The organism is Microbacterium sp. (genome assembly GCF_036566905.1).
In the GTDB taxonomy this organism is placed as follows: domain Bacteria; phylum Actinomycetota; class Actinomycetes; order Actinomycetales; family Microbacteriaceae; genus Microbacterium.
Genome location: NZ_DATCVK010000183.1, coordinates 1 through 44,613 on the forward strand (window position 1 = coordinate 1; position 44,613 = coordinate 44,613).

At 69.1% G+C, this 44,613-nt stretch carries 39 protein-coding genes; 24 read left to right on the plus strand and 15 right to left on the minus strand.

What is annotated here, in order from left to right; genetic code table 11:
- Positions 1–426 (plus strand): hypothetical protein (locus tag VIP82_RS15085; protein WP_331910025.1); only part of this gene is annotated, 426 nt, incomplete at its 5' end.
- Positions 427–647: 221 nt separating this feature from the next.
- Here VIP82_RS15085 and VIP82_RS15090 read toward each other — a convergent pair.
- On the minus strand, positions 648–2,033 hold the full coding sequence (locus VIP82_RS15090; RefSeq protein WP_331910027.1) for an HNH endonuclease signature motif containing protein: 1,386 nt from the start codon (positions 2,031–2,033) through the stop codon (positions 648–650).
- 35 nt (positions 2,034–2,068) lie between these two features.
- On the minus strand, positions 2,069–2,275 hold the full coding sequence (locus tag VIP82_RS15095) for a hypothetical protein (protein ID WP_331879725.1): 207 nt from the start codon (positions 2,273–2,275) through the stop codon (positions 2,069–2,071).
- Between the two features lie 316 nt (positions 2,276–2,591).
- On the opposite strand from VIP82_RS15095, the gene VIP82_RS15100 reads away from it, so the two are divergent.
- The 9 genes from VIP82_RS15100 to VIP82_RS15140 all read left to right on the plus strand — a co-directional run bounded on the left by VIP82_RS15100 (position 2,592) and on the right by VIP82_RS15140 (position 11,419).
- On the plus strand, positions 2,592–2,978 hold the full coding sequence (locus VIP82_RS15100) for a pilus assembly FimT family protein (RefSeq protein WP_331879724.1): 387 nt from the start codon (positions 2,592–2,594) through the stop codon (positions 2,976–2,978).
- A 468-nt stretch (positions 2,979–3,446) separates the two neighbouring features.
- Positions 3,447–3,986: a PilW family protein gene (locus VIP82_RS15105; RefSeq protein ID WP_331879723.1), complete on the plus strand. Its 540-nt coding sequence runs from the start codon at positions 3,447–3,449 to the stop codon at positions 3,984–3,986.
- Positions 3,977–5,578: a hypothetical protein gene (locus tag VIP82_RS15110; protein ID WP_331910030.1), complete on the plus strand. Its 1,602-nt coding sequence runs from the start codon at positions 3,977–3,979 to the stop codon at positions 5,576–5,578. The genes VIP82_RS15105 and VIP82_RS15110 overlap by 10 nt, the downstream gene beginning before the upstream one ends.
- Positions 5,579–5,581: 3 nt before the next feature.
- On the plus strand, positions 5,582–6,466 hold the full coding sequence (locus tag VIP82_RS15115; protein WP_331910032.1) for a prepilin peptidase: 885 nt from the start codon (positions 5,582–5,584) through the stop codon (positions 6,464–6,466).
- 29 nt (positions 6,467–6,495) lie between these two features.
- Complete coding sequence (gene pilM, locus VIP82_RS15120; RefSeq protein WP_331910034.1) at positions 6,496–7,524, plus strand: type IV pilus biogenesis protein PilM; 1,029 nt, start codon at positions 6,496–6,498, stop codon at positions 7,522–7,524.
- Entirely contained in the window at positions 7,521–8,168 is a 648-nt protein-coding gene (locus VIP82_RS15125; protein ID WP_331910036.1) for a PilN family protein, read from the plus strand. The genes pilM and VIP82_RS15125 overlap by 4 nt, the downstream gene beginning before the upstream one ends.
- Positions 8,168–8,848, plus strand: coding sequence for a hypothetical protein (locus VIP82_RS15130; protein ID WP_331910038.1), 681 nt, complete (start codon positions 8,168–8,170; stop codon positions 8,846–8,848). Before VIP82_RS15125 ends, VIP82_RS15130 begins: the two co-directional genes overlap by 1 nt.
- A 5-nt stretch (positions 8,849–8,853) precedes the next feature.
- The gene (locus VIP82_RS15135) at positions 8,854–10,182 is read left to right on the plus strand and encodes a type IV pilus twitching motility protein PilT (RefSeq protein WP_331910040.1); all 1,329 of its coding nucleotides are present in this window, start codon (positions 8,854–8,856) and stop codon (positions 10,180–10,182) included.
- Between the two features lies 1 nt (position 10,183).
- On the plus strand, positions 10,184–11,419 hold the full coding sequence (locus VIP82_RS15140; protein ID WP_331910042.1) for a type II secretion system F family protein: 1,236 nt from the start codon (positions 10,184–10,186) through the stop codon (positions 11,417–11,419).
- Between the two features lie 359 nt (positions 11,420–11,778).
- Here the strand turns inward: VIP82_RS15140 and VIP82_RS15145 are convergent, their stop codons facing one another.
- Positions 11,779–13,452 carry a GspE/PulE family protein gene (locus VIP82_RS15145; protein ID WP_331910044.1) on the minus strand — a complete coding sequence of 558 codons (1,674 nt, stop codon included), beginning with the start codon at positions 13,450–13,452 and terminating at the stop codon, positions 11,779–11,781.
- An 88-nt stretch (positions 13,453–13,540) separates the two neighbouring features.
- On the opposite strand from VIP82_RS15145, the gene VIP82_RS15150 reads away from it, so the two are divergent.
- Both VIP82_RS15150 and VIP82_RS15155 read left to right on the plus strand, forming a co-directional pair.
- Positions 13,541–14,617 (plus strand): YihY/virulence factor BrkB family protein, encoded by a 1,077-nt coding sequence (locus VIP82_RS15150; RefSeq protein ID WP_331910046.1) that lies wholly within the window; start codon positions 13,541–13,543, stop codon positions 14,615–14,617.
- Positions 14,614–15,381, plus strand: coding sequence for an NAD(P)H-hydrate epimerase (locus VIP82_RS15155; protein ID WP_331910048.1), 768 nt, complete (start codon positions 14,614–14,616; stop codon positions 15,379–15,381). Before VIP82_RS15150 ends, VIP82_RS15155 begins: the two co-directional genes overlap by 4 nt.
- A 36-nt stretch (positions 15,382–15,417) precedes the next feature.
- Here the strand turns inward: VIP82_RS15155 and VIP82_RS15160 are convergent, their stop codons facing one another.
- The 4 genes from VIP82_RS15160 to glgP all read right to left on the minus strand — a co-directional run bounded on the left by VIP82_RS15160 (position 15,418) and on the right by glgP (position 22,192).
- Complete coding sequence (locus tag VIP82_RS15160) at positions 15,418–15,855, minus strand: hypothetical protein (RefSeq protein ID WP_331910050.1); 438 nt, start codon at positions 15,853–15,855, stop codon at positions 15,418–15,420.
- An 81-nt stretch (positions 15,856–15,936) separates the two neighbouring features.
- Positions 15,937–16,668 (minus strand): glutamine amidotransferase, encoded by a 732-nt coding sequence (locus VIP82_RS15165; protein ID WP_331910052.1) that lies wholly within the window; start codon positions 16,666–16,668, stop codon positions 15,937–15,939.
- Between the two features lie 77 nt (positions 16,669–16,745).
- Positions 16,746–19,286, minus strand: a complete 2,541-nt coding sequence (locus VIP82_RS15170; RefSeq protein WP_331910054.1) for a rhamnogalacturonan lyase — start codon at positions 19,284–19,286, stop codon at positions 16,746–16,748.
- A 347-nt stretch (positions 19,287–19,633) separates the two neighbouring features.
- Positions 19,634–22,192: an alpha-glucan family phosphorylase gene (gene glgP, locus VIP82_RS15175; RefSeq protein WP_331910056.1), complete on the minus strand. Its 2,559-nt coding sequence runs from the start codon at positions 22,190–22,192 to the stop codon at positions 19,634–19,636.
- Positions 22,193–22,354: 162 nt separating this feature from the next.
- On the opposite strand from glgP, the gene VIP82_RS15180 reads away from it, so the two are divergent.
- Both VIP82_RS15180 and VIP82_RS15185 read left to right on the plus strand, forming a co-directional pair.
- A complete protein-coding gene (locus VIP82_RS15180) occupies positions 22,355–22,588 on the plus strand; it encodes a response regulator (RefSeq protein ID WP_331910058.1) in 234 nt (77 codons plus the stop codon).
- A complete protein-coding gene (locus tag VIP82_RS15185) occupies positions 22,575–23,228 on the plus strand; it encodes a CYTH domain-containing protein (RefSeq protein ID WP_331910060.1) in 654 nt (217 codons plus the stop codon). Before VIP82_RS15180 ends, VIP82_RS15185 begins: the two co-directional genes overlap by 14 nt.
- A gap of 60 nt (positions 23,229–23,288) precedes the next feature.
- Here VIP82_RS15185 and lpdA read toward each other — a convergent pair whose 3' ends face one another.
- Both lpdA and VIP82_RS15195 read right to left on the minus strand, forming a co-directional pair.
- Positions 23,289–24,686, minus strand: a complete 1,398-nt coding sequence (lpdA, locus tag VIP82_RS15190) for a dihydrolipoyl dehydrogenase (protein WP_331910062.1) — start codon at positions 24,684–24,686, stop codon at positions 23,289–23,291.
- A gap of 9 nt (positions 24,687–24,695) precedes the next feature.
- The gene (locus VIP82_RS15195; RefSeq protein ID WP_331910064.1) at positions 24,696–25,382 is read right to left on the minus strand and encodes a copper resistance CopC family protein; all 687 of its coding nucleotides are present in this window, start codon (positions 25,380–25,382) and stop codon (positions 24,696–24,698) included.
- A gap of 106 nt (positions 25,383–25,488) precedes the next feature.
- Here VIP82_RS15195 and VIP82_RS15200 point away from each other — a divergent pair, with 106 nt between their 5' ends.
- Positions 25,489–25,890 carry a four-helix bundle copper-binding protein gene (locus tag VIP82_RS15200; RefSeq protein ID WP_308867596.1) on the plus strand — a complete coding sequence of 134 codons (402 nt, stop codon included), beginning with the start codon at positions 25,489–25,491 and terminating at the stop codon, positions 25,888–25,890.
- 64 nt (positions 25,891–25,954) lie between these two features.
- Here the strand turns inward: VIP82_RS15200 and VIP82_RS15205 are convergent, their stop codons facing one another.
- On the minus strand, positions 25,955–26,320 hold the full coding sequence (locus VIP82_RS15205; RefSeq protein ID WP_331910066.1) for a hypothetical protein: 366 nt from the start codon (positions 26,318–26,320) through the stop codon (positions 25,955–25,957).
- A 258-nt stretch (positions 26,321–26,578) separates the two neighbouring features.
- On the opposite strand from VIP82_RS15205, the gene VIP82_RS15210 reads away from it, so the two are divergent.
- The 3 genes from VIP82_RS15210 (at position 26,579) to VIP82_RS15220 (ending at position 28,482) form a co-directional block, all read left to right on the plus strand.
- A complete protein-coding gene (locus VIP82_RS15210) occupies positions 26,579–27,082 on the plus strand; it encodes an FHA domain-containing protein (protein WP_331910068.1) in 504 nt (167 codons plus the stop codon).
- Entirely contained in the window at positions 27,082–27,774 is a 693-nt protein-coding gene (ftsR, locus tag VIP82_RS15215) for a transcriptional regulator FtsR (RefSeq protein WP_331910070.1), read from the plus strand. The genes VIP82_RS15210 and ftsR overlap by 1 nt, the downstream gene beginning before the upstream one ends.
- A gap of 165 nt (positions 27,775–27,939) precedes the next feature.
- The gene (locus tag VIP82_RS15220) at positions 27,940–28,482 is read left to right on the plus strand and encodes a MerR family transcriptional regulator (protein WP_308867592.1); all 543 of its coding nucleotides are present in this window, start codon (positions 27,940–27,942) and stop codon (positions 28,480–28,482) included.
- Between the two features lies 1 nt (position 28,483).
- Here the strand turns inward: VIP82_RS15220 and VIP82_RS15225 are convergent, their stop codons facing one another.
- Positions 28,484–29,698: a trans-sulfuration enzyme family protein gene (locus VIP82_RS15225; RefSeq protein WP_331910072.1), complete on the minus strand. Its 1,215-nt coding sequence runs from the start codon at positions 29,696–29,698 to the stop codon at positions 28,484–28,486.
- 130 nt (positions 29,699–29,828) lie between these two features.
- The gene (locus VIP82_RS15230; RefSeq protein WP_308867590.1) at positions 29,829–30,638 is read right to left on the minus strand and encodes a ParA family protein; all 810 of its coding nucleotides are present in this window, start codon (positions 30,636–30,638) and stop codon (positions 29,829–29,831) included.
- Positions 30,639–30,724: 86 nt separating this feature from the next.
- On the opposite strand from VIP82_RS15230, the gene VIP82_RS15235 reads away from it, so the two are divergent.
- The 3 genes from VIP82_RS15235 to def all read left to right on the plus strand — a co-directional run bounded on the left by VIP82_RS15235 (position 30,725) and on the right by def (position 36,764).
- A complete protein-coding gene (locus VIP82_RS15235) occupies positions 30,725–34,132 on the plus strand; it encodes a pyruvate carboxylase (protein WP_331910074.1) in 3,408 nt (1,135 codons plus the stop codon).
- Between the two features lie 74 nt (positions 34,133–34,206).
- The gene (locus VIP82_RS15240) at positions 34,207–36,264 is read left to right on the plus strand and encodes a MinD/ParA family ATP-binding protein (RefSeq protein WP_331910076.1); all 2,058 of its coding nucleotides are present in this window, start codon (positions 34,207–34,209) and stop codon (positions 36,262–36,264) included.
- Positions 36,265–36,272: 8 nt separating this feature from the next.
- A complete protein-coding gene (def, locus tag VIP82_RS15245; RefSeq protein ID WP_331910078.1) occupies positions 36,273–36,764 on the plus strand; it encodes a peptide deformylase in 492 nt (163 codons plus the stop codon).
- Between the two features lie 93 nt (positions 36,765–36,857).
- On the opposite strand, the gene VIP82_RS15250 is transcribed toward def, so the two are convergent.
- Positions 36,858–38,684, minus strand: a complete 1,827-nt coding sequence (locus VIP82_RS15250) for an AMP-dependent synthetase/ligase (protein ID WP_331910080.1) — start codon at positions 38,682–38,684, stop codon at positions 36,858–36,860.
- A gap of 154 nt (positions 38,685–38,838) precedes the next feature.
- Between VIP82_RS15250 and VIP82_RS15255 the strand changes: the two genes are divergently transcribed.
- The 3 genes from VIP82_RS15255 (at position 38,839) to VIP82_RS15265 (ending at position 41,880) form a co-directional block, all read left to right on the plus strand.
- Positions 38,839–39,774: an ROK family protein gene (locus VIP82_RS15255; RefSeq protein ID WP_331910082.1), complete on the plus strand. Its 936-nt coding sequence runs from the start codon at positions 38,839–38,841 to the stop codon at positions 39,772–39,774.
- Positions 39,775–39,778: 4 nt separating this feature from the next.
- Positions 39,779–40,468 carry a lysophospholipid acyltransferase family protein gene (locus tag VIP82_RS15260; protein ID WP_331910084.1) on the plus strand — a complete coding sequence of 230 codons (690 nt, stop codon included), beginning with the start codon at positions 39,779–39,781 and terminating at the stop codon, positions 40,466–40,468.
- Positions 40,469–40,530: 62 nt separating this feature from the next.
- Entirely contained in the window at positions 40,531–41,880 is a 1,350-nt protein-coding gene (locus tag VIP82_RS15265) for a class II 3-deoxy-7-phosphoheptulonate synthase (protein WP_331910086.1), read from the plus strand.
- 58 nt (positions 41,881–41,938) lie between these two features.
- Here VIP82_RS15265 and pknB read toward each other — a convergent pair whose 3' ends face one another.
- Together pknB and VIP82_RS15275 are read right to left on the minus strand one after the other, a co-directional pair.
- Complete coding sequence (gene pknB / locus VIP82_RS15270; RefSeq protein WP_331910088.1) at positions 41,939–43,894, minus strand: Stk1 family PASTA domain-containing Ser/Thr kinase; 1,956 nt, start codon at positions 43,892–43,894, stop codon at positions 41,939–41,941.
- A 101-nt stretch (positions 43,895–43,995) separates the two neighbouring features.
- The coding region (locus VIP82_RS15275; protein WP_331910090.1) for a LysM peptidoglycan-binding domain-containing protein at positions 43,996–44,613 on the minus strand (618 nt) is incomplete at its 5' end.

Sequence of the window (44,613 nt, forward strand, 5' to 3'; positions counted from 1 at the left end):
GGCGGTTTTCCCGACCAGATCGCGCCCCGTCCGACTGTGCCGGGTGATGATCGCATGCCCACGCCGATCGTGTACGAGCCGGTCTCGAGCTCGTACATCGGTGGGATGCGGCCACCGATCCCGGAGGCCTCGCCCGCGAACATCCCCGCGCGAGCGGCAGTCGTGCTGATCGCGCTCGCGGCGATCGGCGGCGTGGCGGTGGTCGTGTGGCTGGCGAGCCGCGATCAGACGATTGCGGGCATGGTGAGCCTGGTCAGCGTGGCGCTCGCGGCCGGTGCGTTCTTCCTCGCGATCGGCGGACTCATCGTCTCCCGGCAGCGGGGGACGGGCCGGGTCATGTCACTGGTCGCTCTTGCGGTGTCGGTGGTGCTCGTGGCGTGGCTCGTCTTCGTCGCGACCGATTTGGCGCTCGCGATTCTGGCCTGACGCGTGTGTGCGACGGGGCGATTCTGGCCTGAGGTGCTCCCGGCTGGCCTGACGCGGTTGCAGGCCCGGCCTGACGCGGTCTGCGCTTTGGTGCGATCCGGGCATCCTGGTATCAACCCGGGCACTCCGGTGCGACGTTGACACCCCGGTGACCGCGGCGCCGGCGAGGTCCGGGCGCCCGGCGTGATCCGGTTGCGGTCTGCGCAGGCCGATGGGTGGTGTCACCAGGGAGGTGGTTCCGCGGGCACGGTGTTGGCGGTAGGGGAGACCCACCACGTTGCTCCGGTCGCGTCGTCTCGGTAGAGCTTCCATCTGCTCTTCGACTTGAGAGCGTGGTGCCGTTCGCAGAGCGGCGCGAGGTTGGTGTCGACCGTGGCGCCGCCGTGTTGCCAGTCGAGTCGATGGTCGATGTCGCAGTCCCGGGCAGCGCGTGTGCAGCCGGGGCCGATGCAGACTACGTCGCGAACGCCGAGCCATCTTCGCAGCGCCTTCGGGACGCGGTAGGTGGTGCGGTCGACGTCGAGGACGGTGCCGCTGATCGGGTGCGTGAGGATCCGTACCCAGCTGGATGCCTCGCCGGCGAGCCGACCGGCGGTCTCGGTATCGATGGGGCCGTATCCGTCGAGGGTGGCGGGTTCGTCGTCGAGACCGAGCAGCGTCATGACCGGCACGGTGATCGCGACCGACGGGCGGGGCGCACGTGTGTCTGATCCGGCGAGCGTCGCGGTCGTCATGAGGTCGAGAAGGGTGTCGGCGCGCAGCTGGGCGAGGGTGCGCTCCTCACCCGGCTGAACTCGCTGGTGGCGCGCGCGGGCGTCAGCGCGATCGTACGCGGCGAGCACTCGATCGGCAGGGCCGAGCACCGAGAGCGTCGCCATGCCGTCGTGCTCGGCCTCGAACCACGCGTTGCGATCCTCTGCCGCGCGGTGGTGGCGTACCTCGAGAGACTCGGGGTGGACTCGTTCGCGGGCGACGCGGGCGCGCAGCCGGAACTTGCCGGGCGGCAGCTGCTGCGCCGCCGTGGCGACGGCGTCGTCGAACCGCTCCCAGGCTTCGACGGCGTCATCGGGGAGCGATGCCGCCAGCTGCGCCGCGGCAGCGGCGTTCTGCGGTGCTACGCGCCCGGCGCGGAACGCGTCCCAGATCCGAGGGCACCGCTCGCGCAGCGTGTCGGCGTGTGCGGCACGGGTGCGGACGGCGGTCTCCGACATCCCCAACCGCGTCGCGACATCGAGTGCTGCCGCCCGCACGGCGATGTTGCGGCGCTCCGCACGCACCGCCGCGACCGAGCGACCCTGCGGGTCCCGCCAGTCCGGGTCGTGTGTCGGATCTGCCCCGACCCACGGGTCGGGGCAGGCCGCGGCATCCGTCAGAATCATCGCGATGGCGGCGTATTCGTCAGCGATCAGCACACGGGCACGGACACTCAGGCCCTCGAGCGCGGTGACCGCCGCGGTGTGGGCCTCGCCACTCGCGTAGAGCGCCGCGACGGCGACATCGGGGGGAGTCAGCGCCGGATCATCAGGATCGTCGGGCGCCCAGAACCAGTCGTCGACAGCGTCAGCGCGCCACTCGAGATCGTCGACGGCGTTCGCTGAAATGCTCACATAAAGAGCATACCAAGGTGCACGCAGAATAGAAACTATGTTCGAAATTTTACGCCGCAAAATACTCGTTGCTGCAGCCGTTGCACCTCCCACGCCGCGCTTGTTGCGCCGACCCTCACGATCATCCAGGCGATCCGGATTGAGCTGTCGACGAGCGCCAACACGACCCCGCGCTTGCGCGTCGGGCGCCGCACGGCGGTGACGGTGCCGACGATCGCGAGCAGGAACTCTGCGATTGTCATGAGCGATCCGTTCACCGACAGCGTGCCTGAAGCAGGACGAGTACTGGCATCACGGTGGGCGCGATACTGAAGGGGGCGGGTATGCGTCTTGAGGAAGTCCTGAGGCAACACTGCATGCGCTCGCGTTGACATGAAGGGGTTGGGTCTGACAGCGTCGACCGCGGGAGGGGATTCGCGTTTGGGCGCGTGTCTCGAACCCAGCTCTGACAGAGTCTGGGAGTTCGTTACTGGGGTTACATGTGAACCGGTACTTGCTGTGCTGTGCCGGCCGGTCGGAGCTGACCAATCAATTCACACACTGGGGAGACACTGCGCCATGCGTGCAACTATCAAGAACTACATCGAGGCGGCAAACCGCCGTCGCGAAGAAGAGGGCGAAGAGGGCTTCTCGCTCATCGAGCTCATCATCGTCGTCGTGATCCTCGGCATCCTGGTCGCGGTCGCCATTCCGATTTTCAGCAACATCCAGGCGACAGCTCAGCAGAATGCGGTCGACGCCGCTGCGGCGGACGCAGCGGTGGCGGTTGCAGCCGCGCTTGCCGACAGCAGCACCACCACGACACCGGCGACCGCAATCGCGCCTTACACCGGGGGCGACATCACCGTTGCCTTCAAGAGCGGTACCGCGCCGACCACGATTGACGGCGTCTGCATGACTTCGTCCGGCTACAGCAAGACGGGACAGTCCGGCCCCGGTTGCTGACGCGCATCGCGTCACCAGGGTCAGGGGCAAAGCCCTGGCCCTGGTGGCATCATTAGCCTTGGGGATTCTGCCACTGGGGAGGTGAGCAGTGAGGGGAACGCGTTCGTCTGACGAAGGCCTCGGCATCGTTGAGATCGTTATCGGCATGTTCTTGCTGGCGATTATCGCGGTCGCGATCCTTCCGGCGCTCTGGCAGGGGATCCAGCACTCGACACGGCAGTCAGCCACAGCTACCGCAACGCGTGAACTCAACTCGCTTGTCGAAGAGGTCCGCGAGAATCCGACATGCGGTCAGATCGCCGCCGCGACTACATCTCACACGTTCACGGACGGTGGCAGTCGGGCTCTCACTAGCAGCGGCACGTCGTCTACGTGCCCGGCCAGCTCGAAGAAAGTAACGGTTGCTCTGACGGTGGTCGACTCCTCCGGGACAACCTTGGCGAATGTTGAAGCGATCGTGTACGTGCCATGACGCGTGAACAGAAAGTCCACGTTGAAAAGGCGGACTCCGGGCTCTCTCTGATCGAACTGATCGTGTACGTCTTGCTCGCCAGTGTTCTTCTCGGAGCAATGGCACTGATCCTCGTGAATTCCTGGCGCACTCAGGAAGACGTAACCAGCGTCTCGGGGGCGACGAATCGCGGTCAGGTGATGGGCTCAGCATTGGAGCGGGCGATGCGCAATGCTCTCGACTTCGACGTCGACAACACCGGGACAGTGCTCCGAGTGCGAACCTCGCTCACGGGGCCACACGCTTGCCAGGGCTTTCTACTTACCGACGATGAAGCACGCATTGCCATGTCGTCGGGGGCTCTCCCTGCCAACACGAACGACTGGGCCGACTGGGAGTCAGATGTGGTGCAGAACGGCACGTCGCCGTTCTTCGTTGAGAACGGGGACACAGTGGTCTACACCTTCGATATTGAGACCGACTCTGCTCCTGTCCGCTTCTCCGGCGAAGCAGCGGCAAGGTCGGTCGCGACGGGAACGAGTTCGCCATGTTGGTAATCGATCGGCTGTTCATGCGCGTGCGTCGAGAAGACGACGGTGCGGTCCTCGTCACGGTGGTCGTGGTGATGCTGGTCGGTTTCATCGTGGCCAGCATCATCGCGGCCTCAGTCCTGTTCACGATCCGCGCGAACGCCACCAACAAGGGTCAGACGCAGGCATTCATCGCCGCGGAGTCCGGACGCGATGTGGCAGTGGCCAGCATGTCGGCGTGCTCGACGACCCATTTCACAGGCACTGACCCGACGTACGACACTCGCGTGTACTTCTCCGACATCGATGGAGTGCAGCCGACCACGTCGAACGGGCTCACGGAGGGCTGCCCGACATCCGCGACCGACTACATCGTCGTAAAGTCGACGGGAACCGGCCCCCATAACTCCACGGTGACGATCGACTCGGTGTACCCCTGGCAAGTGACGTATTCGCAGCAGCCCGGCGGCGTTGTCACCTACTTCTCCGGCGGGTTCACTGCCGGCGTCTCGCACTACACGGGGGATCTCGTACTGCGCGACGGCACGTACCGGTGCAACAACTCTGCGACCCTCACCGGAGACCTGTACGTGCTGTCGGGCGACGTTGAATTCAGTACGACGTGCCGCGTCGAGGGCGACATTTGGGCAAGTGGTCACGTGACAAACGGCAGCCAGGCGGCGACCGTCACAGGCTCAATCACCACGAACAGCTACGTGACTCTCAGCTCGAACGGCGCGACGTCCGTTGGTAAGGACATCAACGCCGTCGGTGTCGTGCATCTGGACAATCAGGGGAACGATCACGCAACGGTCGGCGGCAATATCACTAGCGCCAACACGATCGATGTCGAATCGAACTGGACAGTGAACGGCACGGGCGTGCCGAACACGCAGACGATTCCTGGATTCACGCCGACCTTCGATCCCACACTCGCCTGGCTCAAGTCGGCGACCAAATGGATCGATCTCAGCAATGCGTCCAATTGGGGAACCACATACCCGGGTGCATGCGACCTGTTGAAGAACAATCCGCCGACCACCATCGCAGCATTGCTGGCGACGGCGGGAAACAAACTCGTACTCGATTTCACGAGTTGTTCGTCGAAGAACGGGAACGGTCAGGAAGCTGTCGACGTAGACCTGAAGAACGTGAACCTCGCTCGCGACGCTGTGATCATCGTGAAGCCCTCGGCCAGCATGAACGTCAACCTGGATGGCGTCTTGGACGCCGGGGGAAGCACCAAGCAATTGCTCTTCGTCCACTCAGACGCGTCGACTGCCTACGTGAATGGTGAGCCGTCGCCGACTTGTGGCAATGGCAGCCAGAAAGACTCGTTCGACGTCAGCGGGACACAAACAGGCGATGTTCGGATCATGGTGTACTCGCCGTGCGGACTGACCGGGACCGTGACGTCATCGTTCAGCGGGCAGCTCTATACCAATGACAGCACGAATCTGCATTCGTCAGGACCGCTCACCACGGCGTACACCTGTAAGGACATGTCATGGTCGCCAGCATTCGACCAGCTCGGATGCAAGATCAAAGGCCCGGGAGGTGCCGGCCAGGCAACGATGGTCCAGCGGCTGGGTCAACTCGTCTTCCAGACAGAGCGTTAGCCGATGAACGAACTCACGATCTTCATCGTCGTCGTCGCAGGACTCTTCGGCCTTCTCATCGGGTCGTTCCTCAACGTCGTCGCGTACCGCGTGCCGGCGCACATCTCGCTGACGCGCGAGAGCCGGTGCCCGCACTGTGACGCGCCAATCAAGCCGTGGCAGAACGTCCCCGTAATGTCTTGGGTCGCCCTGCGCGGAAAGTGCGCGAACTGCAAGGCGCCGATCTCGGCCCGCTACCCGATCGTCGAGGCCGTGACGGGCATCGCATTCGCGCTCATCACCTGGTGGGGGCTCGCCGTCTACGAGGGGCTCCTCGGTTCGACGCTGATGACGTATCTCGAGTCACCGGCGTGGGACGGCGTGGTCCTGCCCTCCGACGTGTGGGGTGCCGTGCTCGTCATCGTCGCGTTCCTGTACTTCGCGGCGATCTCGATCGTGCTGACCGTCATCGACCTCGACACGCATCGGTTGCCGAACAGCATCGTTCTGCCGAGCTACCTGGTGGCCGGCATCCTGTTCACCGTCTCGGCCTGGCTGACGGGCGACTGGGAGCTGCTGCTGCGCGCCGCGATCGGCATGGTCGTGCTCTACGTGTTCTACTTCCTGCTGCGGTCGGTGCGACGCGGCGGGATGGGCGGGGGAGACGTCAAGCTCGCCGGAGTCATCGGCATCTACCTCGGCTGGCTGGGCTGGGGAGCCCTGGCCGTGGGCGCGTTCGCCGCCTTCCTCTACGGGGGACTGTTCGGCATCGCACTGCTGCTGCTCCGGCGTGCCGGGCGCAAGACCGCCATCCCGTTCGGCCCGTGGATGATCCTCGGCGCCTGGACGGGAGTGTTCGCCGGCGAAGCCGTCGGACGGTGGTACGTGAATCTCTTCGTCGGTGCGTAAGCCCGACGGATCTTGGGGAAGGGAAGAACATGGCGAAGACGATCGTGGGGCTGGAGGTGACCGAAGAGAGCGTGCGCGCTGCGGAGCTCTCACTCGGTCGCAAACCCCAGCTCATCGCATACGGCGAAGTGCCGCTGCCGCCCGACGCTGCGAAGGACTCGGAGGTGCTCGACCCGGGCGCCGTCGCCGTCGCGCTCCGGCAGCTGTGGACCGGCGCGAAATTCAAGAGCAAGGATGCCGTGCTCGGCGTCGCCAGCCGCCGCATCCTGGTGCGCGAGTACACGACCCAGGCGATGCGGCCCGACCTGCTGCGCGAGGCCCTGCCCTACCAGGTGCAGGACCTGCTGCCGGTGCCCGCGAGTCAGGCGGTGCTCGACTTCTTCCCGCTCACCCAGAACGGCGACCAGGTATCGGGTCTGCTAGTGGCGGCCGTGTCGGACAGCATCGAGCAGATCATCTCGACCCTCGCGAAGGTCAAGGTGCGCGCCCAAGCCGTCGACCTGGCCGCCTTCGGACTCGCCCGCGCCACCGCCGCCCTGGCGGCACCGGACGAGACCGTGGCGACCGTCGGCATCGGCGACCACACCACGCAGGTCGTGATCTCGCGCGGCGGTGTGCCGCTTTTCGTGCGCCTGCTGCCCATCGACGTCGCGACTGCAGCGGCTCGCCGGCACAGCGCCGAGATCGTCGAACCGGCGCTCGAGCTCACCGCCGCGGGCGGAAACGGCCTCGGGACCACCGTTGCCGCGGGCCGTACGCGCGGGGCGATGCGCGCGGCCACGCCGCCGGGAGCATCCGACCTGGCGGCACGCGTGCGGAGCACGCTGGCCTTCTTCGGCAGCCGCGCGGGCGCCGCGCCGCTGACCCGGCTCTTCATCACAGGCGCTGGCGCCGCGGTCGAAGGCGTGATGGCGGCACTCACCGCCGCCATCGATACACCGATGACCATCGTGTCGGCTGGCGACGTCGTCTCGATCGTGACGCCGCCGCCCGCCGGCGACGTCTCGCTCAACCTCGTCGGCACCATCGGCATCGCACTCGGGGAGGCCGGCCGATGACCGCCATCCCCGCCCCGTTCGCGGGAGTGCCCCGTGTGAATCTGATGCCCCGTGGCGAGGTCGTGCGCCGCGAACGCGACAAGCTCGTACGCCTGTGGATCTGGCTCGTGCTCGGCGCCATCGTCGTCGCGCTCCTCATTATCGCCGGCGCGTTCGCGTTCAAGTTCCTCGCGGACCAGCGGCTCGCCGCTGAGCAGGCCGAGACCAACGCGCTGCTCGTCGAGATCTCATCGCTGTCGGAGGTCAGCCAGGCGCTCGCGACCGAGTCGGAACTCACCGACTATCGCACCGAGGCCATGGCGGCCGATCTCGCCTGGACGCCCGTGATCGCCAAGATCACCGGCATCCTGCCCGCCGACACCACCCTTACCGCCTTCGACTTCGGCGTGGGTGGCGCGGCGCAGGGCGACGATCCGACCGCCGAGCAGGGCGTCGTCGGCACCGTCACGATCGACAGCCCCACCCCGCTCGACATCGTCGCCATCATCCGCTCACTCCGCGGGGTCGAGGGCGTGCTGTACGCCGACGGCCAGTCCATCACCTCGAGCCCGGTGTCGGAGGGGCGCTACGCGTACCTGCTCGACGTCGAGTTCGACCAGACCGTGTACTCCAATCAGTACGTGGCCGAAGAAGGGAGCGAGTGATGCCCAAGCAGCTCGTCACCGCGCTCGGACTCATCGTCTCGCTCGGCGTCATCGCCCTCGGCGTGTTCCTCGTCGCCATGCCACTGTACTTCCAGGCAGTCGGCGTCGACGGGCAGACCGCCACCGTCGCGAGCACCAACGCGATTTACCAGGCCCAGGTCGACCACCTCACCGAGGAAGAGGAGAACCTCGACGAGATCAACGCGGAGGTCGGCGAGCTTCGTTCTCAGATTCCCGCCACCGCCCAGCTCGACGACGTCTTCGAAGTCGTCGGACGCGCGGCCGAGGCATCTGGAGTCTCCCTCACCGCGGTCACCGCCGGCGAGCAGGTGCTGTTCACGACCCGCACCGGCCCGATCGACGCAGGCGCAGCCGCCGTGGCACCGGCCCCCGCACCCGAGCCGACGCCGTCGGCGACGGAGGGTGCGACCGACACCACGACCGGAGCGACGGCGGATGCCGCGGCCTCCGGCGGAATTGCGGCCGCGGCAGGACGCCAGCAGGTCGACTTCGTGATCAGCGCCAGCGCGACTGACCTGACGCAGGCCACCGCGTTCCTCGATGCGCTGCGCGCAGGACCACGCCTGCTCAACAGCATCACGGCGACCACGACGCAGAGCGGTGAGGGCACATTCGACGTGCAGATCACCGCCCTGACCTTCATGGACGCGGAAGGGTGACGGCCATGGACGAGCTGGACTTCGAGACGCTTCTGGCGCGTGGCGCGCGCTACCGGGCCTCCGATGTGCACATCACCGCGGGAGCGCCGCCGCTGCTGCGCGTGGATGGCGATCTGGTGCCGGTGCCCGGCTATCCAGGGGTGGTGTCGGAAGAGTGGGTCGAGCGCACCGCATTCGCCCTCATGAGCGAGGGGCAGAAGCGGGAGTTCCTCGAGCACGGCGAGGTCGACCTCGCCCACGCGACGGCGGGCATCGGTCGCTTCCGTACGAACGTGTATCGGCAGCTCGGGTCGATCGCGATCGCGCTGCGGTACATCCCCGATCGCGTCTACACGCTCGAAGAGCTCGGTGCTCCGGCGATCGCCCGGGACCTCGCTCTGCGCCCCCGCGGACTCGTGCTCCTGACCGGGCCGACAGGTTCGGGCAAATCGACCACCCTCACGGCCATGGTCGATATCGTCAATCAGCTGGTGGCGGCGCACATCATCACGATCGAAGACCCGATCGAGTTCCATCACCAGTCCAGGCGCGCACTGATCCACCAGCGCGAGGTCGGTCGCGACACCAACTCGTTCGCCGAAGCGCTGCGGCGCGTGCTGCGCCAGGATCCCGACGTGATCCTCATCGGCGAACTGCGCGACCCCGAGTCCATCTCGACGGCTCTGTCGGCTGCCGAGACCGGACACCTCGTGCTTTCGACGCTGCACACGCAGGGCGCGGCGAAGAGCATCAATCGCATCATCGATGTGTTCCCGGCCGACCAGCAGCACCAGATCCGCACGCAGCTGGGTGACACGCTGCAGGGCATCATCAGCCAGACGCTGCTGCCGCTCGCGCAGGTGAACGGGCGCACGATCGCCACCGAGGTGCTCATCAACACGCCCGCGGTGGCCAACATGATTCGCGAGGGCCAGGTGGCGCAGATCTACTCGGCAATGCAGGCCGGGTCGGAGGTCGGCATGCACACGCTCGACCAGGATCTCCGTCGCCTCGTCGCCGACGGCACCATCGCGCGCAACGTGGCGATGGACTTCGCGGTCGACCCGAAGAGCCTCGACGGCGTGTACATCAAGCCGCGCGACCTCGATGCCGAGGAGTGGGCGCACCACGCCGGCGAATGGCGGCAGGCGGATGCCGCGGCATCCGTCCCCGCCAACGCTGCGGCAGGAACTGGCGTCGGCATGGGCTCGCGCTTCGGCTCGCCCACGGTCGGCGGCCGCGTCGATCCGACCGCGCGCGACGTCGACTGGACCGGCGCCGACGACGATACGTATCTGAACGACGCCGACTCGTGGGCTGAGCTCGGCCTGCCCACGCCCGAGAAGGGGGTCTGACATGGCCGTCGTACAGGAGTTCGTCTACCGAGCTGTCGACTCGCGCGGCGGATCGGTCGTGAAGGGCACCATCGAGGCGGCGAGCGAATCCGCCGTTACCGGAAAGCTCAAGGCGCAGGGGCTCACACCGCTCGAGGTCACCCTCAAGTCCAACACCGGGCTCAGTCGCGAGATCAAGCTGCCCGGAGCCACCAAGACCGTCTCCGCCCGCACTCTCGCGGTGTTCTCGCGGCAGATGGCCGGTCTCATCAACGCGGGCCTGCCGCTCATGCGGACGCTCTCGATCCTCATCGAGCAGACCGACGACAAGCGCCTGCAGCCCGCGCTCATGCAAGTGCAGGCCGATGTCGAGTCGGGTTCATCGTTCTCGGCGGCGCTCGCGCGACACCCGCAGACGTTCCCGCCGCTGATGCTCAGCATCGTGAAGGTCGGCGAGGCCGGTGGCTTCCTCGGCAGCGCTCTCGGCTCGATCGCAGACAATTATCAGCGGGACGCCGAACTGCAGAACAAGATCCGCGCTGCCGTCACGTACCCCGCGATCGTCCTCGCGATCGCGATCATCGGCGTGCTCGTTATGGTGACGTTCGTCGTGCCGATCTTCCAGGACATGTTCGAGGGGCTCGGCAGTTCGCTACCGCTGCCGACGCAAATCCTCGTCGCCATCTCGAACAACATGTGGTGGATCATTCCTTCCATCGTGCTGGTGGTCATCGTCGCGGTGATCTGGTGGCGTGCGAACCGGCACACTCTGCAGTATCGGAAAGTCGTCGACCCGATCAAGCTGAAGATGCCGGTCTTCGGCAAGCTCACCACGAAGATCGCGGTGGCGCGGTTCGCCCGCAACCTGTCGATGATGCTGAACGCCGGTGTGCCGATCATCCAGGCGCTCTCGATCGTCGGCCAGGCGTCGAACAACTGGAAGATCGAGGAGGCCGTGCGCGACGTGCAGGAGTCGATCCGTCAGGGTCGCTCGTTCGCCGCACCGCTCGCGAAGGCCGAGGTCTTTCCGGCGATGGTGCCGCAGATGGTCTCGGTCGGCGAGGAGTCGGGCACACTCGTCGACATGCTCTCGTCGATCGCCGACTTCTACGAGGACGAGGTCGAGACCGCCACCGCGCAGCTGTCGTCGACCATCGAGCCGATCCTCATCGTCGGTCTCGGCATCGTGATCGGCGGCATGGTGATCTCGCTCTACCTGCCGATCTTCACGCTGTACGGGGAGCTCGCCAAGCAGTAGGAGCGCGCTTCGTCTCGCTCGTTCCTCGCTCGCTCGGCGACCGGGGTGGGGCGCTTCGTATCGCTCGTTCCTCGCTCGCTCAGTGACCGGGTGGTGGGGTGCGCCGCGTCTCGCTCGTTCCTCGCTCGCCCCGCGACCGGGGTGGGGCGCTTCGTCTCGCTCGTTCCTCGCTCGCTCAGTGACCGGGTGGTGGGGCGCGCTTCGTCTCGCTCGTTCCTCGCTCGCTCAGCGACCGGGGGCTTGGGCAGTGGCGCGCTTCGACGGCGAGGAAGAGTTGCCGGTCGTTGAGCGAGGGAGCGCCAGCGACCGAGACGAAACGCGCCGGGCCGCTCGGATGCGCCGGGAGCGCGGCGTGCGCCTCACACGGTGACCCGAAGCACCTCTTCGATCGTCGTCAGGCCCTGTGCGACCTTCGACCAGCCGTCCTCGCGCAGCGAGATCATCCCCTGCTCCAGGGCGACCTGACGGATCTCGCTGCCCGTCGCGCGGGTCACGACGAGCGTCTCGATCTCGTCGCTCAGCGTCATGATCTCGTGCAGCGCGACGCGGCCGCGGTAGCCGGTGTTCGAGCACGCGGGGCACCCGGCTGCCCTGTAAAGCTGCGGCGGATCGGCCGGGTCATGCGGGAAGCCGAGCGCGGTCAGCACATCGCTCGTCTCGACGAGCGGCTCGCGGCATCGCATGCACAGCCGGCGCGAGAGGCGCTGCGCGATGACCGCCGACAGTGCCGTGGCGACGAGGAACGGCTCGCAACCGAGCTCGGTCAGGCGGGTCAGCGCGGAAGGCGCGTCGTTGGTGTGCAGCGTCGACAGCACGAGGTGACCGGTGAGGGCCGCCTCGATGGAGATGTTCGCGGTCTCGAAGTCGCGGATCTCACCGACGAGCACGACGTCGGGGTCGGAACGGAGGATCGACCGCAGCGCCGTCGAGAACGTCAGGCCGGCGCGGTTGTTTACCTGCACCTGGTTGATGCCCGCGATGCGGTACTCCACCGGGTCTTCGACGGTGATGACGTTGATCTTGGGGTTCGCGATCGCACGCAGCGCCGTGTACAGGCTGGTCGACTTTCCGGAGCCGGTCGGCCCGGTCGCGAGGATCATGCCGTGCGGCTTGGTGATCGCCTCGCGGAACCGCTTCTCGTTGGTGCTCGAGAACAGCAGGTCGCGCATCGTCATGACCTGGCCGGTGTTGTCGAGGATGCGCATCACGATCTTCTCGCCCCACACGGTGGGCAGCGTCGCGACGCGGAGGTCGACGGAGCGGTTCTCGTGCGTGACCGAGAGGCGGCCGTCCTGCGGCTTGCGCTTCTCGGCGATGTCGATCGACGACATGATCTTCAGGCGCGAGATGATGCCGTCCTGAATGGCGCGGTCGGCCTTCTGCATCTCGTGCAGCACGCCATCGATGCGGAACCGCACGGTGAGCTGCTTCTCACCCGGCTCGACGTGGATGTCGCTCGCACGGTCGTTGATCGCCTGCGCGATCAGCAGGTTCACGAAGCGGACGATGGGGGCGTCGTTGTCCTGCTCCTCGAGCGTCTCGGTGAACGCCGCCTGGTTCGACTCGCTCGACTCCTCGATCGTCATCGACAGTTCGCTGAGCTCTTCGTCGGAGCGCAGGAACCGTTCGAACATCTGCGTCAAGGCGTCTTCGGCGACGACGACCGGCTCGACGAACAGGTCGGTGATGCTCGCGACGTCATCGAGCGCGACGATGTCGGTCGGATCGAGCACGCCCACGGTCAGCCGTTCGCCCCGAAGGTCGACCGGGATGAGGCCGTACTTGCGGCAGAGGTTGCCCGGCACGAGCGCGACGACGTTCGGATCGAGCGGCATGCTCGCGAGGTCGACGTAGCGATGACCGGTGTGCAGGGCTATCGCCTCGGCGACCTGCCCCTCGGTCACCAGCTTCGAGCTCACCAGCAAGCGCTGCAGCTCGGGCCCGTCGGCGCCCCCCGCTTGCGCGATCGCGGCTGACATGTCGGCGGCTCGTACGGCTCCGGTGAGCACGAGCGTCTGTGCAAGACCTCTCACGGTGATTCCCCTTATCCCCACTGGACATACTATGTGCCGCGCGTCAAGCCTGGGCAGGGGTGCTGCACGCAGTCGGTAGGGTGGCGCCATGGCGGACCTGATCGCGAAGCTGACGGCCTGGGCGCTGTCGCTGCGGCTCGTGCGGGTGTGGCTGCACTACGCCGAGCGGCGCGGCCCGATGCTCTCCGACAGCATCACCTATCGTTCCCTCTTCTCCGTATTCGCGGGCGTGCTGCTCGGCTTCTCGTTCGCGGCCATCTGGCTGAGCGACAACCCCGCGGCCTGGAAGTCGCTGGTGGATGCGGTGGATGCCGCGATCCCGGGGCTCGTCGGCAAGGGTGGGATCGTCGATGTCTCCGACATCCAGGCACCCGCAGGATTCACCGTCGCCGGGATCATCGCGCTCGTCGCCCTCGTCGGCGCGGCGATCGGCGCGATCGGATCGCTGCGCGTGGCCATCCGCACCCTGGCCGACCGGGTGCACGACGACGTCTTCTTCGTCTGGGTGCTGCTGCGCAACCTGCTGCTCGCCATCGCGATCGGCGGCGGCTTCGTGCTCTCCGCCGGCGCGACGTTCGTGGGCACCTCGTTCATCGGCGCGGTGCTCGACTGGGCGGGGATCACGCAAGACGACTTCGCGAAGATCGCGACGCGGAGCGTCTCGATCGTCGTCGTGTTCGTGCTCGACATGGCCGTGGTCGCGCTCGCGTTCGTCAGCCTGAGCGGCGTGCGCGCGCGTCCGCGCGCGCTGTGGTCGGGGGCCTTTCTCGGCGCGGTCGGACTCACCGTCCTCCAGCAGCTGTCGGGACTCTTCGTCGCCGGCGCCGGCTCGAACCCCCTCCTCACCACCTTCGCCAGCCTGATCGCCCTGCTGCTGTGGCTGAACCTGTCGGCCCAGGTGATCCTTCTCGCATCGACCTGGATCATCGTCAGCGAGCGCGAGCACGTCGACCGCGTCCGCGAGCGGTTCGGCTCGCCGACGTTCGTGCTGCGGCGGGTGCGGCAGGCGGAGGATGCCGTGCGCGTCGCTACCGAGGAGCTCGCGCACGCGCGCGCCGACGCCGACCGCGAGCGCCTCGCCGCGCAGAAGAAACAGGCGGACGGGAAGAAGGTGGACGAGCCGGCGGAACAGGAGCCCGTCGGGGCCGGAAAAGAGCAGTCGTGAGCCAGAAGGTGCCGACCTATACGGCCGAGCAGGTCCGTGCGGCCGAACGTCCGCTCCTCGACGCCGGCACGCCGCTCATGCGCCGCGCCGCAGGTGCCCTCGCCGATGTCATCCGCGCCGAGCTGTCATCGTCTGAGACCGCGACCACCATGACCGGCGCACTGGAGCCGGTGGCCCTCGACAACCCCGACACGCCGCGCCCGCGCGTGCTCGTGCTCGTGGGCAGCGGCGACAACGGTGGCGACGCCCTCTACGCCGCCGCCCAGGTCGCCGCTGTCGCCGATGTCGACGCGCTGCTCGTCGCCGACCGCTTCCACGAAGCAGCGCTGGCTGCCGCCGTCGGCGCGGGCGTACGGAGGGTCGACCTCGCGGAAGTCGGCGACACGGCCCACCGTTACGGCCTGATCGTCGACGGCATCCTCGGCATCGGCGCCTCGCGCGACCCAGCGCTACGCGGCACCGCGCGGCAGGCGGTCACCGCGCTCGTCTCGACCATCTCGGGCGACGGGAGCAGGCCGCGGGTCGTTGCCGTCGACATCCCGAGCGGCCTGCAGCCCGACACCGGAGTCGCGGATGCCGCCGTGCTCCCGGCATCCGTCACCGTCACGTTCGGCGCCGTCAAAGCAGGGCTCGTCGCCGGGCGCGGCCCGGAGGTCACCGGCGAGATCGTGCTCGTCGACATCGGGCTCGGCGCAGCGCTGGAGGCGGTCGAACCCGCGGGCGAGGCATCCGTGTCGCGCGTCGTGGCGGCTCAGACGGACTGACGAAACCGGCGGACCGCCGGCAGAGCCGCCAGAGCCTCAGTCGTCGGAGTCGTCCTGCCCGCGCCCGTTGTTGCCCGGGAAGTCGGGTGAGTCCTTGTCGTGCCCGAAAGCGTTGCCGCGACCGTTGTCACCGGGCCCGTCATCGCCGCCCGAGGCGTCGTCGCCGTTGCCGCGACCGTTGTTCCCCGGGAAGCCGGGGGAGTCCTTGTCGTGCCCGAAGGCGTTGCCGTTGCCGCCGCCGTTGATCCCGCCCCCGTGGTCGCCGTTGTTGCCCGGGAAGCCGGGGGAGTCCTTGTCATGCCCGAACGCATTGCCCCTGCCGTTCTCGCCGGGGCCGTCATCGGGCGCCACCGCGAACGTCGCAGGAATCAGATGGGGGAGCGGAGCTCCGGTCGCGACGCTCGGCACCAGGATCGCCGCAGCCACGACGATGGCGATCGCAGCGCCCGTGAGGAGCAGCTTCTTCGAACCCATGACGCACCTCGGTTTCGGGCGGCGGAGGCAGCCGGTGCGGGGAGCGTACCACCGCCGACGCGCGGTGCGAAGGGCCTCGGCTCAGCGCCCGTAGCGCGTGACGAACGTGCGCAGCATGCGGCTCGGATGCGAGACCGCCGCGCGCCGCACCGCAGCGAGGGTGAGCTCGAGCTCGTCGGCGGCGAAGTACCCGTAATCGGCGTACGCGTGGATGCGCGTGGTGATGCCCTCGACGTCGAGCTCGGGGTGGAACTGCGTCGCGTACACGTTCTCGCCGACCCGGAACATCTGCACGGGGCAGCCCGGCGACGACGCCAGCAGCGTCGCCGACGCGGGCAGCTGCGAGATCGCCTCCTTGTGTCCGACGAACGCATCGAAGGTCGCCGGCATCCCCTCGAGCAGCGGATCGGATGCCCCCGCCTCGGTGATGGTCACCGGCACGACGCTGATCGGCTCGGGATAGGTGCGGTCGATCACCGCGTGCTGGTGCGCGCCGAGCGTGCCGATGCCGTAGCAGGCGCCGAGGAACGGGAAGTCGCGGTCCACGACCTCGTCGAGCAGGCTCGCGAACTCCGCCTCCACGCGCCGCTGCACCGTCGACTTCTTCTCGAGCGGATCGGACGCGTTGAACGGTCCGCCGCCCACGAAGATGCCCGACAGCGCGTCGAGATCGAAGTGCGGCATCGGCTCCGCCTCGAGCCGCACCCGCACGAGCTCGTCGGGCGAGAGCCCGGTGTAGCGCAGGAACAGCGCATACTCCTCGTCGGCGGGCACGTCCTCGGCACGGGTCGCGAGGAGGACGAACGGCTTCACCGCACCAGCCTACGTGGGACGACGGATGCCCCGGACCCGCGCATCTGCGCCGGGCCGGGGCATCCGTCTTCCGTGTGTCAGTCGTTCGTCGCGAACTGGTGCGTCCAGCTCGACACCGCACCGGCGTCGACCGCGAAGCCGGGCTTCGGCACGGCCGTCACGCGGACCTCGGATCCGGCGGGAACCTTGACCAGCGGCTTCTCGGCCTTCACGCCGTTCACGTAATAGTCGAACGCCGGGTCGGGCACGACGATCACGTGGTCGGAGCCTGATCCGCGCGGGTCGACGAACTTCGGCTCGCGCGGGGTCGCGGCCGTCGTCCGCACGGGCACGTTCGCGAAGTCCATGTCGCTCGCGAAGTAGTAGCTCGTGTACGACGGCTGGTTGTAGGTGGTGTTCTGCCGGGCAACTTCGACGCGGTACTGCACGTCGTGCATCAGCGTCGGCAGCTTGTGCGTCGTCACCTCGGTGCTCGTGTAGATGCGCAGCGCGCTCGAGTCCACCGTGCGCACCAGCAGCTCCTCGCGCCAGTCGCCGAGCACGTCGGCGACGAGCGAGGGGTTGCCCTTCGTGCTGTTGTTGGTGCGGGTGCCGTCGGCGGTGAGCAGCGTGCCGCGCGTCCAGTCCTTGATCGTCGGCGTCACTTCCTGCGCGCCGTCGACGATCTGCGTGGTCAGGTCGGCCGCCCAGCGGATCGACTGGTTGGTGCCCGGGGTGCCCGCCTCGAGGGAAGTCCCCGACGCGCTCAGCAGGCCGGATCCCTCGGTGCCGTTCGGCATGCTCGCCCACACCTCGATGCCGGGCACATCGGCACGCACGTCGCCGATCATGCTGCGGCCCGTGTCACGCCCCGAGTACGCCCCGAACAGCACCTCGCCGGTCGCGGCATCCCGCATCGCCGACCCGTAGGGCGCATACGTCGCACCCTCGTGCGCCGTCCAGATCTCGAGGCCGGGGCGGTTCGGGTCGATGTCGGTGACGTGCATCGCGTCGCCGTGGCCGAGGCGGACGACCTGGCCGGGATCGGCGCTGCCCTCGGGCAGCGTGTCGACCGAGCTGTACAGCAGTCCGCCGTCGTCGTCGATCGTGGCCGCGCCGTAGACGATCTCGTGCTTGCCGTCGCCGTCCACGTCGGCCGCGCTCAACGAGTGGAAGCCCTGCGTCGTGATCGTGCCGTACACCGGGTCGGTGCCGTCGCGGCCGTGGGGACCGTCGTTGAACGGGTTGCTCATCGGCACGTGGCCGCTGTCGACGGCCCAGCGGGTGGTGAGGTGCTCGCCGTCCCAGTCGTAGGCGTGGATCGTCGTGCGCGTGTAGTAGCCGCGCGCGAAGACCGCCGACGGGTGCGTGCCGTCGAGGTAGGCGACGCCGGCGAGGAAGCGATCGACCCGGTTGCCCGGCTCGATGCGCGCCATCGCGTAGTCGCCCCACAGCAGGCCATCGTCGTCGCGGCCCGGTTCGTACCGCACGGTCTCGAGCTCTTCGCCCGTCGCCGAGTCGAAGACCGTCAGGTACTCCGGCCCGTCGACGATGAAGCCCTCGAACGTGGTGAGGTCGTTGCGCGCGCTGCGCGCCGGAGCGTACGTCGTGATGAAGTAGTCCACCAGCTCGGTCGCCGACGCCTCTGACAGCGGGTACTCGTGGGTCACGGGAACGCCGAACGCCTCCTCCAGCGTCGCCGGCCAGTGACCCGCGACCACCTCGGGGTGCTCCGACCAGCCCTCGAACACCTCGATGAGGTGCCGGCGGTAGTCGGCGGCGCTCATGCGATAGTCGTCTGCCGCCGTGTACCCGGCCGCGAGATCTTCGGCGAGCATCGTGATGTTCGCCGACGCCGCGACGCTGCCGTCGGCGTTGTAGCGGGTCGACTTCGTGCCGGGCGCCGTCTTGAGCATGGTCTCGGAACGGCCGTCGCCGTCGAAGTCGTAGACCATGAACTGCGTGTAGTGCGCGCCGGCGCGGATGTTGACGCCCAGGTCGATGCGGTTCAGCAGCGTGCCGTCGAGCTCGTAAGTGTCGACGTACACGGTGCCCGTGTAGCCCTTCTGTGACACGTCCTTGGAGTTGGACGGATCCCACTTCACGACGAACTCGTAGGCGCCGTCGCCGTCGACGTCGGCCACCGACGCGTCGTTCGCCGAGTACGTGAATGCCTCACCGGCGGGTGTGACGCCGTCGGCGGGCTTCTGCAGCGGCAGGTCGTAGAACCCGTCGCCCCACACCGACACGGGCGCGGACTGCTCGCCGGTGACATCGTGCCAGGCGGGCGCGACCGTGTAGACGGATGCCGCAGACCCGTCGGGGTCGGCATAGTTCGTGCTGTCATCGACCGTGGCGATCCGCTCGCCGTCGCGGAACACAGCGAACGACGGGCCGCTCACGCCGGTCTCGGTCGCCGGTCCGGCCTCGGTCGCGAGCAGGCGCCAGCTGAGGAACACGCCCTCGCCGGTCGCGACCGCGACGAGGCCGCGATCGAGCGCTTCGAGCTGGGCGCCTGCGGACGCGTCGCCGGAGGGCGCCGCCTCCTGCGCCAGCGCGGGGGACGCAAGGCCGAAGGTCAGGGCGCAGGCGGCCGTGCCGGCCACCATCGCGCGTACGGAGGTTCTGTGGAGATTCATCGTCGAATCGCTCTCCCGAGGTTGTGGCCCGCGTGGGGTACGGACCGTTGCATCGTTTCATACGTAGGGAATACGTTTTCCCGAGCGACCCTAGTCGCGGTGTCGCGACGAGGTCAAGGCCTCCGCCGCCGACATTGGAACGATTTAACGCGCCTGGTCTGCGGCAACCCCGCTCCTCAGTTGAGGATCAGAGCCGAGCTGCGGACCGTCGCGCGGCGTGTCGTCCCTCATCTCGGCGCAAGATCCTCAACTGAGGAACGACCACGTAGCCCCCGGTCCACGATGAAACGAAACGGATGCCTCGACCCGGCGCAGCACGCCGGGTCGAGGCATCCGTGATCCGCGTCCTACGACGCGTACGTGACGAAGCCGAGCTCCACGGGCGACACGAGCTGCGGGTGCGCGGGGCGCACGCGGACGGTGTACCCGAATGTGCCCGTGACGCTGAGCGGCAGCGTGCCGGTGAAGGTCCGGATCCCGTCCACGCCGTCACCGGTGGGGGAGAGGCGGTACACCGAGTGGTCGCGCGCAAGCGCGTCGTCCTCGTCGGTGCGGCCGTAGAGCAGTTCCACCGCGACGTCATCGGGCGAGAGGCCGTCGAGCCGCACGTCGGCGCGCACCTCGAGCGCATCACCCGCCTGCGCCTGCGCCGGGATGCCGGAGCTGTCGACGCTCGCGATCGAGATCCGGTTCCACGCGGCCTTGATGCGCCCGACGAACGCCGCGACCTCGCGCGCCAGGGCGAACCCGTTCGCGCGCAGAGCCACGTCGTGGGCGGCGGCCGGCACGTACAGCCGCTGGACGTAGTCGCGCACCATGCGGTCGCTCGTCGCCTTCTTGCCGAGATCGGTCATGGTGTGGCGCACCATGCCGAGCCACGCGGTCGGGATGCCGCCCTCTCGCTCGTAGAACTTCGGCACCAGCTGGTGCTCGATGAGGTCGTACAGCGCCGCGGCCTCGGCGTCGTCGCGCTCCTCGTCGTTCGACGCGGTGTCGGCGGTCGGGATCGCCCAGCCGTTCTCGCCGTCGAACCACTCGTCCCACCACCCGTCGAGGATCGAGAGGTTGAGCGCGCCGTTGAGCGCGGCCTTCATGCCGCTCGTGCCGCACGCCTCGAGCGGGCGCAGCGGGTTGTTGAGCCACACGTCGCACCCGGGGTAGAGGTCCTTGGCGAGGGTGATGTCGTAGTCGGGCAGGAACACGATCCGGCCGCGCACCTTCGGGTCGCGGCTGAAGCGCACGAGCTGCTGGATGAGGATCTTGCCCGAGTCGTCGGCCGGGTGCGACTTGCCGCCGATCACGATCTGCACGGGCCGCTCGGTGTCGGTGAGCAGCCGCGTCAGGCGCTCCGGATCGCGCAGCATCAGCGTCAGCCGCTTGTACGTGGGCACGCGCCGTGCGAAGCCGATCGTGAGCACCTCGGGGTCGAGCAGATCGTCCACCCACGAGGGGGTGTGGCTGCCGGCAGTGGGCAGGGATGCCGCCACCCGCCGCCGCGCCTCGGCGACGAGGCCGCCCTTCATCTGCTGGCGAACGCCCCAGAGCTCGGCATCCGTCACGGCTGCGCGGTCGGTCCAGTCGTGGGTGTCGGTGTGCGCGTCGCCCCACGCCCGCTCGCTCACGGCCTTGAGTGCGGGGTGCACCCAGGTCGGAGCGTGGACGCCGTTGGTGATCGACGTGATCGGCACCTCGTCGCTGTCGACTCCCGGCCACAGCATGCCGAACATGCCGCGGCTCACCTCGCCGTGCAGCACCGAGACGCCGTTCGCGTGCTGGCCGAGGTGCAGGCCGAGCACGGCCATGTTGAAGACCCCCTGGTCGCCGCCGTTCCACGTCTCGAGGCCGAGCGCGATCGCACGCCCCGCGTCGAGCCCCTGGAAGAGGCCGCTCGTCAGCACGTTCGCGATGAGCTCGCGCGAGAAGCGGTCGATGCCGGCCGGCACCGGGGTGTGCGTCGTGAAGACCGTGCCCGCGCGCACCTGGGCCAGAGCGTCGTCGAAGCTGAGTCCGTCCTGGGTGATGAGCTCCGACATCCGCTCGAGTCCCTGGAACCCGGCGTGGCCTTCGTTCGTGTGGTACACGTCGGGGGCGGGACGGCCGGTGAGATCGGACCACGCGCGCACCGCGCGCACGCCGCCGACGCCGAGCAGCAGCTCCTGCAGCAGCCGGTGCTCGCCGCCGCCGCCGTAGAGGCGATCGGTGACGCGGCGCATCTCGTCGGTGTTCGACGGCGTCTCGGAATCGAGGAGCAGCAGCGGGATGCGCCCGATGTCGGCGATCCATACGCGCGCGTACAGGCGGCGGTCGCCGGGCAGATCGAGAGCGATCTCGACGGGTGCGCCCGCACGGTCGCGCAGCAGCGTCAGGCCGAGGCCGTACGGGTCGAGCAGGGGATAGGCCTCGCGCTGCCACCCGTCGTCGCCGATCGACTGGCGGAAGTATCCGGCGCGATAGAAGAGTCCGACGCCGGTCAGCGGCACGCCCAGGTCGGACGCGCTCTTGAGATGGTCGCCCGCGAGGATGCCGAGGCCGCCGGAGTACTGCGGCAGAGAGCCGTCGACACCGAACTCGGGGGAGAAGTAGGCGATGTGCACCGGCTTGTCGCCCTCGAGGCGCTGGAACCAGCGGTCGCCCTCGAGGTAGGCGGTGAGCCGCTCATCCTCTTCGCGGACCCGCGCGACGAACTCCTCGTCGTGCGAGAGCTCGTCGAGGCGCGACTGCCCCAGAGCGCCGAGCATGCGGGCAGGGTTGGCACCGATGTCGTCCCACAGGGCGGGATCCATCGAGGCGAACAGCGCGTGCGTCGCGCGACTCCAGGACCAGCGCCAGTTCGAGGCGAGGCGATCGAGCGGGGCGAGGGATTCGGCCAGCACAGGGCGGACCGTGAACGTTCGGATGGCCTTCACGCTCGCGATTCTAGGGGCAGAAGCTGGAAGCGCTTGCACGACGGTTGCCGCCGCGGCGGAACGGTGGGAATCGCCGCGGCGCACATCGGTGGCACGCTGACACGGCGGCCGGCCGAGCGCAAGGGTGCGGATGGCGTCGGGCGCCGGGTCTACGCTGGGGACATGGCCATCGCACGACTTCACGGAGGCCCGCTCGACGGGCAGCTCCTGCCCCTCGAAGACCCCCAGCTGGACCGCTTGATCGTCCCCTACAGCGAGACGCAGGTCGTCTACGAGCGCAAGGGAGCGCCCGAGAACACGGGCGACGGCGATGGGCCGACCGAGGCCGAGTTCTGGTTCATCGAGGCCGAAGACGACATCGATCCGTACAGCGACACCGCACGTGAGCGCCGCTGACGAGCACCCCGCAGAGCCGACCGGCCCGAGCCACTCGGTCGAGGTCGAGCTGAAGTTCGACGTCGAGGACGACACCCCGCTGCCCGACTGGTCGGGTCTACCCGGAGTGTCCTCGGTCGGTGCCGCCGAGGAACGCGCGCTCGACGCCGTGTACCTCGACAGCGACGACCTCGCCCTCGCGCACGCCGGCTACGCGGTGCGGCGCCGGACCGGCGGCCCCGACGAAGGCTGGCACATCAAAGGCCCCCGCGACGCGGAGGGCGGCCGGGTCGAGCTGCACTGGCCGCTCGGCGAGGATGACACGATCCCGGATGCCGTCACCGACGCCCTCGCGGCGGTCTCGGTCACATCGCACCTGGCGCCGATCGCCCGCATCCGCAACCAGCGCACGGCGTACGCGCTGTGCGACGCCGAAGGCGGTGTCGTCGCCGAGTTCGTCGACGACCGCGTGATCGCCACCGACGAGCGCGACGGCGTGGAGCGCACCTGGCGGGAGTGGGAGTTCGAGCTCGGCCCCGCTGCGCCCGGTGCCGGGGACGATCGTGCGGCGCTCTTCGCCGCCGCCGACGCCGCGGTGCGTCGCGCAGGAGGCCGGCCCGCGGCATCCGCCTCGAAACTGGCACGCGCGCTCGGCGCCTGAGCAGACGAAGAAACGCCCCGACCCCTTCGAGAGGGTTCGGGGCGTTTCCGCGTCAGCTGATCAGAGGTTGATCATGTGGCCGGCGAGGCCGTGGAAGGCCTCCTGCACGGCCTCCGACAGCGTCGGGTGCGTGTGGACGTTGCGCGCGGCCTCGAGAGCGGTGAGGTCCCACTTCTGCGCCAGCGTCAGCTCGGGCAGCAGCTCCGAGACGTCGGGGCCGATGAGGTGACCGCCGAGCAGCTCGAGGTGCTCGCCGTCGGCGATGAGCTTGACGAAGCCGATGGGCTCGCCGAGGCCGTTCGCCTTGCCGTTCGCCGAGAACGGGAACTTCGCGACCTTGACGTCGTAGCCGGCGTCGCGCGCCTGCTGCTCGGTGAGGCCGAACGAGGCCACCTGCGGCGAGCAGAACGTCGCGCGCGGCATCATGCGGTAGTCGCCGAGGGTCATCGTCTCGGCCTTGCCGATCGTCTCGGCGGCCACGACGCCCTGCGCCTCGGCCACGTGGGCCAGCTGCAGCTTGGCGGTGACGTCGCCGATCGCGTAGATGTGCGGCACGTTGGTGCGCATGTGGTCGTCGATGTCGATGGCGCCGCGGTCGGTGAGCTTCACGCCGGTGTTCTCGAGCCCGAAGCCCTCGACGTTGGCGGCGAAGCCGATCGACATCATGACTTTGTCGGCGTCGATCGAGCCGGTGGAGCCGTCCTTGGCGGTGTAGGTCACGGTGACCTTGTCGCCCTGGTCGTCCACGGTCTCGACCTTGGTCGAGGTGAGGATGTCGACGCCGTAGCCCTTGTACTGGCGCGCGATCTCCTTGGAGACATCGGCGTCCTCGTTGGGCAGCGCACGGTCGAGGAACTCGATGATCGTGACCTTGACGCCGTAGTTGACCATGACGAAGGCGAACTCCATGCCGATGGCGCCGGCGCCGACGATGACGATCGACTGCGGCAGGTCGCGGGCGAGGATCTGCTCCTCGTACGTGACGATGTTGCCGCCGATCTGCACACCCGGGAGCAGGCGGACCTTCGAGCCGGTCGAGATGATCGCGTTGTCGAACGTGACGTCCTCGGTGGAGCCGTCGGCCTTGGTGACGCGGATCGCGTTCGGACCGGTGAACGATCCGCGCCCCTCGTACTCGTCGACCTTGTTCTTCTTCATCAGGTAGTGGATGCCCTTGACGTGGGTATCGGCCACCTTGCGGCTGCGGTCCCACGCCACCCCGAAGTCGAAGTGCACGTCGCCCGAGATGCCGAACAGATCGGCCTTGTGGTGGAACTGGTGCGCGAGGTCGGCGTTCTTGAGCAGAGCCTTCGAGGGGATGCAGCCGACGTTGAGGCAGACACCGCCCCAGTACTTCTCTTCGATGATCGCGACCTTGAGGCCGAGCTGAGAAGCACGGACGGCCGCGACGTACCCGCCGGGCCCCGCGCCGAGGATGGCGACGTCGTAGTGAGGCATGCTTCCAGCCTAGTGGTCGGCCGAGGGCGGGGAGCCGGGCTGCGAGGGGTCGCCCGGAGCGCTCGCGGACGAGGCGGCGAGGGCCTTCTCGCGCCGCGAACGCGACACCAGCAGGTAGACGACGGCGGCCACCAGCGCAAGCGCCAGGACGCCTGCGATGACCCACGGCCACGCGCTCGGTGCGTCGTCGGAGGCGGGAACGCTCGTCGCGGTCGGCGTGGGCTCGACGGTCTCCGTCGGCGCTGCGGTCGCCGTCTCCGACGGCGTCGGCGATGCCGTCGGGGTGGGTGATGGGGAACCCGCGACCGTGAACGAGAGCTCGCCCGAGATGGGATGCCCGTCGCTCGAGACGACCTTCCACAGCACTGTGACCGCACCGGACGCCTCACCCGCGAGCGGCTGCGTCAGCACGTTGTCGCTCACGACCGGGGCGCCGGCCGTGAGCGTGGTGCCCGCGGCATCCGTCACCTCCACGACCGATGCGCCCTCGTCGTCGGCGATCTCGGCGCTGAACGTGAGCGTGAGCTGCGCGGGAAGCGCGTCGAGACTGCTGCCGGCGGCGGGATCGCTGCCCAGCAGCTCATCGTGCGCCTGGGCGGGGGATGCCGTGGCCAGCACGACGGCGAAGGCGACCAGCAGGGCGGCGACCAGCGCCGAGACGGGGGCTGAGAGCCGCTTGTGAACTCTGTGTGACATCACGCGATCGAGCCTATCCGGCCCTTCGATCCGGGCGTTCCGAGGTCTAGCATGGCCGCAAGGCGGGGGATCTGCCCGCCGACCCGGTGACGGAAGGATGGCGGCGATGGACTCCATGATGATGGACGCCATGTCGAAGGACATGATGTCGATGCCCGGCATGGACACCATGGACATGTCGGTGATGCAGGCCTGTATGGACGCCTGCTCGGCCTGCGAGCAGGCATGCACGGTGTGCTCCACGCAGATGATGTCGTGCGCGCCCGCGTGCATGAACTGCGCGGACATGTGCAACACGATGATGCGCGCCATGATGCGCATGCAGGGTATGAACCCGGCCACGATGATGTCGATGCTGGACGCGTGCATCGCGATGTGCCAGCTCTGCATGGACGAGTGCATGGAGCACGCGGACCACAGCGAGGTCTGCAAGATGTGCGCTCAGGCCTGCCAGGCATGCATGGACGCCTGCATGGCGATGAAGAACTCGATGATGGCGATGGGCTGAGGCCCGTCGCCTTTCTCGTTCCTCCTGCGCGATCCCTCGCGCAGGCACGATCGCGGCGGACCGATCAGGCTTCGGCGAGCTCCGCGCGGAGGACGTTGAAGCGCGCGCCGCCGACGGCGAGCACGTGGTAGCGCTCATGCAGCGCGACGGGCGTGCCCGGGGCCGCGGTCACCGCGGCGCCCACGCCGTTCCACAGCACGATCGACGTCGCGTCCGTCAGCGTCCGGATGATGACGAAACCGGACCGCTCGTCGGACTCCTCGACGATGGCGTCCGCCCACTCCGACGGCGTCGCCGAGGCCAGGCGCGCCTGGATCAGATGCAGCGCGTGGCCGGGAGCGAACGAGGAGCAGCTGCCGCCGTGATCGCACATGCACGCCGCACGCTCACGCACCTGGAGGGGCGGGATGTGGCTGTGCGGGCTGGACACGGTGGTCTCCTTCTCATTCGACGAATCGTCTACGGTCCTGCCAGGCTAGGCGGGCACGTGTTCCGAGGCATCTCGCGCGACACGCGGCGAAACATTGCGGTACGAGCGCTTTTCCGGGGGTGTCGAGGCTTCGCCTCACCCCGCGGACGTGCCGGAGCTCTCGGGAGCGCCGGCATCGGCGACCGGGTGAAGTGGACGCAAACGACCTCGTCGCAGCCGAGGTCGATCGGATAGGCTGAACGGACAGAGGAGGAAACCGTGGAGCACGACCGCCGACCCGATCAGGGCGACATCCGCCGCGCAGCAGGGGCCGACGCACACGAGTCCGACCGTGCCGCCGACACCACGCAGACGTTCGGCCACGATTCCGATCTGTCGTTCGTGCCATTCGGCAGCGAGCTCGGCGATGCGGAGCTCGACGCGATCGACGCCCTCCCTTCCGGTGCGGCACTGCTGCTCGTCCGTTCCGGACCGACCGCAGGTGCCCGCTACCTGCTGGACTCCGACGTGACGACCGTGGGGCGGCATCCCGAAGCCGACATCTTCTTCGACGACGTCACCGTCTCGCGCCGCCATGCCGAGATCACGCGCTCCGGCACGACCTTCGAGCTGGTCGACCAGCGCTCGCTCAACGGCACCTACGTGAACGGCGAGCGGGTCGACAGGGCCACGCTCACCAACGGCGCCGAGGTGCGCGTCGGAAAGTTCCGCCTCAACTTCTTCGTCTCGCCGGCCGACCTCGCCCGGGCGGCGGACGCCTGATGCCCGCGGCATCCGCCCGTGAAAGGGCGTCGTCCGCGGGTCTCCTCAGCATCGGGCAGGTTCTGGCGCGCCTGTCGCCGGAGTTCCCGTCCCTGACGTCGAGCAAGCTGCGCTTCCTCGAGGTGCAGGGCATCGTCACGCCGCTGCGCACCGAGTCGGGGTACCGCAAGTTCTCGCAGGACGACCTGGAGCGGCTGCGCCTCGCGCTGACGCTGCAGCGCGACCATTACCTGCCGCTGTCGGTCATCCGCGACTACCTCGAGGACGTCGACGCCGGACGCGACCCGGCCACGCCGACCGCGGTGCCGCCGCCGTCGATCGTGCCGGCGCCGCGCCGCTACCGTCGCGACGAGATGCTCGCCGCCGCCGGGGCTGCCCCGCAGCTGCTCAACGACGCCATCAGCACGGGCATCATCGCCGGCGCCGAGTCGTACACCGAGCAGTCCGTCACGCTGCTGCGTGCGCTCGTCGCCCTCGACCGGCACGGGATCGAGCCGCGTCACGTGCGTGCGCTGCGGCAGAGCGCCGAGCGCGACGTCGCCCTCGTCGAATCGGCACTCGCCCCGCTCCTGCGACGGACGGATGCCTCGTCCCGCGGTCGTGCCGGAGAGCTCGCGCCCGAATTGACCCGGCGTCTCGACGACGTGCGTGCGATCTTCGTGCGCGCCGCGCTCGACCGCATGCTTTCCTGATCAGGCCGCGAATCAGGCGAACCGTGCAGCGGCCCGGCGAGCCCGGAACCGGTCGCTGAGCATGTCCATGCGTGCGACACGCCGACCTGCGAACAGCGGATGTCATTGCCGCGAGGGGGAGGCTGATCTAGCGTTGAGGTATTCGATTCCGGAGGGGGGACGAGCATGACCGGAGACGTGGCTGCAGGTGAGCCATTCGGCGCCGAACTCCTCTTCACCGACGGACTTCCTGCGATGGACGACGAGGTCGGCTATCGCGGTGCCGTGGCCGCGAAGGCCGCCGGCATCACCTATCGTCAGCTCGACTACTGGGCTCGCACCGAGCTCGTGGAGCCGACCGTGCGGGGCGCCAGCGGGTCGGGCTCCCAGCGGTTGTACGGCTTCCGCGACATCCTGGTGCTGAAGCTCGTCAAGCGACTTCTCGACACCGGCATCTCGCTGCAGCAGATCCGCACCGCCGTCGACCAGCTCCGTGCTGCCGGCATCCGGGATCTCGCCGGCACGACCCTCATGAGCGACGGCGCGTCCGTCTACCTCTGCACGTCGAACGACGAGGTCATCGACCTCGTCAGCCGCGGCCAGGGCGTCTTCGGCATCGCCGTCGGCAAGGTGCTGCGCGAGGTCGAGTCCGAACTCGTCGAGTTCGAGTTCGAGCGGCCCGACCCCATGGACGAGCTCGCCGTGCGCCGCGCCGCCCGCTCCGCCTGACTCAGGCGAGCGCCGGCTCGACTCGCTCGCGCGCCCCTGTGGTGGCGCTGAGTGCCTGCGCCAGGTCGGCGATCAGGTCGGTCGGGTCCTCGAGGCCGATCGACAGGCGCACCAGCGCGTCCGAGGGCTTTGCGTCCGACGCGACCGGGCGATGCGTGAGAGCGGCCGGATGCTGGATGAGCGAATCGACGCTGCCCAGCGACACGGCGTGCGTGAACAGCTCGACCGCCGCCGTCAGCGACGAGGCGGCGTCGAACCCTCCGGCCAGCTCGATCGCGATCATCGCCCCAGGACCCGACTGCTGAGTGCCCACGAGCCCCTGGGGGTCGCTCGCGGCGAAGCCGGGGAAGTGCACGCGTGCGATCTCGGGCCGGGTCGTGAGCCACTCCGCGACCACCCGGGCGCCCTCCTGCTGTGCCCGCATGCGCACCGGCAGGGTCGCGAGACCGCGGTGCAGCAGGTACGCCGAGAGCGGGTGCATGATCGCGCCCGTGATCGCGCGTGTGCGACGCAGCGCCGCGGCGAGCCGTGCGTCGCAGGCGACCACCCCGCCGACGACGTCGCCGTGACCGCCGAGGTACTTCGTGGCGCTGTGCAGCGACAGCGCGGCGCCGAGATCGAGCGGATGCTGCAGCACGGGCGTGGCGAACGTGTTGTCGACGAGCACGGGCACATCGCCGGCTGCAGCGACGACGGCGCGGATGTCGACGAGCTCGAGCGTGGGGTTGGCCGGCGTCTCGAGCACGACGAGCGCTGTGTCGTCGCGCATCGCCGCGGCGACGGCGTCGGGGGCGCAGAACGTGGTCTCGACGGCGAGCAGCCCCGACGCGAGCAGATGGTCGGTGCCGCCGTACAGCGGACGCACCGCGACGACGTGACGGCGCTGGGACTCGTGCGTCAGCGCGAGCAGCACCGCGGTGACCGCTGCCATGCCCGACGAGAACGCCACCGCCTCCTCGGCGTGCTCGAGGCGGGCGAGGGCCTCTTCGAACCGGGCGACCGTCGGGTTCCACAGCCGGGCGTAGACGTTCGAGCCTCCCTCGAACGGGTGGCCTCCGGTCGCCAGCACCTCGTACGACATGCCGCCGAGCTCGATGCCGGGCAGCGGATTGGTCGACGAGAGGTCGAGGGGGAGTGCGTGGACGCCCAGCGCTGCGAGATCGTCGCGGCCGGCGTGCACGGCAAGGCTGTCAGGGTGCAGCGTCATCGATGCCATGGCGATATGTTCAGTGATCGCGAGGCGATTAGCAAGTCGTGATCACTCAGCCGTGCATAAAGTGCGCAAAGTGTTCGTCGGGTGAGCAGACTGGTCACCCCCGTGGATGCCGGGGTGCCGGCATCCGTCGTCAGGAGCGCGTGTCCTCGGGAACCGGGATGCGGCCGGTGCGCATCACGCGGTCGAGCAGTGAGTCGAAGTCGGCCGCGAGCTCCTGAGCGGAGTCGCCGGGCCAGATGTGCAGGGGCTTCGCGGCGCCCTGCGCCTGCTGCAGCGACGTGCGCTCGGGAAGCTGCGGGCTCAGCACGAGGGGGCCGAACATGTCGCGCAGCTCCTTGATGCGGAACTGGTGCTCGATCGACTGGGGGCGCACGCGGTTGACGACGATGCCGAGCGGCTGCAGACGAGGCGAGAGGCCGCGGCGGATCTCCTCGATGGCGCGGAGGGCGCGGTCGGCAGCGGCGACCGAGAACAGTCCGGGCTCGGTGACGACGATGACGCGGTCGGATGCCGCCCAGGCGGTGCGCGTGAGGGCGTTCAGCGACGGCGCGCAGTCGATGAGCACGAGGTCGTAGTCGGCCTCGATGGTCGCGAGCGCCTCTTCCATCTTCCAGACGTCGCGCACGCTCGGATGCGGACCGTCGAAGTTGATCGCCGACGGGCTGCCGATCATGACGTCGATGGTGCCCGGATGCACCTTCGCCCAGCCGCTGGAGGTGATGGCCTGACGGACCGTCTTCTCCTTGGGGTTCGCCAGGACATCGGCGACATTCAGTCGACCGGCGACTTGGATGTCCATGCCCGTCGATACGTCGGACTGCGGGTCGAGGTCGACGACGAGCGTGCGGACACCGCGGGCGAAGGCCGCCGACGCGAGTCCGAGAGTCACGGTCGTCTTGCCGACGCCACCCTTGAGCGAGCTGACGGATAGGACGTGCACAAGGCACCACGTTACCGTCCCCTAGGCTGTGAGCACACTCAGCCTGTTTCCAGAGGCCCACCCGCGCCGCCGCTCACGGAGGTCGAATGTTCCGCAAGATCCTGGTCGCGAACCGAGGCGAGATCGCCATCCGGGCTTTCCGCGCCGCGTATGAGCTGGGGGCCCGCACCGTCGCGGTGTTCCCGTACGAGGACCGCGGCTCACTGCACAGGCAGAAGGCGGACGAGTCGTACGAGATCGGCGAGAAGGGCCATCCGGTCCGCGCCTACCTCGATGTGGACGAGATCGTGCGCGTCGCGAAGGAGGCCGGCGCGGACGCGATCTACCCCGGTTACGGCTTCCTCTCGGAGAACCCGGAGCTCGCCGAGAAGGCCGCCGCGAACGGCATCGCCTTCATCGGCCCGCCGGCGAAGGTGCTGGAGATGGCCGGCAACAAGGTCACCGCGAAGCACCACGCGGTCGCGGCGGGCGTGCCGGTTCTTCGCTCGACCGAGGCCTCGGACGACGTCGACGCCCTGCTGGGCCAGGCCGACGAGATCGGCTTCCCGATCTTCGTCAAGGCCGTCGCCGGCGGCGGCGGACGCGGGATGCGGCGCGTCGAGCGCCCCGAGGAGCTCGCCCCGGCCCTCGCTGAGGCGATGCGTGAGGCGGGAAGCGCTTTCGGCGACGCCCGCGTCTTCCTCGAGCAGGCCGTGCAGCGACCGCGCCACGTCGAGGTGCAGATCCTCGCCGACGCGACGGGCGAGACCGTGCACCTCTTCGAGCGCGACTGCTCGGTGCAGCGTCGCCATCAGAAGGTGATCGAGATCGCGCCGGCGCCCAACCTCGACCCGGCCGTCCGGGACGCATTGCACGGCTACGCCGTGGCGTTCGCGCGGTCGATCGGCTACGAGAACGCGGGAACGGTCGAATTCCTCCTCGAGACCGCCGGTCCGCGCACCGGCGAGGTCGTCTTCATCGAGATGAACCCTCGCATCCAGGTCGAGCACACCGTCACCGAAGAGGTGACCGATGTCGACCTCGTGCAGTCGCAGATGCGCATCGCCGCGGGGCAGACCATCGCCGAGCTCGGTCTGACGCAGGACCGCATCCAGCTGCGCGGAGCCGCACTCCAGTGCCGCATCACGACCGAGGACCCGTCGCAGGGATTCCGGCCCGACACCGGCCGGATCACCACCTACCGTTCCCCGGGCGGCGCCGGCATCCGGCTGGACGGCGGCACCACCGCCGCCGGTTCGCAGATCAGCCCGCACTTCGACTCGATGCTGGCCAAGCTCACGTGCCGCGGCCGCGACTTCCCGGCGGCGGTGGCTCGCGCCCGCCGGGCCCTCGCGGAGTTCCGGATCCGCGGCGTCTCCACCAACATCCCGTTCCTCCGGGCTGTTCTCGATGATCCCGCGTTCGTCGCGGGCGACGTGAGCACGTCGTTCATCGACGAGCGCCCCCAGCTGCTCACCAGCAACCCGTCGCGGGACCGCGCGACCAAGCTGCTCAACTGGCTCGGCGACATCACGGTCAATCGCCCCTACGGCGACAAGCCGCTGTCGGTCTCGCCGGGCAGCAAGCTGCCCGAGATCGACCTCGCGGCCGCGCCGCCCGCCGGTAATCTCGCCCGGCTGCGCGAGCTCGGTCCCGAGGGGTTCGCCCGCGCGCTGCGTGAGCAGACTGCCCTCGCCGTCACCGAGACGACCTTCCGCGACGCCCACCAGTCGCTGCTCGCCACCCGCGTGCGCACCCGCGACCTGGTGCGGGTGGGCCCGCACGTCTCGCGGATGACTCCCGAGCTGCTGTCGGTCGAGGCGTGGGGTGGGGCGACCTACGACGTGGCGCTGCGCTTCCTCGCCGAGGACCCATGGGAGCGTCTCGAAGCTCTCCGCGAGGCGATGCCGAACATCCCGATCCAGATGCTGCTGCGCGGCCGCAACACGGTCGGCTACACGCCACGCCCGGTGGAGGTGACCGACGCGTTCGTCCGCGAGGCCGCGGCCACCGGCGTCGACATCTTCCGCATCTTCGACGCCCTCAACGACGTGTCGCAGATGCGTCCGGCGATCGACGCCGTGCGGTCGACGGGTACCGCGATCGCCGAGGTGGCGCTCTGCTACACCTCCGATCTGCTGGATCCGGCCGAGCAGCTCTACACGCTCGACTACTACCTGCGCCTCGCCGAGCAGATCGTCGAGTCGGGCGCGCACATCCTGGCGATCAAGGACATGGCAGGGCTGGTGCGCCCGGCCGCGGCCGCGAAGCTCGTCACCGCGCTCCGCGAGAACTTCGACCTGCCGGTGCATCTGCACACCCACGACACCGCAGGCGGTCAGCTCGCGACGCTCCTCGCGGCCAGCGCCGCGGGCGTGGATGCCGTGGACGCCGCCGCCGCGCCGATGTCGGGAACCACGAGTCAGCCGTCGCTCTCGGCGCTCGTCGCCGCCCTCGCGCACACCGACCGCGACACCGGCCTGAGCCTGCAGGCGGTGAGCGACCTGGAGCCGTACTGGGAGGCCGTGCGCCACCTGTACCGCCCGTTCGAGTCGGGGCTGGCCTCGCCGACGGGCCGCGTCTACCACCACGAGATCCCGGGCGGACAGCTCTCGAACCTCCGCCAGCAGGCGATCGCGCTCGGCCTCGCCGACGACTTCGAGCTCATCGAGGACATGTACGCCGCAGCCGACCGGATCCTGGGTCGCATCCCGAAGGTGACGCCGTCGTCGAAGGTCGTCGGCGATCTCGCGCTGGCCCTTGTCGCGGTGCGCGCCGATCCCGCCGACTTCGAGGCGAACCCGCAGAACTACGACATCCCCGACTCTGTGGTGGGCTTCATGGCGGGCGAGCTGGGCGATCTGCCGGGCGGGTGGCCCGAGCCCTTCCGCACCAAGGTGCTCGAGGGTCGCACGATCTCGATCGACGTGCCCGAGCTGACCGCCGACGAGCACGAGGGTCTTGCCGGCGATACGGCGCTGCGCCGCCGCACGCTGAACCGGCTGCTCTTCCCGGGCCCGGCACGCGAGTTCGAGAAGAACCGCGAGGCCTACGGCGACCTGACGGCGCTCGGCACGCCCGACTACCTCTACGGCCTCAAGCCGGGGGAGGAGCACGTCGCCGAGATCGACCCGGGTGTGCAGCTGTACGTCGGCCTGGAGGCGATCGGCGAAGCCGACGCCAAGGGCATCCGGACGGTGATGACGACCCTCAACGGCCAGCTCCGCCCGGTGTTCGTGCGCGACCGCAGCATCGCGGTCGAGGCACGCCAGGTCGAGCGCGCCGACACCACGAAGCCCGGGCAGGTCGCGGCACCGTTCTCGGGCGTCGTCACGCTCAAGGCGGCGGTCGGCGATGCGGTTACCGCGGGTCAGCCGGTGGCGTCGATCGAGGCCATGAAGATGGAGGCGGCGATCACCGCACCCGTGGACGGCGTCGTGGAACGCCTGGCGATCGCGGCGACCGCGCAGGTGGATGCCGGCGACCTTTTGGTCGTCATCCGTCCCGCCCAGTAGCCTGGAGGGCGGCATACGCCCGATATGCGCCCCCGGCACCCGCACAGGCGCCGTCTTCCCAGGAGAACTTCGCAGTGACGCCCGATCGCACCGAACACACACCCGACGAGCCCGAGAACGGGGTGCTCTCCGAGACGGGCAGCATCGACACGACCGGTCTCGGCATCCTGGGCGGTGCAACGGCGCAGGTGAACGTCGAGCTGCCGTCCGAGTCCGAGGACGACCTCGCTGACGACGACGTCATCGACGACGAGGTGCCGTTCATCATCGAGATCCCCGCCGACGCGGACCTTCCCGTCATCGCGCCGGCCGCGGAGTACCCGGCCGACACGACGGAGGCCGAGATCATCGAGACGAACGCGGACCTCGAGGAGTGGACCATCGAGGGCGAGGGCTTCGCGCCCGCGGCCCCGGTGGAGGACATCGCCGACGCCGACGAGGTGCTCGAGGTGGTCGAGGCCGGCGAGACGGCTCACGCCGAAGATCAGGCCGACGAGTACCAGGCGGACGAGCAGGCTGATGCCGCTGGCCTCGCCGAGGAGACCGCCGAGGACGCGGCCGACCTTGACGACGAGTCCCGCACGGAGAGCGTCGAGCCTGCTTTCGGAACCGGTGAGCCCGAGTCCGAGGGATCCGAGCGCGCCGGCGACCAAGCGGCCGCCGCCGGCGACGCCGCCGTCGCCGCCGAGGTCAGCGCCGAGCCTGAGGCCGGCGAACCGGCAGACGATGAGTTCGCGGTCGTCGACTTCGACGCCGTCGAGTTCGAAGATGCGGACTTCGACGATGAGTTCGATCCCGCCGAGTTCGACATCGTCCTCGCCGAGGAGGAGGTCGAAGCGGCTCTGGCGGAGAACGCCGCAACGGGAGACGATGTCATCGCGACCGACGACACCGCGGAGGAGCCCATGAGCGCGAAGACCCCGGCCGACCACGGCAAGGACGCCGGCACGACGGATGCCGCGGCCGCGGCATCCACGCCCCAGACGTCGCCCGCGCCGCCGTCGGTCGCGGCCGCCGCCGCTGCCGCGAAGAGCGCCACGGGCTCGACGCCCGCGACCCGTCGCGCGGCGAACCACACCGGAGCGCAGCCCGTCGTCGAGCGCTCGGCCGTCGAGCGTGCCGCGTTCCCGCGCGCCGCCGATGTCACGCTGTCGTCGAAGCGCCTGGGTGAGTTCGAAGCCGACCGCGAGACCGCTGACCTGCTCACCGCCGACCGGCTGCTCGACCCTCACCAGGTCGTGCGGCCCGAGCCCGAAGGCGCTTGGCAGCATTTCGTCTACTCGATCTCAGGCCGGCGCATCAACCTCGGCGACAGCAAGCGCGCGAAGGCCCGCAAGGATCTCGACCGCCGCATCGCGGCGCCGCTGACCGGCGGTGCGCGGTTCGTGCCGGTGCTGTCGCGCAAGGGCGGCGTCGGCAAGACGACCGTCACCGCCCTGCTCGGACAGGCGCTGGCGGACGCGCGCGACGATCGCGTCATCGCAGTGGACGCCAACCCCGACCGGGGGACGCTCGCCGAGCGGATCTCGAGGGACAGCGGCAAGACCGTCCGCGACCTGGTGCGCATCAGCCCCGAGGTCGTCGGCTTCAACGACCTGTCGAACATCGTCGCGCGCGACGAGACCCGGCTCGACGTCGTCGCCTCCGACACCGACCCCCGCGTATCGGAGGCGTTCAACGACGCCGACTACCGGAACGTCGCGGCCCTCGCCGCCCACTACTACTCGGTCGTGCTCACCGACACCGGCACCGGCATCGTGCACTCCGTGATGGGCGCCACTCTCGATCTGGCCGACCAGCTCGTCATCGTCGCCGGTCTCAGCGTCGACGAGGCGCGCCTCGCGTCGGAGACGCTCACGTGGCTCGAGACCAACGGGTACGCCGACAAGGTGCGCAGCGCCGTCGTGGTGCTCAACAACGCGCGTCCCGGCCAGCCGCTCGTGCAGCTCGACGAGCTGGAGTCGCATTTCCGCAGCCGCGTGCGCGCCGTCGTGCGCGTGCCGTACGACGCCCACATCGCGGCCGGCAGCGCGATCGTCTTCCGCGAGCTGCAGCCCGCGACGCGGGACGCGGCGCGCGCTCTCGCGGCGACGGTGGTCGAGGGTCTTCGCTCGCTCGCTCCGGCGGCCTGAGGCATCCGATGGCTGTTCGTCCCATCCGTGTCTTCGGCGACCCCGTTCTCACGGCGGTCAGCGCGCCCATCGAGAAGGTCGACGACGGCGTGCGCGCCCTCGTGCGCGACCTCCTCGACACCGTCGAGCTGCCCGGGCGCGCCGGCGTGGCCGCGCCCCAGATCGGCGTCGGCCTGCGGGCCTTCAGCTACAACATCGACGGCGACATCGGGTACGTCCTGAACCCCGTGCTGGTGGAGGTGTCGGGCGAGCCCGAGGCCATCGGCGAAGGGTGCCTGTCGGTGCCGGGGCTCTGGCACGACGCGGTCCGCTACCCGTGGGCGAAGGTCGTCGGGATGGACCTCGACGGCAACGAGCTCGTGCTCGAGGGGGAGGGGCTGCTGGCCCAGGCGCTGCAGCACGAGACCGACCACCTCGACGGCATGCTCTACCTGAAGCGGCTCACGCCCGAGGAGCGCCGTATCGCGATGCGCGAGATCCGCGAGTCCGACTGGTTCTGACGCGGTGCGGATCGTTGCGACCGCAGCAAGACCACGACGACGACGAAGCCCCGGGCCCTGCGAGGGCCCGGGGCTTCCGTCATCCGTCGCCCGCTACGAGAGCGAGACGTTCGTGGTGTTCACCGGCACGGCGTAGATCTCCTCGATGTCGCCGGCGAAGTCGGCGAGGATCACGTTGCGCTTGATGCTCATCTTGGGCGTGAGGTGACCGCTCGCCTCGGTCCACTCGCTCGGGAGAATCGTGAACTTGCGGATCGATTCGGCGCGCGACACCGATGTGTTCGCCCGGTCGATCGCGCGCTGCACCTCGGCGCGCACGGCATCGTTCTTCGCGGCATCGGCGAGCGACATGTCGGCGGGCAGGCTGTTGTTAGCCAGCCACGTCGGCAGCATCTCGGGGTCGAGCGTCACCAGCGCCGCGATGAACGGCTTCTGGTCGCCGACGACGACGACCTGGCCGACGATCGGATTGGCGCGGATCGGGTCTTCCAGAGCGGCGGGCGCGACGTTCTTGCCGCCGGCGGTGACGATGATCTCCTTCTTGCGACCGGTGATCGTGAGGAAGCCCTCGTCGTCGAACGCCCCGATGTCGCCGGTCTTGAACCAGTCGCCGTCGAACGCGTCGGCGGTCGCCTCGGGGTTGCGCCAGTACTCCTTGAACACGTTGACACCGCGGACCTGGATCTCGCCGTCGTCTCCGAGGCGGATGCTGACGCCGGGGATGACGGGGCCGACCGTGCCGATCTTCGACTTGCGGGCCTGGTTGACCGTCGCGGGCGCGGTGGTCTCGGTGAGACCGTAGCCCTCCAGGATGGTCACCCCGAGGCTGTGGAAGAAGTGTCCGAGCCGGGGGCCGAGCGGCGCCGAGCCCGAGACCGCGAAGGCGATGTTGCCCCCCATCGCGGTGCGGAGCTTGCTGTAGACGAGCCGATCGAACAGCGCGAACTTGATCTTCGTGCCCAGCGGGACCTTCTTGCCCTCCTGCTTCAGGCGCGAGTGCTCGACGGCGGTGTGCGCGGCGGCGCGGAAGATCTTGCCCTTGCCACCGGCTTCGGCCTTCTGCTCCGCAGAGTTGTACACCTTCTCGAACACGCGCGGCACGGCGAGGAGGAAGGTCGGCTTGAAGGAGCCGAGCGCAGGCAGCAGCTGCTTCGTGTCGGGCTGGTGCCCGGTCTTCACGCCCGCGTGGATGTCGAGGATGGAGATGAATCGCGCGAACACGTGGGCGGTCGTGATGAACAGCAGGGTCGATGCACCCGGGGTGGCGAAGACCTCCTGGTTCGACAGCGTCGCGTTGCGGGTGAGCTCGACGAAGTTGCTGTGGGTGAGGACACAGCCCTTGGGGCGGCCGGTCGAGCCCGACGTGTAGATGAGCGTCGCGATGTCGGCGCCGTTGGCGATGTTGCGGCGCCGTTCGATCTCGTCGTCGGTGACGCCGGCGCCCTCGGCGATGAGCCGGTCGAGGTCGCCGCTGTGCATCTCCCACGCCGAACGGATCAGCGGCAGCTCGTCACGCGCCTCCGCGAAACGGGCGGTGTGCTCCGGCGATTCGGTGATGAGCGCGATCGCGCCGGAGTCGGTCAGGTTCCACGCGATCTGCGCCGTCGAGCTGGTCTCGTAGATCGGCACCATCACGGCGCCGGCGTAGAACAGCGCGAAGTCGACGAGAGTCCAGTCGTACGTGGTGCGGGCGATGAAGCCCACCTTGTCGCCGGGCTCGATGCCGCCGGCGACGAATCCCTTGGCGAGCGCGATGACCTGCTTCTGGAACTCGGCCGCGGTGATGTCGCGCCAGCCCTCGCCATCGGGCACCGCGAACAGTGCGCGGTCGGGCGTCGCCTTGACGCGCTCGACCAGCAGGTCGGTGATGTTCGCCTGCGGATCGGCGGGGACGATGGCAGGGACTTCGAACTGGACCACGGCAGCTCCTTCGGTACCGGACGGATGAAATCTCGGGTGGATCTCATCCGAGTCTAATCGGGCGTCACATCGCGTTCGGTGGCGGGTGTGGACGAGGAGTGCCTGGATAGACTTCAAGGCGCTGTCGTGCGTGCGGCGGCCGGAGAGGGAGATCGTGCTCAAGGTCGGTATCGACATCGGCGGAACCAAGATCGCGGGAGGCGTCGTCGACTCCGACGGCGGCATCGTCGAACAGCTCCGCGTCGACACCCCGACCGACACGGCAGCGCTCGCGCAGGCCGTGGTCGACATGGCCCGCTACTTCCGGGCGACGCACCAGGTCGCCGCCGTCGGCGTCGCAGCCGCGGGCTTCATCGACCGCGACCGCGCGACCGTCATCCACGCGCCGAACATCGCCTGGCACAACGAACCGCTGAAGGCCACGCTCGAGGACGGCATCGGCCTGCCGGTCACGATCGAGAACGACGCGAACGCCGCCGGCTGGGCGGAGTTCCGCTTCGGCGCCGGGCGCGACGTGGAACACATGGTCATGCTCACGATGGGCACCGGCGTCGGCGGGGCGATCGTCCTCGACGGCAAGCTCTTCCGCGGCGGGCATGGCATCGCCGCCGAACTCGGCCACACGCGCTTCATCCGCGACGGCCTGCTCTGCGGATGCGGGCAGCACGGCTGCCTCGAGCAGTACGCGTCGGGCCGCGCGCTCCAGCGCGAGGCCGGTGAGATCGCCGACGCGGGCGGGATCGGCGCCGCCCTGGCGGCCCACCGCGCCGAGCACGGCTCGATCAGCGGTCCGGCCGTCTCGCGGCTGGTGCTCGCCGGTGACCCCGGCGCCGCGGAGGCCCTCCGCCGCGTCGCGACCGCGCTCGGTGAGGCGTGCGGCGGCTTCCAGGCGGTGCTCGACCCCGAGCTGTTCGTCATCGGCGGCGGCGTCGCCCAGCTCGGCGATGCACTGCTCGAGCCGATGCGCCTGGCGTACGAGCGGTCGCTGCCCGGCTACGGCGACCGGCCGATCGCGACCTTCGCCATCGCGCGACTCGTCAACGACGCCGGGCTGATCGGCGCCGCCGACCTCGCGGGCACAGAGGCGTAGCGCGATGTTCTACTGGCTGATGAAATACGTGGTGATCGGGCCGATCGTCAAGGCGATCTGGCGCCCGTGGATCGTCGGCCGTCGCAACGTGCCTGCGGAGGGCGCCGCGATCCTCGCCAGCAACCACCTCTCCTTCATCGACTCCGTGTTCCTGCCGCTCATGATCGACCGGCCGATGGCGTTCCTCGCCAAGAGCGACTACTTCACCGGCAAGGGCCTCAAGGGCTGGGCCACCCGGATGTTCATGAAGGGGACCGGTCAGATTCCGATCGATCGCACCGGCGGCAAGGCATCCGAGGCATCGCTCAACACCGGCCTGCAGGTGCTGGGCCGCGGCGATCTGCTCGGCATCTACCCCGAGGGCACGCGCAGCCCCGACGGCAAGCTGTACCGCGGCCGCACCGGCATCGCGCGCATGGCCCTCGAGGCGCACGTCCCAGTGGTGCCGGTGCTGATGGTCGACACCGACACGATGATGCCGATCGGCACGACGATCCCACGGATCGTGCGGGTGGGCATCGTGGTCGGCGAGCCGCTCGACTTCTCGCGGTTCGCCGGCATGGAGGGCGACCGCTACATCCTGCGCTCGATCACCGACGAGATCATGGTCGCGCTGCAGCGGCTGGGCGAGCAGGAGTACGAGGACGTCTACGCGTCGACGGTCAAGGACCGGCTCAGGAAGAAGACTCGCTGACCGCCCGGCGAACGGGCGTCACGCGGCGCCGGCGCCGACCTCGCCACGGCTAGACTCGAGGGATGCTTCAGCAGCTCGACGCACTCGACCACTGGCGGACCCTGCCCATCAAGCAGCAGCCCCAGTGGTATGACGCCGAGGCGGCGGTTGCGGCATCCGCAGAGCTCGCCACACTGCCCCCGCTCGTGTTCGCCGGTGAGGTCGACAACCTGCGTGACCGCCTCGCCCGTGCGGCGTCGGGCCGGGCGTTCCTGCTGCAGGGCGGCGACTGCGCCGAGACCTTCGCCGGTGCGACCGCCGAGCAGATCCGCAACCGCATCAAGACGGTGCTCCAGATGGCGGTCGTGCTCACGTACGGCGCGTCGATGCCGATCGTGAAGATGGGCCGCATGGCGGGTCAGTTCGCCAAGCCCCGTTCGAGCGACACCGAGACGCGCGGCGACGTCACGCTGCCGGCCTACCGTGGCGACATCGTCAACGGCTACGACTTCACCGAAGGCTCGCGCCAGGCGGATCCCCAGCGACTGCTGAAGGGGTACCACACGGCGGCGTCGACCATCAATCTGATCCGCGCCTTCACAACGGGCGGCTTCGCCGACCTCCGCGAGGTGCACTCCTGGAACAAGGGCTTCGCACAGAACCCCGCGAACCAGCAGTACGAGCGTCTCGCGACCGAGATCGACCGTGCCATCAAGTTCATGGAGGCCGCCGGTGCGGACTTCGACGAGCTCAAGCGCGTCGAGTTCTACACCGGCCACGAGGGCCTGCTGATGGACTACGAGCGGCCCATGACGCGCATCGACTCGCGCACCAACACGCCCTACAACACCTCGGCGCACTTCCTGTGGATCGGCGAGCGCACGCGGGATCTCGACGGCGCGCACGTCGACTACTTCTCGAAGATCCGCAACCCCATCGGCGTGAAGCTCGGGCCGACGACCACGCCCGAGACGGCGCTGGCGCTCATCGACAAGCTCGACCCGAACCGCGAGCCCGGCCGTCTCACGTTCATCACGCGCATGGGTGCGGGCAAGATCCGCGACGCGCTGCCCCCGCTGCTGGAGGCCGTGCGCGACTCGGGCGCCACCCCGCTGTGGGTCACCGACCCGATGCACGGCAACGGCATCACCACGCCCACCGGCTACAAGACGCGTCGCTTCGACGACGTCGTCGACGAGGTGCGCGGCTTCTTCGACGCTCACCGCGCCGTCGGCACCTTCCCGGGCGGCATCCACGTCGAGCTCACCGGCGACGACGTCACCGAGTGCCTGGGCGGCTCCGAGCACATCGACGAGGCCACCCTCGCCACGCGCTACGAGTCGCTCTGCGACCCTCGCCTGAACCACATGCAGTCGCTCGAGCTGGCCTTCCTCGTCGCCGAAGAGCTCGAGAAGCTGACCGCCCGCGCCTGACACGAAAGAAGATCCCGGATGCCTCGGCCGAGGCATCCGGGATCTTCTTGTTCTGCGGTCAGAGCGCGGCAGCGATGCGCAGCGAGATCACGGTGCCCCGGGGCTCCATGTCGCCGGGATCGGGCTTCTGCGACTCCACCTGCGTGAACGGGTCGGGGAAGGCGTCCCAGCGGTCGTCGTAGTCGATCGAGAAACCGGCATCCTCCGCCGCCTGGCGCGCCTCGGCGAGCGTCATGCCGACGAGATCCGGTACTGCGAACAGCGGGGGACCGGTCGACACGACCAGAGTCACGGTGTCGCCCGGCGCGAGCCAGCCGCCGTCCTCCTTGCCGATGACGCGGATGACGCGACCCTCGTCGACCGCGTCGCTCGCCTCGGTCTGGCTGGGGTCCGCGACGACCAGGTTGAGGCCCTCGAGGGTGCTGCGCGCCTTGCCCTCGCTCTCGCCGGAGACGTCGGGCAGCGGGCCGAGCGACACCTGCAGGCGGGCGCTGTCGCCCTGGTGCACGGTGCAGCCATCGATGCAGGGGACGTCCTGCGAACCGTCGTCGGGTGCGCCGGCGGGCCGGACGGAGGCGCCGATGACCGTGCCCGCGGCGGCATCTGTGAAGAACGTGGCGCTGTCGTCGGCGACCGAGACGGACTGCGCAGTGAAGGCGGACCGGGCATCGGCCTCCGGCATGCCGGCGAACGATGTGAAGGTCGCCTCGGCGGGTCCGAGCGAGACGAAGACGTTGACCTCGGAGGCCTTGTCGATGCGTGTTCCCTGCGGAGGATTGGTGCGGATGACCTGCCCCGCGGAGACCTCGAGGCTGTTCTCGCCCTGCTGCACGGCGACGAGCGAGTCCTGCTCGAGTCGCGCGGACGCCTCCTCGAAGGTCATGCCGGTGACATCGGCGACGGCGACCAGGGATCCGGGTCCGGAGCCGAACCACCACCCGAGGCCGCCCGCGAGAGCCGCCAGCAGCAGCACGAGCACGATGAGCCAGGCGCCTCGCGAGCGGCGGCGCTGCGTGGCGCGGCGAAGGCGGCTGGCGTTGTCGACCTCTTCCATCGCGGCGGTGGGCCCGGTGGGCGTGCCCGGCAGCACGGCGGTGAGCTCACCTGTGGCCGTGGCGTCGTCGCGCACGATGCCGATCGGACCGGTGCGCGCGACGACGGGGGAGATGCCGAGCTCGCGCTCGATGTCGCGCAGGCGCTGCAGCATCTCGCGCGCGTCGAGCGGGCGCTCATCGGGCGACTTCTCGGTCGCCCACAGCACGAGTTCATCCAGAGGCTCGGGCACGCCCGGATTCTTGACGCTCGGTCGCGGTACCGAGTCGGTCGCGTGCTGGAACGCGATCTGCATCGGCTGCTCGCCCTTGTAGGGCTGTTCACCGGTGAGCATCTCGTAGAGCATGATGCCGATGGCGTAGATGTCGCTGCGCGCATCCGCGGTGCCGCGCGTGACGAGCTCGGGAGCGAGGTACGCGATCGTGCCGAGCAGCTGCGCGCCCGACGCGGTGTTCGCCGTCGTCGCGCGGGCGAGCCCGAAGTCGCCTATCTTGATGCGGCCGTCCTCGGCGAGGAGCACGTTCTCGGGCTTCACGTCACGGTGCACGATCCCGGCCTTGTGCGCGGCGGCGAGCCCTGAGAGCACGGCGTCGAGGATCGACACCGCCTGCGGCACGGTCAGCCGCCGCTGCTCGCGCAGCAGCTCGCGCAGCGTGATGCCCGGCAGGTACTCCATGACGAGATACGCCATGTCGCCGTCCTGGCCCTGGTCGAACACGTTCACCACGTTCGGGTCGGCCAGCCGGGCGGCGGCTCGGGCCTCCTGGATGAACCGGCTCTGGAACACAGTGTCGTCGCTGAGATGGCCGTGCATCACCTTGAGGGCGACGCGCCGCTCGAGGCGCAGATCCGTGGCCACGTACACGGTCGCCATCCCGCCGCGGGCGATGCGAGCACGCACCCGGTACCGGCCGTCGACGAGACGGCCGATCAGCGGGTCCGTCTGCTGACTCGTGCTCACGCTGAGAGTCTACGGACGCGGGCCTGCGAGGAAGCGGAGCGCCTCACCCCGCGAGATCGTAATGTGACGCTTCCGGATCGCGACGCTGCCGTGTATCGACGTCAGCCGAGCGCCGCGAGCCACGAGTGCGCCGACGCCTCCCACTTCGCATACGCGTCGGGGTAGGCCGAGATCTGCACCGCCTGGGCGGCCTGCGTGAACGTCAGGCCCTCCCATCCGGGGATGTCGAGGAGGCCGCGCGTGCGGGACCCGTTCGGGTCGCCGGAGCCGCCGAAGAAGGCGCGGGTCGCGCGCGCGGCATCCTGCACGTCCGCCTCGGTGCCCCAGCCGTAGCTCGGGCGCTGCTGGAACAGGCCGAGCGAGTCGCGATCGCCCCACGTCACATTGCGCAGCGACGATTCCTGCATCGCCGTGCCGAGGGCGATCGCGATGCCGCGGTCGGAGACCCCGAGCTCGCGGCCGATGCGCACGATGAGCTGCGCGTTGGCCACCTGCTCCGAGGTCAGCCCCGGAACGGAGGAAGCGGCTGCCGGGATCTTGAGGGTCTGGCCGGGATAGATGATCGAGGACCGACCGAGCCCGTTGGCGGACAGCACGGCATCGATCGTCACGCCGTACCGCTGCGCGATCGCGGTGATCGTGTCGCCCGCCGAGATCGTGTGCGTGCCGGCGGCCGGCGCGCTCGGAGCGGGAGCCGGCGCGGGCGCCGGCGCCGGCGC

What these genes read in the sequence shown, in the direction of transcription:
- VIP82_RS15260 (WP_331910084.1), top strand. Translation starts at nt 39,779, where the DNA reads ATGTTCTACTGGCTGATGAAATACGTGGTGATCGGGCCGATCGTCAAG.
- VIP82_RS15180 (WP_331910058.1), top strand. Translation starts at nt 22,355, where the DNA reads ATGGCCATCGCACGACTTCACGGAGGCCCGCTCGACGGGCAGCTCCTG.
- VIP82_RS15130 (WP_331910038.1), top strand. Translation starts at nt 8,168, where the DNA reads ATGCCCAAGCAGCTCGTCACCGCGCTCGGACTCATCGTCTCGCTCGGC.
- VIP82_RS15235 (WP_331910074.1), top strand. Translation starts at nt 30,725, where the DNA reads ATGTTCCGCAAGATCCTGGTCGCGAACCGAGGCGAGATCGCCATCCGG.
- VIP82_RS15195 (WP_331910064.1), bottom strand. Translation starts at nt 25,382, where the DNA reads ATGTCACACAGAGTTCACAAGCGGCTCTCAGCCCCCGTCTCGGCGCTG.
- VIP82_RS15160 (WP_331910050.1), bottom strand. Translation starts at nt 15,855, where the DNA reads ATGGGTTCGAAGAAGCTGCTCCTCACGGGCGCTGCGATCGCCATCGTC.
- VIP82_RS15220 (WP_308867592.1), top strand. Translation starts at nt 27,940, where the DNA reads ATGACCGGAGACGTGGCTGCAGGTGAGCCATTCGGCGCCGAACTCCTC.
- VIP82_RS15150 (WP_331910046.1), top strand. Translation starts at nt 13,541, where the DNA reads ATGGCGGACCTGATCGCGAAGCTGACGGCCTGGGCGCTGTCGCTGCGG.
- VIP82_RS15100 (WP_331879724.1), top strand. Translation starts at nt 2,592, where the DNA reads ATGCGTGCAACTATCAAGAACTACATCGAGGCGGCAAACCGCCGTCGC.
- ftsR (WP_331910070.1), top strand. Translation starts at nt 27,082, where the DNA reads ATGCCCGCGGCATCCGCCCGTGAAAGGGCGTCGTCCGCGGGTCTCCTC.
- VIP82_RS15200 (WP_308867596.1), top strand. Translation starts at nt 25,489, where the DNA reads ATGGACTCCATGATGATGGACGCCATGTCGAAGGACATGATGTCGATG.
- lpdA (WP_331910062.1), bottom strand. Translation starts at nt 24,686, where the DNA reads ATGCCTCACTACGACGTCGCCATCCTCGGCGCGGGGCCCGGCGGGTAC.
- pilM (WP_331910034.1), top strand. Translation starts at nt 6,496, where the DNA reads ATGGCGAAGACGATCGTGGGGCTGGAGGTGACCGAAGAGAGCGTGCGC.
- VIP82_RS15115 (WP_331910032.1), top strand. Translation starts at nt 5,582, where the DNA reads ATGAACGAACTCACGATCTTCATCGTCGTCGTCGCAGGACTCTTCGGC.
- VIP82_RS15170 (WP_331910054.1), bottom strand. Translation starts at nt 19,286, where the DNA reads ATGAATCTCCACAGAACCTCCGTACGCGCGATGGTGGCCGGCACGGCC.
- VIP82_RS15110 (WP_331910030.1), top strand. Translation starts at nt 3,977, where the DNA reads ATGTTGGTAATCGATCGGCTGTTCATGCGCGTGCGTCGAGAAGACGAC.
- VIP82_RS15140 (WP_331910042.1), top strand. Translation starts at nt 10,184, where the DNA reads ATGGCCGTCGTACAGGAGTTCGTCTACCGAGCTGTCGACTCGCGCGGC.
- VIP82_RS15105 (WP_331879723.1), top strand. Translation starts at nt 3,447, where the DNA reads ATGACGCGTGAACAGAAAGTCCACGTTGAAAAGGCGGACTCCGGGCTC.
- VIP82_RS15265 (WP_331910086.1), top strand. Translation starts at nt 40,531, where the DNA reads ATGCTTCAGCAGCTCGACGCACTCGACCACTGGCGGACCCTGCCCATC.
- VIP82_RS15135 (WP_331910040.1), top strand. Translation starts at nt 8,854, where the DNA reads ATGGACGAGCTGGACTTCGAGACGCTTCTGGCGCGTGGCGCGCGCTAC.
- VIP82_RS15225 (WP_331910072.1), bottom strand. Translation starts at nt 29,698, where the DNA reads ATGGCATCGATGACGCTGCACCCTGACAGCCTTGCCGTGCACGCCGGC.
- VIP82_RS15125 (WP_331910036.1), top strand. Translation starts at nt 7,521, where the DNA reads ATGACCGCCATCCCCGCCCCGTTCGCGGGAGTGCCCCGTGTGAATCTG.
- def (WP_331910078.1), top strand. Translation starts at nt 36,273, where the DNA reads ATGGCTGTTCGTCCCATCCGTGTCTTCGGCGACCCCGTTCTCACGGCG.
- VIP82_RS15095 (WP_331879725.1), bottom strand. Translation starts at nt 2,275, where the DNA reads ATGACAATCGCAGAGTTCCTGCTCGCGATCGTCGGCACCGTCACCGCC.